The sequence below is a fragment of the Cytobacillus oceanisediminis 2691 genome, from assembly GCF_007678455.1.
Taxonomy (GTDB): domain Bacteria; phylum Bacillota; class Bacilli; order Bacillales; family Cytobacillaceae; genus Mesobacillus; species Mesobacillus oceanisediminis_A.
This window is the reverse complement of the sequence record NZ_VEEP01000007.1, coordinates 130,541-187,738: the sequence shown is the minus strand read 5'-3', so window position 1 is coordinate 187,738 and position 57,198 is coordinate 130,541. Positions and strand designations below refer to the sequence as shown.

At 43.7% G+C, this 57,198-nt stretch carries 63 protein-coding genes and 3 riboswitches; of the genes, 27 read left to right on the top strand and 36 right to left on the bottom strand.

The window, feature by feature from the left end; translation table 11 throughout:
* Positions 1-261 precede the first annotated feature (261 nt).
* Positions 262-1,722: a catalase KatA gene (gene katA, locus FS736_RS15220; RefSeq protein ID WP_144478765.1), complete on the top strand. Its 1,461-nt coding sequence runs from the start codon at positions 262-264 to the stop codon at positions 1,720-1,722.
* A gap of 326 nt (positions 1,723-2,048) precedes the next feature.
* Here katA and FS736_RS15215 read toward each other — a convergent pair whose 3' ends face one another.
* The 4 genes from FS736_RS15215 to FS736_RS15200 all read right to left on the bottom strand — a co-directional run bounded on the left by FS736_RS15215 (position 2,049) and on the right by FS736_RS15200 (position 4,711).
* On the bottom strand, positions 2,049-2,684 hold the full coding sequence (locus FS736_RS15215) for an FMN-dependent NADH-azoreductase (RefSeq protein WP_144478763.1): 636 nt from the start codon (positions 2,682-2,684) through the stop codon (positions 2,049-2,051).
* 123 nt (positions 2,685-2,807) lie between these two features.
* Positions 2,808-3,407, bottom strand: coding sequence for an NADPH-dependent FMN reductase (locus tag FS736_RS15210; protein ID WP_144478761.1), 600 nt, complete (start codon positions 3,405-3,407; stop codon positions 2,808-2,810).
* Positions 3,408-3,435: 28 nt separating this feature from the next.
* Entirely contained in the window at positions 3,436-4,290 is an 855-nt protein-coding gene (locus FS736_RS15205) for a VOC family protein (RefSeq protein ID WP_144478759.1), read from the bottom strand.
* A 13-nt stretch (positions 4,291-4,303) separates the two neighbouring features.
* The gene (locus tag FS736_RS15200; protein ID WP_144478757.1) at positions 4,304-4,711 is read right to left on the bottom strand and encodes a DoxX family protein; all 408 of its coding nucleotides are present in this window, start codon (positions 4,709-4,711) and stop codon (positions 4,304-4,306) included.
* Between the two features lie 183 nt (positions 4,712-4,894).
* Here FS736_RS15200 and FS736_RS15195 point away from each other — a divergent pair, with 183 nt between their 5' ends.
* A complete protein-coding gene (locus tag FS736_RS15195; RefSeq protein WP_144478755.1) occupies positions 4,895-5,203 on the top strand; it encodes a winged helix-turn-helix transcriptional regulator in 309 nt (102 codons plus the stop codon).
* Between the two features lie 89 nt (positions 5,204-5,292).
* Here the strand turns inward: FS736_RS15195 and FS736_RS15190 are convergent, their stop codons facing one another.
* On the bottom strand, positions 5,293-5,733 hold the full coding sequence (locus FS736_RS15190; RefSeq protein ID WP_144479025.1) for a Dps family protein: 441 nt from the start codon (positions 5,731-5,733) through the stop codon (positions 5,293-5,295).
* Positions 5,734-5,941: 208 nt separating this feature from the next.
* Between FS736_RS15190 and FS736_RS15185 the strand changes: the two genes are divergently transcribed.
* The gene (locus tag FS736_RS15185) at positions 5,942-6,154 is read left to right on the top strand and encodes a methionine aminopeptidase (RefSeq protein WP_144478754.1); all 213 of its coding nucleotides are present in this window, start codon (positions 5,942-5,944) and stop codon (positions 6,152-6,154) included.
* A 44-nt stretch (positions 6,155-6,198) separates the two neighbouring features.
* Here the strand turns inward: FS736_RS15185 and FS736_RS15180 are convergent, their stop codons facing one another.
* Both FS736_RS15180 and FS736_RS15175 read right to left on the bottom strand, forming a co-directional pair.
* Entirely contained in the window at positions 6,199-6,594 is a 396-nt protein-coding gene (locus FS736_RS15180; protein WP_144478752.1) for an HIT family protein, read from the bottom strand.
* Between the two features lie 90 nt (positions 6,595-6,684).
* A complete protein-coding gene (locus tag FS736_RS15175) occupies positions 6,685-7,137 on the bottom strand; it encodes a DinB family protein (RefSeq protein WP_144478750.1) in 453 nt (150 codons plus the stop codon).
* Between the two features lie 248 nt (positions 7,138-7,385).
* Between FS736_RS15175 and FS736_RS15170 the strand changes: the two genes are divergently transcribed.
* Positions 7,386-7,901, top strand: a complete 516-nt coding sequence (locus tag FS736_RS15170) for a DoxX family protein (protein WP_144478748.1) — start codon at positions 7,386-7,388, stop codon at positions 7,899-7,901.
* Between the two features lie 47 nt (positions 7,902-7,948).
* Here the strand turns inward: FS736_RS15170 and FS736_RS15165 are convergent, their stop codons facing one another.
* A complete protein-coding gene (locus FS736_RS15165; protein ID WP_144478745.1) occupies positions 7,949-8,284 on the bottom strand; it encodes a nucleoside triphosphate pyrophosphohydrolase in 336 nt (111 codons plus the stop codon).
* A gap of 184 nt (positions 8,285-8,468) precedes the next feature.
* On the opposite strand from FS736_RS15165, the gene FS736_RS15160 reads away from it, so the two are divergent.
* From FS736_RS15160 to FS736_RS15140, 5 genes are all read left to right on the top strand, one after another.
* Complete coding sequence (locus FS736_RS15160; RefSeq protein ID WP_144478743.1) at positions 8,469-9,353, top strand: LysR family transcriptional regulator; 885 nt, start codon at positions 8,469-8,471, stop codon at positions 9,351-9,353.
* 188 nt (positions 9,354-9,541) lie between these two features.
* Positions 9,542-10,264: a beta-ketoacyl-ACP reductase gene (locus FS736_RS15155; protein ID WP_222125079.1), complete on the top strand. Its 723-nt coding sequence runs from the start codon at positions 9,542-9,544 to the stop codon at positions 10,262-10,264.
* Positions 10,265-10,309: 45 nt separating this feature from the next.
* A complete protein-coding gene (locus FS736_RS15150) occupies positions 10,310-11,905 on the top strand; it encodes an acyl CoA:acetate/3-ketoacid CoA transferase (RefSeq protein ID WP_144478739.1) in 1,596 nt (531 codons plus the stop codon).
* 37 nt (positions 11,906-11,942) lie between these two features.
* Positions 11,943-13,385 (top strand): GntP family permease, encoded by a 1,443-nt coding sequence (locus FS736_RS15145; RefSeq protein WP_144478737.1) that lies wholly within the window; start codon positions 11,943-11,945, stop codon positions 13,383-13,385.
* 63 nt (positions 13,386-13,448) lie between these two features.
* A complete protein-coding gene (locus FS736_RS15140; RefSeq protein ID WP_144478735.1) occupies positions 13,449-14,633 on the top strand; it encodes an acetyl-CoA C-acetyltransferase in 1,185 nt (394 codons plus the stop codon).
* Between the two features lie 53 nt (positions 14,634-14,686).
* Here the strand turns inward: FS736_RS15140 and FS736_RS15135 are convergent, their stop codons facing one another.
* Complete coding sequence (locus FS736_RS15135; RefSeq protein ID WP_144478733.1) at positions 14,687-14,911, bottom strand: hypothetical protein; 225 nt, start codon at positions 14,909-14,911, stop codon at positions 14,687-14,689.
* A gap of 274 nt (positions 14,912-15,185) precedes the next feature.
* Positions 15,186-15,270, bottom strand: a riboswitch (cyclic di-GMP riboswitch).
* A gap of 239 nt (positions 15,271-15,509) precedes the next feature.
* Between FS736_RS15135 and FS736_RS15130 the strand changes: the two genes are divergently transcribed.
* Positions 15,510-15,854, top strand: coding sequence for a hypothetical protein (locus tag FS736_RS15130; protein ID WP_144478731.1), 345 nt, complete (start codon positions 15,510-15,512; stop codon positions 15,852-15,854).
* 51 nt (positions 15,855-15,905) lie between these two features.
* Here the strand turns inward: FS736_RS15130 and nadE are convergent, their stop codons facing one another.
* Positions 15,906-16,727: an ammonia-dependent NAD(+) synthetase gene (gene nadE, locus FS736_RS15125; protein ID WP_144478729.1), complete on the bottom strand. Its 822-nt coding sequence runs from the start codon at positions 16,725-16,727 to the stop codon at positions 15,906-15,908.
* Positions 16,728-16,946: 219 nt separating this feature from the next.
* On the opposite strand from nadE, the gene FS736_RS15120 reads away from it, so the two are divergent.
* Positions 16,947-18,002 (top strand): lactonase family protein, encoded by a 1,056-nt coding sequence (locus tag FS736_RS15120; protein WP_144478727.1) that lies wholly within the window; start codon positions 16,947-16,949, stop codon positions 18,000-18,002.
* Between the two features lie 68 nt (positions 18,003-18,070).
* Here FS736_RS15120 and FS736_RS15115 read toward each other — a convergent pair whose 3' ends face one another.
* From FS736_RS15115 to FS736_RS15095, 5 genes are all read right to left on the bottom strand, one after another.
* Positions 18,071-19,054 carry a Gfo/Idh/MocA family protein gene (locus tag FS736_RS15115; RefSeq protein ID WP_144478725.1) on the bottom strand — a complete coding sequence of 328 codons (984 nt, stop codon included), beginning with the start codon at positions 19,052-19,054 and terminating at the stop codon, positions 18,071-18,073.
* Positions 19,055-19,114: 60 nt separating this feature from the next.
* Complete coding sequence (locus tag FS736_RS15110; protein WP_144479023.1) at positions 19,115-20,521, bottom strand: HAMP domain-containing sensor histidine kinase; 1,407 nt, start codon at positions 20,519-20,521, stop codon at positions 19,115-19,117.
* On the bottom strand, positions 20,511-21,209 hold the full coding sequence (locus FS736_RS15105; RefSeq protein WP_144478723.1) for a response regulator transcription factor: 699 nt from the start codon (positions 21,207-21,209) through the stop codon (positions 20,511-20,513). Before FS736_RS15105 ends, FS736_RS15110 begins: the two co-directional genes overlap by 11 nt.
* Before the next feature lie 671 nt (positions 21,210-21,880).
* Positions 21,881-23,266, bottom strand: coding sequence for an MBL fold metallo-hydrolase (locus FS736_RS15100; protein WP_144478721.1), 1,386 nt, complete (start codon positions 23,264-23,266; stop codon positions 21,881-21,883).
* Positions 23,267-23,458: 192 nt separating this feature from the next.
* A complete protein-coding gene (locus FS736_RS15095) occupies positions 23,459-24,646 on the bottom strand; it encodes an MFS transporter (RefSeq protein ID WP_144478719.1) in 1,188 nt (395 codons plus the stop codon).
* Between the two features lie 196 nt (positions 24,647-24,842).
* On the opposite strand from FS736_RS15095, the gene FS736_RS15090 reads away from it, so the two are divergent.
* Together FS736_RS15090 and FS736_RS15085 are read left to right on the top strand one after the other, a co-directional pair.
* A complete protein-coding gene (locus tag FS736_RS15090; RefSeq protein WP_144478717.1) occupies positions 24,843-25,358 on the top strand; it encodes a DoxX family protein in 516 nt (171 codons plus the stop codon).
* Between the two features lie 193 nt (positions 25,359-25,551).
* The gene (locus FS736_RS15085; protein ID WP_144478715.1) at positions 25,552-26,052 is read left to right on the top strand and encodes a DoxX family protein; all 501 of its coding nucleotides are present in this window, start codon (positions 25,552-25,554) and stop codon (positions 26,050-26,052) included.
* Between the two features lie 50 nt (positions 26,053-26,102).
* Here the strand turns inward: FS736_RS15085 and FS736_RS15080 are convergent, their stop codons facing one another.
* The 12 genes from FS736_RS15080 to FS736_RS15025 form a co-directional block, all read right to left on the bottom strand.
* Positions 26,103-26,462, bottom strand: coding sequence for a cupin domain-containing protein (locus FS736_RS15080; RefSeq protein ID WP_144479021.1), 360 nt, complete (start codon positions 26,460-26,462; stop codon positions 26,103-26,105).
* Positions 26,463-26,467: 5 nt separating this feature from the next.
* The gene (locus FS736_RS15075; protein ID WP_144478713.1) at positions 26,468-26,860 is read right to left on the bottom strand and encodes a hypothetical protein; all 393 of its coding nucleotides are present in this window, start codon (positions 26,858-26,860) and stop codon (positions 26,468-26,470) included.
* Positions 26,861-26,949: 89 nt separating this feature from the next.
* Positions 26,950-28,209: a DUF445 domain-containing protein gene (locus FS736_RS15070; RefSeq protein ID WP_144478711.1), complete on the bottom strand. Its 1,260-nt coding sequence runs from the start codon at positions 28,207-28,209 to the stop codon at positions 26,950-26,952.
* A 179-nt stretch (positions 28,210-28,388) separates the two neighbouring features.
* Positions 28,389-29,216: a MetQ/NlpA family ABC transporter substrate-binding protein gene (locus FS736_RS15065; protein WP_144478709.1), complete on the bottom strand. Its 828-nt coding sequence runs from the start codon at positions 29,214-29,216 to the stop codon at positions 28,389-28,391.
* Between the two features lie 20 nt (positions 29,217-29,236).
* Positions 29,237-29,902: a methionine ABC transporter permease gene (locus FS736_RS15060; protein WP_144478707.1), complete on the bottom strand. Its 666-nt coding sequence runs from the start codon at positions 29,900-29,902 to the stop codon at positions 29,237-29,239.
* On the bottom strand, positions 29,892-30,905 hold the full coding sequence (locus FS736_RS15055) for a methionine ABC transporter ATP-binding protein (protein ID WP_144478705.1): 1,014 nt from the start codon (positions 30,903-30,905) through the stop codon (positions 29,892-29,894). The genes FS736_RS15060 and FS736_RS15055 overlap by 11 nt, the downstream gene beginning before the upstream one ends.
* 74 nt (positions 30,906-30,979) lie before the next feature.
* Positions 30,980-31,084, bottom strand: a riboswitch (SAM riboswitch).
* A 143-nt stretch (positions 31,085-31,227) separates the two neighbouring features.
* Entirely contained in the window at positions 31,228-31,758 is a 531-nt protein-coding gene (locus FS736_RS15050; RefSeq protein WP_144478703.1) for a chromate transporter, read from the bottom strand.
* Entirely contained in the window at positions 31,755-32,330 is a 576-nt protein-coding gene (locus FS736_RS15045) for a chromate transporter (RefSeq protein WP_144478701.1), read from the bottom strand. Before FS736_RS15045 ends, FS736_RS15050 begins: the two co-directional genes overlap by 4 nt.
* A 357-nt stretch (positions 32,331-32,687) precedes the next feature.
* Positions 32,688-34,343, bottom strand: a complete 1,656-nt coding sequence (locus tag FS736_RS15040) for a methyl-accepting chemotaxis protein (RefSeq protein WP_144478699.1) — start codon at positions 34,341-34,343, stop codon at positions 32,688-32,690.
* 23 nt (positions 34,344-34,366) lie between these two features.
* A complete protein-coding gene (locus tag FS736_RS15035; protein WP_144478697.1) occupies positions 34,367-35,347 on the bottom strand; it encodes a BMP family lipoprotein in 981 nt (326 codons plus the stop codon).
* 162 nt (positions 35,348-35,509) lie between these two features.
* The gene (locus tag FS736_RS15030; protein WP_144478695.1) at positions 35,510-36,166 is read right to left on the bottom strand and encodes a potassium channel family protein; all 657 of its coding nucleotides are present in this window, start codon (positions 36,164-36,166) and stop codon (positions 35,510-35,512) included.
* A gap of 12 nt (positions 36,167-36,178) precedes the next feature.
* The gene (locus tag FS736_RS15025; RefSeq protein ID WP_144478693.1) at positions 36,179-37,519 is read right to left on the bottom strand and encodes a TrkH family potassium uptake protein; all 1,341 of its coding nucleotides are present in this window, start codon (positions 37,517-37,519) and stop codon (positions 36,179-36,181) included.
* A 180-nt stretch (positions 37,520-37,699) separates the two neighbouring features.
* Positions 37,700-37,841, bottom strand: a riboswitch (cyclic di-AMP (ydaO/yuaA leader).
* A gap of 284 nt (positions 37,842-38,125) precedes the next feature.
* Here FS736_RS15025 and FS736_RS15020 point away from each other — a divergent pair.
* Positions 38,126-39,019, top strand: a complete 894-nt coding sequence (locus FS736_RS15020; protein WP_144478691.1) for a diacylglycerol/lipid kinase family protein — start codon at positions 38,126-38,128, stop codon at positions 39,017-39,019.
* Between the two features lie 35 nt (positions 39,020-39,054).
* On the opposite strand, the gene FS736_RS15015 is transcribed toward FS736_RS15020, so the two are convergent.
* The 7 genes from FS736_RS15015 to FS736_RS25180 all read right to left on the bottom strand — a co-directional run bounded on the left by FS736_RS15015 (position 39,055) and on the right by FS736_RS25180 (position 45,984).
* Positions 39,055-40,890, bottom strand: coding sequence for a M6 family metalloprotease domain-containing protein (locus FS736_RS15015; protein ID WP_251665129.1), 1,836 nt, complete (start codon positions 40,888-40,890; stop codon positions 39,055-39,057).
* Between the two features lie 1,035 nt (positions 40,891-41,925).
* Positions 41,926-42,702 carry a sulfite exporter TauE/SafE family protein gene (locus tag FS736_RS15010; protein WP_144478687.1) on the bottom strand — a complete coding sequence of 259 codons (777 nt, stop codon included), beginning with the start codon at positions 42,700-42,702 and terminating at the stop codon, positions 41,926-41,928.
* Between the two features lie 120 nt (positions 42,703-42,822).
* The gene (locus tag FS736_RS15005; protein WP_144478685.1) at positions 42,823-43,050 is read right to left on the bottom strand and encodes a sulfurtransferase TusA family protein; all 228 of its coding nucleotides are present in this window, start codon (positions 43,048-43,050) and stop codon (positions 42,823-42,825) included.
* 75 nt (positions 43,051-43,125) lie between these two features.
* A complete protein-coding gene (locus FS736_RS15000) occupies positions 43,126-44,247 on the bottom strand; it encodes an MBL fold metallo-hydrolase (protein ID WP_144478683.1) in 1,122 nt (373 codons plus the stop codon).
* A 41-nt stretch (positions 44,248-44,288) separates the two neighbouring features.
* A complete protein-coding gene (locus FS736_RS14995; protein WP_144478681.1) occupies positions 44,289-44,867 on the bottom strand; it encodes a sulfurtransferase TusA family protein in 579 nt (192 codons plus the stop codon).
* Between the two features lie 27 nt (positions 44,868-44,894).
* Entirely contained in the window at positions 44,895-45,374 is a 480-nt protein-coding gene (locus tag FS736_RS14990) for a DsrE/DsrF/DrsH-like family protein (protein ID WP_144478679.1), read from the bottom strand.
* A gap of 475 nt (positions 45,375-45,849) precedes the next feature.
* Positions 45,850-45,984 (bottom strand): hypothetical protein, encoded by a 135-nt coding sequence (locus FS736_RS25180; RefSeq protein ID WP_260983616.1) that lies wholly within the window; start codon positions 45,982-45,984, stop codon positions 45,850-45,852.
* 143 nt (positions 45,985-46,127) lie between these two features.
* Between FS736_RS25180 and FS736_RS25175 the strand changes: the two genes are divergently transcribed.
* The 6 genes from FS736_RS25175 (at position 46,128) to FS736_RS14965 (ending at position 51,124) form a co-directional block, all read left to right on the top strand.
* Positions 46,128-46,250, top strand: coding sequence for a hypothetical protein (locus FS736_RS25175; RefSeq protein WP_260983615.1), 123 nt, complete (start codon positions 46,128-46,130; stop codon positions 46,248-46,250).
* A 222-nt stretch (positions 46,251-46,472) separates the two neighbouring features.
* Complete coding sequence (locus tag FS736_RS14985) at positions 46,473-47,846, top strand: cbb3-type cytochrome c oxidase subunit I (protein ID WP_144478677.1); 1,374 nt, start codon at positions 46,473-46,475, stop codon at positions 47,844-47,846.
* Positions 47,847-47,861: 15 nt separating this feature from the next.
* A complete protein-coding gene (locus FS736_RS14980; RefSeq protein WP_144478675.1) occupies positions 47,862-48,401 on the top strand; it encodes a cbb3-type cytochrome c oxidase subunit II in 540 nt (179 codons plus the stop codon).
* 89 nt (positions 48,402-48,490) lie between these two features.
* Positions 48,491-48,886: a c-type cytochrome gene (locus tag FS736_RS14975; protein WP_144478673.1), complete on the top strand. Its 396-nt coding sequence runs from the start codon at positions 48,491-48,493 to the stop codon at positions 48,884-48,886.
* Positions 48,887-48,902: 16 nt separating this feature from the next.
* Positions 48,903-49,514 (top strand): 4Fe-4S binding protein, encoded by a 612-nt coding sequence (locus FS736_RS14970; RefSeq protein ID WP_144478671.1) that lies wholly within the window; start codon positions 48,903-48,905, stop codon positions 49,512-49,514.
* 29 nt (positions 49,515-49,543) lie between these two features.
* The gene (locus FS736_RS14965) at positions 49,544-51,124 is read left to right on the top strand and encodes a beta-propeller fold lactonase family protein (RefSeq protein WP_186326805.1); all 1,581 of its coding nucleotides are present in this window, start codon (positions 49,544-49,546) and stop codon (positions 51,122-51,124) included.
* 212 nt (positions 51,125-51,336) lie between these two features.
* On the opposite strand, the gene FS736_RS14960 is transcribed toward FS736_RS14965, so the two are convergent.
* On the bottom strand, positions 51,337-52,239 hold the full coding sequence (locus FS736_RS14960; RefSeq protein WP_144478667.1) for a LysR family transcriptional regulator: 903 nt from the start codon (positions 52,237-52,239) through the stop codon (positions 51,337-51,339).
* A 40-nt stretch (positions 52,240-52,279) separates the two neighbouring features.
* Here FS736_RS14960 and FS736_RS14955 point away from each other — a divergent pair, with 40 nt between their 5' ends.
* The 7 genes from FS736_RS14955 to FS736_RS14925 all read left to right on the top strand — a co-directional run bounded on the left by FS736_RS14955 (position 52,280) and on the right by FS736_RS14925 (position 56,931).
* Positions 52,280-52,465, top strand: coding sequence for a hypothetical protein (locus FS736_RS14955; RefSeq protein ID WP_144478665.1), 186 nt, complete (start codon positions 52,280-52,282; stop codon positions 52,463-52,465).
* Positions 52,466-52,749: 284 nt separating this feature from the next.
* The gene (locus FS736_RS14950) at positions 52,750-53,463 is read left to right on the top strand and encodes a cytochrome c biogenesis CcdA family protein (protein WP_144478663.1); all 714 of its coding nucleotides are present in this window, start codon (positions 52,750-52,752) and stop codon (positions 53,461-53,463) included.
* A 45-nt stretch (positions 53,464-53,508) separates the two neighbouring features.
* Positions 53,509-54,204 carry a response regulator transcription factor gene (locus FS736_RS14945; RefSeq protein ID WP_260983614.1) on the top strand — a complete coding sequence of 232 codons (696 nt, stop codon included), beginning with the start codon at positions 53,509-53,511 and terminating at the stop codon, positions 54,202-54,204.
* On the top strand, positions 54,191-55,258 hold the full coding sequence (locus FS736_RS14940) for a HAMP domain-containing sensor histidine kinase (RefSeq protein ID WP_144478661.1): 1,068 nt from the start codon (positions 54,191-54,193) through the stop codon (positions 55,256-55,258). Before FS736_RS14945 ends, FS736_RS14940 begins: the two co-directional genes overlap by 14 nt.
* A gap of 67 nt (positions 55,259-55,325) precedes the next feature.
* Positions 55,326-55,739 carry an OsmC family protein gene (locus tag FS736_RS14935; RefSeq protein ID WP_144478659.1) on the top strand — a complete coding sequence of 138 codons (414 nt, stop codon included), beginning with the start codon at positions 55,326-55,328 and terminating at the stop codon, positions 55,737-55,739.
* Entirely contained in the window at positions 55,736-56,347 is a 612-nt protein-coding gene (locus FS736_RS14930) for a hypothetical protein (protein ID WP_144478657.1), read from the top strand. The genes FS736_RS14935 and FS736_RS14930 overlap by 4 nt, the downstream gene beginning before the upstream one ends.
* On the top strand, positions 56,344-56,931 hold the full coding sequence (locus tag FS736_RS14925; RefSeq protein ID WP_144478655.1) for a peroxiredoxin family protein: 588 nt from the start codon (positions 56,344-56,346) through the stop codon (positions 56,929-56,931). Before FS736_RS14930 ends, FS736_RS14925 begins: the two co-directional genes overlap by 4 nt.
* A 34-nt stretch (positions 56,932-56,965) precedes the next feature.
* Here the strand turns inward: FS736_RS14925 and FS736_RS24815 are convergent.
* The coding region (locus FS736_RS24815) for a hypothetical protein (RefSeq protein WP_222125076.1) at positions 56,966-57,198 on the bottom strand (233 nt) is incomplete at its 5' end.

The window sequence follows — 57,198 nt, the reverse complement described above, 5'->3', positions numbered from 1 at the left end:
AAGGATCCGGTTCATTTTTTACATAGTGTTACAGGTTTGTAACTTTGTCAGAGGCATATTCAGTTGGATTGGAGAGATTCAAAAATGTCGACAGCTTTTCAGTCTTTTTTTATCTACCATATTTTGTGACAGGGCCATATTTATAGTAATTATTTTAATGTATTACCTCCTTATTTAAAATAATTATAAATTAATATTGATTTTTAATTGAAAGATGTTATCATTTAGTCATCAACAAATTTTAAAAAGGCGGGATGAAGAATGAGTAATGATCAAAAGAAGAATCTGACTACAAGCTGGGGAGCACCGGTTGGGGACAACCAGAACTCCATGACAGCTGGCCAAAGAGGTCCAACTTTACTGCAGGACGTTCACCTTTTGGAAAAATTGGCGCACTTTAACCGCGAGCGTGTGCCTGAGCGTGTTGTGCATGCAAAAGGTGCCGGAGCACATGGATATTTTGAAGTGACAAATGATGTAACCAAATATACGAAGGCAGCATTTCTTTCAGAGGCAGGAAAGAAAACACCTTTATTCGTCCGTTTCTCAACGGTTGCTGGTGAACTGGGATCAGCTGATACAGTGCGTGACCCACGCGGATTTGCCGTAAAGTTTTATACAGAGGAAGGAAACTATGATATTGTCGGCAATAATACGCCGGTATTCTTCATCCGTGATGCGATCAAGTTCCCTGACTTCATCCATACACAAAAAAGGAACCCTCAGACTCACCTGAAGGATCCAAATGCAGTGTGGGATTTCTGGTCACTGTCACCTGAGGCGTTGCATCAGGTAACGATCCTGATGTCTGACCGCGGCATTCCGGCTACTTTCCGCCATATGCATGGTTTTGGCAGCCATACATTCAAATGGACTAATGCTGAAGGAGATGGCGTCTGGATCAAGTACCACTTCAAGACAGAGCAAGGCGTGAAGAACCTGACTGCCGATGTAGCGGCACAAATCGCCGGCGAAAACCCGGATTTCCATACAGAAGATTTATTTAATGCCATCGAAGCGGGAGACTTCCCTGCCTGGAAGCTTTATGTCCAGATCATGCCATTGGAGGATGCGAATACGTACCGTTTTGATCCATTCGATGTTACAAAGGTTTGGTCACAAAAAGACTACCCATTAATTGAAGTGGGCCGCATGGTCTTGGACCGTAACCCGGAAAATTACTTTGCGGAAGTTGAGCAGGCAACCTTCTCTCCTGGAACGCTGGTACCTGGTATCGATGTATCGCCAGACAAAATGCTACAGGGCCGCCTGTTCGCTTATGCTGATGCGCACCGATACCGTGTAGGCGCAAATCACAATCATTTGCCGATCAACAGGGCTAGAACAGAAGTCAATTCCTACCAGCGTGACGGCCAGATGCGCTTTGATGGAAATGGCGGCAAATCTGTAAACTACGAGCCTAATAGTTTCGGAGGACCAACAGAAGTGAATGAGCAAAAACAGGCAGCATTTCCTGTCAGCGGTGTGGCCGAAAACGCGGGCTATGATCACCATGACCATTACACACAAGCCGGTGACCTGTACCGCCTGATGAGCGAAGAAGAACGAGCTCGCCTGGTTGCTAATATCGTCACAGCAATGAAGCCAGTTGAACGCGATGATATCAAACTCCGCCAGATCGGCCACTTCTATAAGGCAGACCCTGAGTACGGAACCCGTATCGCGCAAGGACTCGGACTGCAGGTCCCACAGGAAGTTTAAAAGATATGATAAAACGGATGTCCTATATTGGGCATCCGTTTTTATCATAAATAAGCAGATGGCTTTTGAATGATTCTTTTGGACAAACCCATGATTATTTCCTGAAAAAGTGTCCGCTACAAGAGCCCTATCGGACAAATTCATGATAATCTCCCCGAAAAGTGTCCGTTAAAAGACCTCTATCTGACAAACTCACGACGCTTTTCCCAAAAAGTGCCCCTTACAAAACCTCTATCAAACAATCACACATCAATTAACTTCAGGAATCCCTCTAATAAATAGAAAAGCAGGCCATCTCTGACCTGCTTGTTCCTGTAAATCTTCTATTAGAATGTATGTACTAGATCCTTCGCACGGTCGATTCCGTTTTCTTTGATTTCCTGTGCTTTTTCAGGGTTTGCGTTATGACCTTCAAGAACAAGGGATTCAAATGAAGGTACTCCGAAGAAGTTCATGATTGTTTCGATGTAGCGATTTCCCATTTCCATGCTTGCTGCTGGTCCTTCTGAGTAGTATCCGCCGCGAGCCTGGATGTGCAGGGCTTTTTTATCGGTCATTAAACCAACAGGGCCTTCTTGTGTATATTTGAATGTCTTGCCTGCGACTGCTACGGAATCCAGGTATGCTTTCATGACTGGCGGGAATGAGAAGTTCCAAAGCGGTGTCACGAAAACGAATTTGTCTGCTGCTGTGAACTGGTCAACAAGCTCTGCAAGACGGCCGATTTTTGCCTGTTCTTCTGCAGTTAGGGCTGAAAATTCAGTGCCTTTCTGCAGTTTTCCCCAGCCGCCTAATACATCGGCATCGATGTGTGGGATGTTTTCTTTGAATAGATCCAGATGAATGACTTCATCGTTCTGGTTTTGCTCCTGGTATGTGTCAATGAAGGCTTTTCCTGCTGACAAACTGAATGACTGTTCTTCAGTAAGTGGGTGTGCTGTGATATATAAAACTTTTGCCATGATGTGATTCCACCTATTCCTTTTTTATTCTCCAAGCTATTTTCATGAAAAATCTCGAAGTAAAAATAGCTTACTTCGAGATATTACCCCGTTTAAAAAAGCAGGTCAATTAATTTGCTCATTCTATCTTAAAGTCTTTAATGCTCCGCTCCATGCCACTACTTCATCCAGCATTGCATTTACATTATCACCATGAAGGGCTTGCGGCTTAAATTCTGTTCCGTTTTCAAAGTCAGTAAATAGAGATAATGTTGGATGTGTTCGGACATCGGCTATTTTTAATTCTCCGCAGATTCCTCTTAAATGTTCAGCTGCTCTTGCGCCGCCTGTTGAACCATAGCTGACGATTCCGGCTGCTTTGTTATTCCATGCCTCGCGTGCAAAATCAAGCGCGTTTTTCAATGCTCCGGTAATACTGTGATTGTATTCCTGAACAATGAACACGAAACCATCGAGGTTTGAAAGCTTTTCATTCCAGGCAGCAATCCCCGGCTCAGTTCCATCCGTTGTTCCCAAAAATGGCAGATCGAAGTCAGCTATATCGACGATTTCATAATTTGCGTCCCCGCGCTTGTCAGCCAGTTCCTTAACCCATTCGCCAACTTGCGGGCTCACACGGCCCTGTCTTGTGCTTCCTAAAATAATCCCGATATTCATTTTTTCTGCAGTCATGATTTTTTCCTCCTTCGTTTTGTTCCCAAATAGTTTGTTTAATAGACCCATTCTCTCCACCGCCTGTTATCTTTTTCTATCATGCTGTTTCTAACTTGATCCTGTTCCCCGAAGGGTCAACTGTAACAATAACACCATTTTCTTCTGTAACTTCAGCACCAACGCTGATCAGCCGGGAAATCGTTTCTTTTACCGACTCTTCATCTGGCAGTACCAAACTGAATGATCTGAGTCCCACACTGTTTTCCGCTGGTTTCGGAGCTCCAACTCCATTCCAGGTGTTCAGTCCAATATGGTGATGATATTTCCCTGTTGAAGTGAACAGAGCCTGAGGCCCATATCGAGAAACTACATTAAAGCCAAGTCCCTTTGTGTAAAACTCTTCCGTTTTGTCTAATTCAGAAACATGCAGATGGATATGTCCCATTACAGTGCCTGCAGGCAGACCATTCCATGTCCCTCTTTTGTCCTCCTCAAGCAGACCTTCTGCATCCAACGGCTCCGTGGTCATGACAACTTGAGACTCATTCCATGTCCAGTCTGAAGCTGGCCGGTCTATATAGATCTCAATTCCATTTCCATCTGGATCGGCAAGGTAAAGTGCCTCACTCACCAGGTGGTCTGATGCTCCCTGAAGCGGAAGCCTTAACTGTACAAAATGTTTCAGTATGTTGGCTAAATCGGCGCGATGAGGCAATAAAATGGCAAAATGATAAAGTCCAGTGGTTCTTCTCTGCTTTGGCATTACATCCTCTGGCTGTTCAATTGACAGCAGCACATTCTTGCCATCCGCAGTAAACTTTGCCAATCTCTCCGTTTTTTCAAATAGTTTAAAACCGATCACATCTTGATAAAAAGCAACCGAACGCTCAAGATCTTGCACCTTTAAATCCACCCGGCCCACAAAAGTAACCGGAGGCTGATGAAAATTCATTGGATTTCCTCCTTTAGGCGTTTTTAGTTTGAAAAATGACATTATCAATAGCGAAGAGTGATTTATTAGTGATTGCCAGATAAATTGAGATGGCCATTAACGAAAGGTCAAGTTCATATCCCGCCATCTGGCCGTTTCCAAGGAATCCTCCGGCGAGCTTTACTTTAATGACCGCTACGGCCAAAACAACCGCAAACAAAATCGAAACAATCCTTGTCCCAACTCCCAGTATCATCGCGATACCGCCTACTAATTCTATTAAAGCTACAAGGTATGCCGAAAAACCTGGCAGGCCAAGACTTTCAAAGAAACCCACTGTGTTTTCGATACCACCCTGGAACTTGGCCGCGCCATGGATCAGGAAAGTTGCTCCTAAAACAATTCTTAAAATTGTTGCTCCAACTTCATTCATCTTTATCATTTGTATTATTCTCCTTTTTCATTTACTTTAACGAAAACAGCACTGCAGTTACAATATCGTTAGTTGGTTACTTTATGTAAGTAATTATATTTTAGTTAACTATATACGTCAAGTAATCTTTTTGTTAAAAGTAATTTATTTTTAATTTAATATGATTATAATATTAAGTAAGGAGTGATTAGAATGGATAAGATTATTTGTCCTAGATTTGAAAAAGCCATGACCATCCTGAGCTTAAGATGGACCGGGCTGATCATTTACCAGCTCCTATCTGGTCCACAACGATTCTGCAGCATCGAGTCTGCAATCGGGATCAGCGGCAGGGTTCTTTCTGAACGCTTAAAGGATTTGGAGAATGAAGGGATTGTTAAAAGAAAAGTCTACCCAGAGACTCCTGTGCGGATTGAATACTCTCTGACCGATAAAGGCGAGGCACTTGAACCTCTTATGGGGAAAATTGAAGATTGGTCCCAGAGCTGGCTGAAAGACTGAAAAACTAACAAAGTACACCAACAGAGCCTAAAAGGATTAGGATAAAAAAGAGACGTATGCATCGGCATACGTCTCTTTCATTTCCTCTCTTATCTGCCTAAAAATGAATTCAGCATCCAAACATGTTTTTCCAGCCCTGAATGAATGGACAAAAGAAGATCGCTTGTTGTTTCATCGTGTACTTCTCCAGCCAGTTCCATTCCCCGCTTTAATTCTTCGATCATGGTTGAATAGTCATGAACAATGCTTGCAACCATTTCTGAAGCGGACTCATTTCCTGCGGCTTCTTTTACCGAAGCAAGCTCGAGCGCACCAGTCATCGTTGCCACCGGCTTGTCCCCCATCGCCAGCAATCTTTCGGCTAATTCATCAATATGCAATGCAGCTTCATTGTACAGTTCTTCGAATTTCGCATGCAGAGTGAAGAATTCTGGTCCCGTTACATACCAGTGGTAGTTATGGAGTTTGATGTAAAGGACTGTCCAGTTTGCAATTTGCTGGTTGACCATTTGTGTCAATTCATTTTTCATCATGAATTCCTCCTGGATTTTTTATTCAGGTTCATTATAGTCCAAGATTATCCAGTAAGGTTTGTTAATGATGGATTGTTCACATTAATGTCAACTTTCAATTATGGTATGTGCTCGTACCAGGGGCAAAAACCAAATTTCTCCATAAACTATACATAAAAACATGTGAATTTCTCCAAACTATGCATAGAACTGGAGGTGTATGATTTTGGGTTTATTCAATGCGCTTAATCAATGGAGAAATGCAAGATACGAAAACCACCTTGCCAATATGAAGGATCAAAATAAATGCCCTGACTGCCATGGCAGGGGTTACTACGCTTTTTCCGCGAATGAATTTGTTTATTACGCGGCACCATACGAATGTCCCGGCTGCAATGGAAGCGGATTATACTCAGATTGGCATGAGAGCACAACCTAAAAATGGCCCTGCATTTGCAGAGCCATTTTTTCGTACCAATATAACTAGTTTCTCCTATTTTCCTCCTGCTTGATCCAGTATCTGATCCCCCGCCCGGCGAGAGGCTCATCTTTAAAACGCGGAATGACATGCAAATGAGCATGGAAGATCGATTGGCCGCCTGCTCTGCCAGTATTCCAGCCTACGCTGTATCCATCTGGCGAGTACTTTGTGTCAAGCAGATTCTTTGCTGCGGCCAGCAATTCCCTTGAATCCATCCACTCTTGATCTGACAGTTCAAATACATTCTGCTTATGTTGTTTCGGGATGATCAGTCCGCTCCCCTGCAGGATTTGCTGCTCTGATTCCTTTTGGATAAAATAACAGGTTTCATTTTCAAAAACGACATTCTGCTCCTCATCCGCATGTATATTGCAATATGGACAAGTCTCCTGGTACATTGGCAGCCTCCATTTCTCGCATGGTCTAATTTAGGCCGATGCCTGCAATTATATAAAGCAGTGGCCAAACGGTCACTGCCATATCTGTCATTACTTCGCTAATTTTTTCATCGCATGGATTTGGCCTAGATGATAGGATTCGTGAAACAAGGCCATATTGGCAAGTTCCCCAAACGTCTCCAGTCCGAGAAAAGGCTTTTTCAGCTTCTCGTCCAGCATCGAAGCCGGGACCTCTTTGATTCTTCCAAGCTGCGTTTTTAATTGTTCAGTCAATAGCTCGACAGAAGGAACATCGCCCGACCAATCAGATGGGCGCGTACCATTCCCAAATAGCTCTATGTAACTCTCTGGAAGATGATTTGATTTTTTAGGATAACCCAGCATGAATTGTTCTGCGACCGTCAAAACATGCCCGATTTGCCAGTGGATGTTATTATTGAAGCCCTCGGGCTGAAAACTCGCCTGCTCAGGATCCAATCCCTCAATATCTTTTATAAAATTCCCTCTTGTTAATTCAAAGTGTTTAAACAATAGTTCGCTCATTACTCCATTCCCCTTTCCTGCTTGTTATCTCCTTATGTTTATTCTATATATTTCCAACATATGTGACAAGGAAAAGAAATACCATTATACCTATCAGGGTATACTATCCATAAAAGGAACTCTCTGTCAAAAATTGTTCAAAACATTATGGCTGATATGTGTCTTCACACTTTATTCACAGATTTCCATATTTTTCTTTGATATTTTATTAGTGTAATCATTATATATTTTGAAGGGAAGCGATTTAGATGTTCGCTAAATGGTTAAGGGAAAACAATATTGCTGCTGGCCTGTTGACAGTGATTCGTGTATGGCTTGGTTACAACTGGATGACTGCTGGGTGGGGAAAGTTGACGGGTGACGGTTTTGACGCAACTGGATTTTTAAAAAATGCTGCTGCCAATCCTGTAAAAGGTCCAGACGGACATATGGTGTATGGATGGTATGTAAACTTCCTTGAAAGCTTTGCGATTCCTAATGTGGATCTGTTCAACTTCATCGTTCCGCTTGGTGAATTCCTTATCGGCCTTGGTTTGATTCTTGGATGCTTGACTACTGCTGCCATGTTCTTCGGCCTTGTCATGAACTTCAGTTTCTTCCTTGCCGGCACTGTATCCCACAACCCAACTGACATCTTCTTCGGTTTCATCATTCTGTTTGCCGGTTTCAATGCTGGCAAATACGGTTTAGACCGCTGGGTGGTTCCTTTCATCCGCAAAACTGTTTTAAAACAGGCACCAGAAGCTGCGCATAAAACTGCTTAACACGATATAGATAAAGCCCTCCGCCAACTATGGCAGAGGGCTTATTTTTATTTTGAACGTTCATCTACTGATTTGAGAAGGATTTTTTTGCGGAAGCCGCCGCTTCGGTTCTTCTTCAGCTGGCGCATGAACTCCACTTCCGATTCGGTGATTCCTCGATGTTCCGCAATCGCATAGACCACCTCAAGCAAGTCCACTATTTCACTCAGCAGCCTATCGGTTCCGGCATTCCGGAATTTTTCAACTTCCTCATTGAATTTTTCCATTAGCTTTTCACTATAGGCACTGCCTTCCAAGATTTCATATTCAATTTTCTTGCCTTTATCCTTCATCAAATCCGGAAAAAAGTCCCTTACGAGTTTGTTGTATTCTTTTTTTTCCATGGCGATTCCCCTTTTGCTGTCTTACTGATAAACATAACCTTAAATCTATATGTTCAAACGCATTTTCATATAATACATGGCAATCATCCTGCTTGCCTCATTAAGTAGTGCTTCTAAACCATTATTTTTCTATGCTCAGCCTATGTTACAATAGCGGTACTTATGGGATTAATACGGAGGAATAATGATGGATACACGTCAGTTAGCGTATTTTGTCCAGGTTGCAAAAGATAATAGTTTTACAGTCGCAGCGAGGAATCTCCATCTCTCTCAGCCTGCTTTAAGCAAAATGATTAAAAAACTGGAAGAAGATCTCGGTGTCCAGCTCTTTGACCGGTCCGAGCATAAAATGACTTTGACTGATGCAGGAGAAAAACTATTCGAAGAGGGGCAAAAAATTCTGTTGGAGATGGACTCGATCACAGAAGCGATTCAGGATACAAAAAATTTAAGGACTGGAAATGTAAGCGTGGGAATCCCGCCTGTAATAGGGACAAGCTACTTCCCTCCTCTTATTGCTAATTTCCGGCAAGATTACCCAGGAATTAACCTTTCAATTATTGAAAATGGAGCTGTCACAGTCTATGAAATGGTCGAAAAGGGGTTCGTCGACCTTGGGCTGGTTATATTGCCTGAGCTTTCTGATCGAATTGAGTACATTCCAGTAACTGAAGATGAAGTGGTCTTAATCGTCCATAACGACCATCCGCTTGCTGAAAGGGAGAAAGTTACATTCGAAGACTTAAAGGACGAGTCGTTTGCACTCCTCAATGAAACCTTCCTGCTCCATCACCATGTCCTCAAGGCTTGCCGTGAAGCTGGCTTTGAACCAAATGTTTATTTTAAGAGCTCCCAATGGGACTTCCTAACTGAATTGGTCTGTCTTAACCAGGGGATTTCGATTTTACCGCGTCCAATCCTGGCCAGATTCAACAGCAATAGCATTAAGCAAATCCCGATTGATCATCCGGAAATGAAATGGCGGATTGCAATCATCTTGAAAAAAAATAGATATATCTCTTTTGCTGCGAAGAAATTCATCGAATACATCCGAGAACATATTAAATAACTTATTTTCGAATTTAGCATTCCAGACAAAATGGCAGGATTACAAGGCAATTACCTTGTACTCCTGCTTTTTTTATTCCATAACTTAAAGTTATAACAATCATGATTTATATGTATTTTATTTTAATATTGTTACCGCTTACATTATTAGTGTAATCATTTAATATCGTGTAGGGGGCTTACAATATGATTAGAATGGAAGGTAAAGTGGCTATTGTAACAGGAGGAGCACGTGGAATCGGCCGCAAAATAGTGGAAACGCTTGCGCAAGAGGGTGCTGCGATCGTCTATTCTCTCGATATGGGAGTCGGAGAATATCAATTGCCAAATGTACGCCATGTGCAGTTAAATGTGACGAATCGCGACCAGGTTGCTAAATTTGTTGAAGACGTGAAAACTGAGTTCGAAAAAATCGATGTCCTTGTCAACAACGCCGGAATTACCCGGGATGCTTTGATTCAGAAAATGACTGAAGATATGTGGGATGCAGTAATAGATGTAAATCTTAAAGGAGTATTCAACCTGACTCAAGCTGTGGCGCCAATCATGATGGAAAATGGAAAGGGCTCAATTGTCAGTATCTCTTCTGTTGTTGGCGTATATGGAAATGTTGGACAGACAAACTATGCAGCAACAAAAGCAGGTGTCATTGGCATGACCTATACCTGGGCGAAAGAGTTCACTCGCAAAGGGGCTGCAGTACGGTCAAATGCTATTGCCCCGGGGTATGTTGAAACAGAAATGATGGCAACTGTACCTGATAAAGTCCTCCAGCCAATCAGAGAGAAAACCCCGCTTGGACGCCTTGGTCAGCCGCAGGAAATTGCAAACGCAGTAATATTCCTTGCAAGCGACGAGTCAAGTTATGTCAATGGGCATGTCCTGGAAGTGACCGGTGGATTAAGACTTTAATCCGACCCCTGGACTGAAATAGAAAACGACAATGAGGTGTTGACTATGTCTTCTGTAAAAATCATTTCATCACAGAAAGCAGCAAATTTGATCACCGACAATGCGGTTGTGGGCCTGGGCGGTTTTATTGGCGTTGGCGTTGCAGAAGAAATATATATCGAGGTAGAAAAGAGATTCCTTGAAAGCCAGTCTCCAAGAAACCTAACCCTTATGTATGCAGCAGGAAACGGTGATGGTGTTGACCGGGGCATGAACCATTACGCTCATGAAGGACTTGTGAAGCGAATCATCGGCGGTCATATGGGACTTGCGCCCAAATTCCAGCCATTGGTGGTCAATGACAAAATTGAAGCCTATAACCTGCCGCAGGGTGTCATTTCACAGATGTTTCGTGATGGAGCAGCTGGTAAACCGCGCACGGTCACACATGTAGGATTAGGAACATTTGTCGACCCGGATATTGACGGCGGCAAGCTTAATCAAGCTACAAAAGAGGAAATCGTTGAAAAAGTAAACTTTGACGGCAAATCTTATCTTGCCTATAAAACACAGAAGCTTGATTTTGCTCTGCTGAAAGGTTCGGTTTCCGATGAAAACGGTAACATCAGCTTCGAAAAGGAACCGCTTACACTAGAAATCCTATCCATCGCCATGAATGCACGCAACAGCGGAGGCAAGGTGATTGTCCAGGTAGAAAAGATTGTCAAAAACGGTTCAATAGATCCTAAGCTTGTGGCTATACCGGGAATACTCGTCGATTATGTGGTTGTTGTTGAAAACCCGGCCAACCATATGCAGACATTCGGAACACAGCACAATGAAGATTTTTACCGGAGCGATGTTGTTCATAAGCAATCCGATAAAAAATATCCCCTTAACGAACGCAAGGTGATAGCGCGCCGTGCAGCCATGCTATTGAACGAGGATATCAAAGTACTGAATTATGGAATCGGAGTGCCTGAAATTATCGCACATATCCTCCAGGAGGAAGGAATGAATGACCAATTCACTCCAACTCTTGAGCCTGGTGCAATTGGCGGCACAGCAGCAGGCGGGCTGGATTTTGGCTGCTCAATCGGGCCACAGGCGATCATTGATCAACCATATATGTTTGACTATTACGATGGCGGCGGAATTGATGCTGCATTCCTTGGCCTGGCTCAATGTGATACTAAAGGAAATATTAATGTTTCAAAGTTCGGCCCTAAAATTGCCGGATGCGGCGGATTCATCAACATTACCCAAAACGCCAGGCAAATCGCTTTTTGCGGAACCTTCACTGCCGGTGGCTTAAAGGTAGGGACCGGCAAAGGGAAGCTTGAAATCCTCCAGGAGGGCAAAGCAAAGAAATTCATCGAGGATGTAGAGCAAATCACTTTCAGTGGTGATGTGGCACGTGAAAATAATAAAAGAATCATCTATATTACCGAACGAGCCGTTTTTGAACTTTTGCCTGATGGATTGACGCTTACAGAGATTGCCCCTGGCATCAATTTAGAAAGAGATATCCTTTCCCAGATGAATTTCAGGCCATTGATTGCCAAAGACTTAAAATTAATGGACAGCAGGATTTTCATGGATGAACCTATGGGTTTAAAGGATAAAAAAACTCCTGGCTTACGAAATATTGCAGCAATCTGATCCATCAAAACTTGTGTATTAGAAAGGAGTTCCCCATATGGAGCTATTCATTATACTATTAGCCCTTGGATTATTGATGTTCACAGCTTACAAAGGGTATTCAGTCATCCTTTTTGCACCAATCGCTGCCCTTTTGGCTGTGCTGCTGACGGACCCAAGCCACGTACTGCCCTTTTTCAGCAACATCTTCATGGAAAAGATGGTCGGATTCATCAAAAACTATTTTCCAGTTTTCCTGCTTGGTGCAATTTTCGGTAAGGTAGTCGAAATGTCTGGGATTGCCGAATCCATCGCTAAGTCCATCATTAAATTGGTTGGCGGCACCCGTGCCATTCTAGCAATCGTGTTGATGGGCGCTATATTAACATACAGCGGGGTTAGCTTGTTCGTTGTGGTATTTGCCATCTATCCTTTTGCTAAAAACTTATTCAGAGAAGCGAACATTCCTAAAAGGCTTATTCCGGGAACGATTGCCCTTGGAGCGTTCACATTCACGATGGACGCACTTCCAGGCACGCCCCAGATCCAAAACGTTATTCCAACAAGCTTCTTCGGGACTGATATTTACGCGGCACCTGCCCTCGGGATCATTGGTGCAATCCTTGTTTTCACATTAGGCATGCTTTATCTTGAAACTCTTAGAAAGAGAGCTGCAAAACGCGGCGAAGGTTTCTACGGATTTGATAATGCAGAATCCGCTGCTGCAGCAGAAGCTGAGGCACTAGATGAAGGTGTCAGCAACATTGACATGACTGCTAAAACGAGCACAATAAGAGCTGTACTTGCATTCGTACCATTAGTGCTTGTTGGTGTAGCTAACAAATTCTTCACAGTGAATCTGCCAAAATGGTATCCGAATGGGTTTGATTTTTCAAAGATTGGTCTTGAATCCTATGGTACGGTCCAGATGGCTGGAGTAGTTGGAATCTGGTCCGTTGAACTGGCGTTGATTCTTGGCATCCTGGCTACTCTTTTATATGACTGGAAGAAGGTTACCGGAGGATTTAAAGTTGGAGTCAACACTGCAATAGGCGGTGCCTTGCTTGCATCGATGAATACTGGGGCTGAATACGGTTTTGGCGGAGTCATTTCCTCTCTTCCAGGATTCTCTGTTGTGAGTAAAGGAATTTCAACAACATTCACAGATCCGCTCATCAATGGAGCAGTAACGACTACAACTCTTGCAGGTGTGACTGGATCTGCTTCAGGCGGTATGGGGATTGCTTTGAGTGCAATGGCTGATACTTACATGAAGGCAATCACAGAATTCAATATCCCGCCAGAAGTCATGCACCGTGTCATCTCGATGGCATCAGGCGGAATGGATACACTTCCTCACAACGGTGCAGTTATTACTTTGCTTGCTGTTACCGGATTAACTCATAAACAATCTTATAAAGATATTTTTGCTATTACTGTAATAAAAACATTGGCTGTATTCTTCATTATTGCAGTCTACAAGTTAACTGGACTAGTATAATAATAACAACAAAGGGGGAGCAATTCCCCCTTTCTTAACTTTAATTCGGAAGGGGCAGTAAAAATGGAAAATTCAATTGTGATTGCAAGTGCGGTCAGGACCGCTACAGGAGCTTTTGGCGGAGCTTTTTCAAAGGTATCTGCAGTTGATCTTGGAGCGGCCGCTATTAAGGCTGCATTGGAAAAAGCAAATATTAGTGCTGATTCCGTCGATGAAGTCATCATGGGAAATGTCCTTCAAGCCGGGCTTGGTCAAAATCCGGCACGCCAGGCTGCCATGAGAGCAGGACTTCCAGAGACATGCCCATCCATGACAATCAATAAACTATGCGGCTCAGGTTTGAAGGCCGTTCACCTGGCATATCAGGCAATTGCAGCAGGTGAAGCCGATATCGTTGTCGCTGGCGGAATGGAGAATATGAGCCAGGCGCCTTTCGTTCTCAAAGGTGCGCGTGAAGGCTTCAAAATGGGCGACCAAAAACTCGTTGATACATTGCTTGGCGATGGACTCGTATGTGCATTTAATGACTACCATATGGGTATTACTGCCGAAAACCTTGCCGAAAAATATGAAATCTCGCGCAATGAACAGGACACTTTCGCAGTCAAGAGCCAGAATCGGGCAGAAGCAGCGATCACATCCGGACGCTTCAAGGATGAAATCGTCCCTGTAGAAGTGAAACAGCGTAAAGGCGATCCTATTATTGTCGATCAGGATGAGCATCCTAAATTCGGCAGCACTCTTGAAAAGATTGGCAAGTTACGGCCTGCATTCAAGAAAGACGGAACCGTAACCGCAGCCAATGCTTCTGGAATCAATGATGGCGCAGCTGCAGTTGTGGTGATGAGTGGCAAAAAAGCAAAAGAACTAGGAGTTACTCCACTTGTAACCATCAAGGCTAATGCTTCTGCGGGCGTTGATCCATCCATCATGGGTATTGGGCCTGTTAGCGCTGTTAAGAAAGCCCTTAAGAAAGCGGAAATGGAGTTAACGGATCTCGATTTAGTAGAGGCGAATGAGGCATTTGCGGCACAGGCTCTTTCCGTCACGAAGGAACTTGGCATGAGCGAGGAGAATGTAAATGTCAACGGCGGTGCCATTGCGCTTGGCCACCCAATTGGAGCAAGCGGAGCAAGAATTCTAGTCACACTCATCCACGAACTTAAGAAACGAGAACAAAAATACGGACTGGCCACCCTCTGCATAGGCGGCGGAATGGGTGTCGCAACGATCATCGAAAATGTTTAATCAATACAAAAAGCCTGTGGTCCGCACCACAGGCTTTCATATTTTAGTAGTTATCAAACTACATAATCTTCAGTTAATTTACTGCATGCATTTGATAGATTCTCAAGGCATTCCCTTCTTAGCCTCTCGTCACAGATGAAATCATTCCGAAGCTCTTCTTCCAGCTTCATTTGTATCTGCTGAATTTCTTCCTGGAACCTTTCCCTTTTTTCAACATCTGTTAAATGAAACTCAATCTCCCGTTCAAAGTACTCTACCGTCCCAAACAAAACAGTCAACGTTTCCTCCACCTTCCATTCTATTTTTCAAAAATCCTTTGTCCCAAAAACAAAACCTGCCAAAAGGATTATTTTCACTCGTCCTGTCAAGATGCTTAAGTTTTATTTATCCTTTCTCACACTCGGCAAACGTAAAATTCAGTTCTTTTTGCATGATTGTGCAGAATGGACCAGGAAGAATAAAAAAAACCCTCCAAAAAAGACGGCGGATTTCCTTTGGCAAACAGTCAACCAATACCATTCACCGATATGTTCTATACTCATCCGATCTTTTATTGGCAACCCGACTATCCTAGCAGCATGGCCTTAGACTCGTGGCTTTGCGTCCTCACCTTTCGATAAGTTTGCCTTTTTCAGTTCTACTTAAAATATAAAACTTTAGAACCATACTTTCAACAAAATTCGCCAATTAATTACAAAGATGAGTCTAATTTCCTATAACTTTGTGATCGCATGAAAGATAGACAACCCTTTCAGGCGCCAACTTTGATTAGCGCATTGTTTTCACAATGTAATATCCCAGCAATCTCTATGTAAAGTTCAGTTGCTAGAATAAAAGGAAGAAGCTTTATTACAGGCGAATGGCAGGAGGATCCTTATGGAACAGCATGTTAAAAAGTCGCTAGATGAATGGAAAGCAGAAATTGAAGAGATTCTTAAAGAAATAGATGCGGAGTATGACGAAGTAAAAAATGAGCTTAAAGTGTATACATATAAATTTAACATCACGAAGCAGGTTGTCCAGTCGACAGTGAATCCGGACCTGAACAGGAAGATTCGCGAATTGTATCATCAGCCATTTGAGGAGAAATTCAATGATTTGAAAGAGTATATCAAGGAGTTGGAAGAAAAAAAGCGGGTCTTCCAGATGTTCACCGATAAAATCGACAAAGTGACAGACAAAGAGGATGCGCCACAGTTAGCTATTGCGCAAACTGAATAAAAAGGAAAGCCTGGCTTTTGATCGAAAATCTTAGCCAGGCCTTTTTTGTGCTTATTCCTTCCACCATGAATCAAACATGGACGCTGGAACATGCCGTTTATGCTCTGAAGCAAGATATCTGCCCTCAATTTTGGCTGCTGCTGGTTCATCAATCTGCTTTCCTTCAAGATAATCATCGATTACTTCATAGCTGACGCCAAGTTCGGTTTCATCCGATTGAAGCGGCTTGTTGTCTAAAAGGTCAGCGGTAGGCTCTTTCAGATACAGTCTTGATTCTGCATTCAATGCTTTGAGCAGTTCCCTGCCCTGGCGCTTGTTCAAGCCGGTAAGCGGCAGCAGGTCAGCTCCTCCATCCCCGTATTTTGTGAAAAATCCGGTTACTGCTTCAGCAGCATGGTCTGTCCCAATCACCAGCAAGCCGTCCTGCCCGCCGATAGCATATTGGGTGATCATCCGGATCCTTGCCTTTGCATTTCCTTTGTTAAAGTCTGTCATCTTCTCGCCAATCGCTTCCTCGAACTGGGTATTGAAGGTGTCGACAGCAGGCTGGATATTGAAGGTGATCGTTTGATCCGGCTTGATGAATTCCAGTGCTTTCTGAGCATCATCCTCATCTTTTTGCACCGCATAAGGAAGTCTGACAGCGACGAATTTGGCATCCTTGCCTTCTGACCGCAATTCCTCCGCAGCCATTTGCGCAAGTTTCCCCGCCAGAGTGGAATCCTGGCCGCCGCTGATGCCTAGAACGAACCCTTTCGCCCTTGATGTAAGCAAATATTCCTTCAAAAAATCGATTCTTTTCCTGATTTCTTGCTGGGGATCAATTTGCGGCTGCACATTCAAATCTTCAATTATCTGCTTTTGAAAGCTCATGATAACCCTCCTAATTCACGAAAAACTATTCAAAAAAGAGCATATCCCTTCTAAAGTCCAAAGTCCAGATTTTCGTCAGAAAACCTAACATCCCAATACCAAAAATGCTCATGTTTATTTTACCCATTACCATGGTGGACGTAACATTTTGTCTGCCATGATTTTTTTGCTAGACTATAAACCATAGTATTAACGCGAATTAAATTGGAGGCATTCATAATGGCAACCCATGAAAAGTTCAAAGGCTATTTCGGTACCTATACAAAAGGCAACAGCGAGGGGATCTATTCTTTCACATTGGATGCGGCAAATGGAAAAATCCTTGATGTGGAACCAGCTGCAGCTCTGGAAAACCCTACTTACCTGACAATCAGCGATGACAACCGCTTCCTTTATGCAGTCGCAAAAGAAGGTGATTCCGGAGGAGTTGCAGGCTTCAACATTCTTGACTCCGGAAAATTATCTTTCATCGATTCACAGCTTGCTCCAGGAGCATCTCCCTGCCATGTGAGCGTGAACCCGGAAAACACTCTGCTTTTATCCGCTAATTACCATAAAGGGACTGCAGATTCTTATCTGCTGAACGCTGAAACCGGCAGTATTGAAAATGTGTTATCAAGCGTGGTCCATGAGGGTTCAGGACCGGATGAGCGGCAGGAAAAAGCGCACACGCATTATGCCGGCTTCACTCCTGACGGGAAATATGCGGCAGTGATCGACCTTGGCATCGACCAACTGATCACCTACACCCTGGACAACGGTCAGCTGATTGAAAAGAGTGTATTGAATATTGCACCAGGAAGCGGTCCAAGACATCTTGTTTTCCATCCAAACAACACAATTGCCTATCTGATGACAGAATTCAGCTCTGAGGTGCTTGTCTTAAAATACAATGTTGAAGATGGAAGCTTTGAACAACTTCAGACAATCACAACCTTGCCAGCAGACTTCACCGAAAACAATCAGGGAAGTGCCATCCATATTTCTTCTGACGGAAACTACATCTACGCTGCCAATCGCGGCCATGACAGTATTGCCGTTTTCAAGGTGGATCCAGAAAGCTTCAAGCTCACCTTTGTTGAACACACTTCAACTGAAGGCAATTGGCCAAGGGATTTTATGCTTGACCCAAGCGAGAAATTCCTGATTGCCGCCAACCAGAATTCCAGCAATGTCACGCTTTATTCTCGTAACACAGAAACAGGCAGATTGACATTATTACAGTCTGATGTGCAAGTCCCGGACCCTGTCTGCGTAAAATTTTTACATTACTAAGGATCGTTCCATAAACAGCCGATACCATGAAAAACAGGCAGGTGCACTTAGCAGCACCTGCCTGTTTTCTATTTGTCGCTCGGGAAGCTGACACCCATTTGCAATCTGGCTTCATCAAGGATTTTCATGGTGATCCTTGAGTTTTCAAGCGAATTGTTTACCGACTCCAGTTTTCCTTGCTGGATCAATGTAATGAATTCCTCTGCTTCATAAAACATATTATCCTCAAGCTGTTTTACTGACAGATCTTCACTGCTTCCATCACGGTAAAGGATTTCTACTTTTGTAGGAGTGCTGATTTTATCAATCCTGATGCAGCCGTTCTCACCGTGTATTTCAGAAGGGAGTGTTGAATCAGTGATTTTCGAAAACATGATGACAGCATCCATTTCATCATACTTCAAAATCAGGCTTCCTTCCCCATCAACTCCTGACTCAAGTATGTAGCCATTTGCCTGGATAGACTTTGGCTCTCCAAACAAGACAACGAGCGGATAAATGCAGTAAATACCGATATCCATCAGCGAACCTGCCGAGAATTCCGGGTTAAATGCGTTCAGGACGGTACCTTCTTTATATTTGTCATAGCGGGAAGAATACTGGCAATAGCTTGCGAAGTACCTTCTGATTGTGCCAATTTTGCCCAGGTTTTGCTGGACTGCCTTGAAGTTCGGCATCAAGGTCGATTTCAGCGCCTCCATCAAAACAACTTGATTTTCTTTTGCCGCTCGGATCATATCGTTCAGTTCGCGGCTGTTAGACGCGATCGCTTTTTCACAAAGAACATGCTTGCCATTTTCCATTAGCATGATCGCCTGGCTGGCATGCAAAGAATTTGGGCTGGCAAGGTAGACAGCATCAATGGCATCGCTTTTCGCCATCTCTTCCAGGTCTGTAAAAACGGTATCCACTCCGAACTTCCCTGCAAAGTCCGCAGCACGGTCCTCTGAACGGGAATATACTGCAGCCAGCTTAAAATCCTTCTGATGGCGTGCTCCTTTAATAAACGCTTCCGTAATCCAATTTGTTCCTACCACTCCGAAACGCACCATGTCGGTTCACCCTTTCCAATAGCAAAAGCCGGGGGCAATGCCCACAGCTTCTTTATTATCTTAGCGAAAAGGGAGCTCAATCACAAACCTGGTCCCTTTTCCATGCTCGCTTTCCACAGAAATCTTCCCGGCATGCATCTGCACCAGCTGTTTGACGATGGACAAACCGAGACCGAATTCCCCAAACGGATTGCTCGTCCTCGAGATATCGGCTTTGTAAAAACGATGCCAGATTTTTTCAATTTCGGCCGGTTCAATACCGATGCCAGTGTCCTCTATCTCAATCACCGTTGTGCTGCCTTTCATCCTGCCACGGAGCCAGACTGTTCCGTTATCCGTGAACTGGATGCTGTTTTTCGTAATATTGATCAAAATCTGGACGAGACGGTCATAATCAGCATGGACCATCGCCGCTTCCTCTGCCTCGATCTCGATTCTATTATTGCGTTCCTCTGCCTGCAATCCGAGCTGATCCTGGATGATTTCGAGCACTTCGATCAGTTCAATATCTTCTTTTACAAGCTGAACCTGGTTTGAACGGATCTTATCATAATCAAGATTCTCATTGACGAGTCTGATCAGCCGCTTCGTTTCCTGGCTGACCAGGTTGATTCCCCGCTCTTTTTCCGCCTCGGGAATCATATTATTCCTCAGGCCTTCGATGATCCCGCTGATGGTCGTGAGCGGCGTCCTCAATTCATGTGACACATCGGACATAAACTGGCGCCGCCGGTTCTCCAGGTTCTCGATTTCGGATTTTGATTCATTCAGCCTGTCGACCATGCCGTTAAAATCATTTGCCAACTCGCCAATCTCATCAAAATCCGAACTTGGTACTTTTACAGTATAGTCCCCAGCTGAGACGGCCGATGTTGCTTCCTGGAGCTTTTTGATCCTGTTGACGTGAATTCGCGATAACACCCAGCTCAGCAAAAACGAAACGCCAAGGCCAATCAGCATCGTATAAAACAAATACTTATTGATTTCGGTAATCATTTCCCGTGTCCCGCTGATTGGAGAGGTAAGGAGAATGCCGCCAACGAAATTCCCGCGGTCCAAATATGGCAAAACAACCAAGGTCACAGCACGGTCATACCTTTCAAGGTCATAATTTTTCACAATCGGTTTTCCGTTTGTAAGCTGGCTCCACTCTTTTTCCGATAATTCAATCGCCGGCCCTCTCCACCGGATGGGATTCAGCAGCTGGATATTTTCATCAAACACACTGAATTGGATATCACGTCCAAACAGGACGCGGGCATACTGGTTGATCACCTGGTCCGGCTGTTCCCTACCCCGGTCGAGATCCCGCAGGATATTCTCACCATAGGAAACCAGCTCCTCCGTCTTGTTTTTATAGACCAGTGTTTCAACATATTGTGTGAAAACAAGACTAAGGATGAGGAAAGCGACAATGATAATGCTGATATGGCTGAGGAATTGCTGGTAGATATACTTAACCTTCATGCCCATCAACACATTCGTCGAATTTATAGCCGACTCCCCATACAGTGTGGAAGAATGGCTGTTCAGCTGTGCCAAGCTTCTTCCTTAAACGCTTGATATGGACATCGACCGTACGCTCATCTCCGTAAAACTGATAACCCCAGACACGCTCGAGAAGCTGTTCCCTCGTAAACACCTGACGCGGATGCTGGGCGAAAAGCAGGAGCAGGTCAAACTCTTTTGGTGTCAAATTCGTCACTGGCTTGCCGTCCAGGCTCACCTCACGTGTTTCTTTGTTGATTTTCAGCCGGCTTGTCCCGACATCGCTGTTCTCGTCAGGCTTCTGTTTTTGGTAACGGCGTGCCACAGCCTTGATCCTCGCCATCAAAGCCAGCGGACTGAACGGCTTCGTCACATAATCATCCGCCCCCATTTCAAGCCCAAGAACCTGGTCCGACTCACTGTCCTTTGCCGTCAGCATGATAATGGGAATATCACTGCCCTCCTGCCTGATCTTCCTGCATAAGGTGACACCATCCATCCCCGGCAGCATCCAGTCGACAATCATTAAATCCCAATCCTCATTTTTATAAGCCTCATAACCCTCTAGGCCATCATTCACAAACCTGCCTTCAATGCCCTCTTTCGAAAAAAACATCTCAATCATCGCGCACACACTCTCATTATCCTCAATCACTAATATTTTCACGGCAATCCCCTCTATTACGAAATCTGTTATCTCTAAATTATAGCGCAACAGGAACATAATCAACTGATTAGGGTAATGTTACAGATTATTTAATGGATTGGACATAGTTTGTTCATGATTAAAAGGGACAATTACCTCTTTTTCCTAGTCTCTTTAAAAATTAGGGTTCCTATAAGCTGTATTGATGCCACGACCCTACTATATTCTTACAAATCACAGCTCCAATACGCCCTATTGGTGACAAGATTCTCCTATATTCTTACAAATCAAAGTCCCAATACACCCTATTGGTGTCACGGTTCTCCTATATTCTTACAAATCAAGGTCCCAACACGCTCTATTGGTGACACAATTCTCCTATATTCTTACAAATCAAGGCCCCAATACGCTCTATTGGTGACACGATTCTCCTATATTCTTACAAATCAAGGTCCCAATACGCTCTATTGGTGACACGATTCTCCTATATTCTTACAAATCAAGGCCTCAATACGCTCTATTGGTGACCCAGTTCTCCTATATTCTTACAAATCAAGGCTCCAATAACCTCTATTGGTGACAACTATTATATTCTTACAAACAAGGGAGCTTTGCTTTTTCACATTCACATGCATCAGCACTAACTCTTGTAAAAAAAAGAAGCCAGCTCACAGAATGAGCTGGCTCTGGTCTTAATCTTTTTTAACAGGCAATCCTTCTTGTTCCCATGCGGAGAAGCCGCCTTCGAGGTTTAATACATCCTTGAAGTCATTTTTCAGCAGCAGGCTTGTTCCGATGGCAGAGCGTGCTCCTGATTGGCAATGGGCGATGATTTTCTTGTCTTTTGGCACTTCGTCAAGCTTGTCGGTCAGGTTGCCGAGCATCATATGATGGGCACCGGGGATATGGCCGCTGTCCCATTCGCTCTGGTTGCGGACGTCGATGACAAAGTAGTTTTCGTCTTCCATTAGCTCTTTTGCCTCGCTGGCAGTTACAGACTTATATTCCTCGTGGCTTCCTCCGAGCTCTTCCGGATCAACATACCCGGTTACCTGGTCAAGACCGATTGATTGCAGGGATTTTTTCACATCAGGCAGTTTTTCCGGTTCTGCGATCAATACGATGTCCTGGCCATAGCTTAATAGCCAGCCTGCCCAGTTTGCGAAGGATTTATTGTATGGAATGTTGATCGTTCCTTCTGCATGCCCCGCGGCATAGTCACTTGCCTGCCGGGTATCTACGACTGCAGCATTCCCTGTGTCGGACAATGACACTTCAGGGGTTTCCTCGCGTCTGAGCAATTCAGGGCCTTCCTTGTTCAGCTTTTTCATCTGAGCGAAGTATTTCGGAGGCTCTGGTTGTCCGGCTAGCAGCTCCTGAACAAATTGGTCCTCTTCTTTGATCTGGAAAGCCCAGTTGAATTTTTTTTCATAGCCTAATGTCGACATTGGCACCGCGCCTAGGGATTTTCCACAGGCGCTTCCTGCTCCGTGTGCTGGCCATATTTGCAGGAAGTCAGACAGGTTTTCCACTTTGCGGAGCGATTCGTACATCTGGCGGGCGCCTGCTTCCGATGTATCCTTGATGCCAGCTGCTTTTTCGAGAAGGTCAGGACGGCCGACATCGCCTACAAACAGGAAGTCGCCCGTAAAGATGCCCATTGGTTCATTGGCACCGCCGCCCTTATCCGTCAGCAGGAATGAGATGCTTTCCGGCGTATGTCCTGGCGTGTGGATCACTTCAAAATAAATATTCCCAATATTGAAAGTCGAGCCCTCAGTCAGCAATTCATGCTCATACTGGTCGACATATTGATATTTCCAGTCCTTATCCCCTTCATCTGATACATACAGCTTGGCGCCATGGTGGTGAGCAAGCTCCCTTGCTCCTGACAGATAATCCGCATGAATATGGGTTTCGGTTGCGGCTGAAATATTGAATCCTTCTTTTTTTGCGATATCCAGATAAGGCTGGATATTCCTTGCCGGGTCGATGACAAGCGCCTCGCCCGTCCTCTGGCAGCCGATCAAGTACGACATATGTGCTAGCTGGTCATCAAAAAATGATTTGAAATACATATGAATTCCTCCTTCATTTTTAATAGGTTTATGAAGAGTTCATTCTTTTATACCCCACACCATATTTTTTAAAAGTAAAAAACCCCGGTGCCGGGTGCTGCTCTAATTCCAAAATATACCTACACAAGTATTTTACTCTATTAAAATTTCTACTTCAAATAAAAAGAACCTGCTCCAAAGCCGGAAGCAGGTCTAGGTTCTTGGGGTCTTTTTCATCATTAAAATATAGAGAAGAATTGAAGCAAAAACGGAAATGGCGGAAGCAATGTAGATACTTCCATATCCAAGCCAGTGGCCAATCTGGCCGAAAGCCATCGCCCCGACTCCAACACCTAAATCGAAAAAGGAGAAGAAAGTGGCATTCGCCATCCCTTTCCTGTTCATCGGAGCATCCTGGACAGCCCAAGCCTGTAATGCGGGCTGGACGGAGCCAAAACCGAATCCATACAGGCCGGCTGCAATAAACATCACAAGGCTGTTAGGCAGCCACGCCAAAAGGATCATAGCAATCATGATTAAAAATGTTCCTGGCAGGAAGACAGCACCATGTCCTTTTTTATCATAAAGTTGGCCTGCGAATGACCTGGAGAGCATCAGCGTCAACGCAAAAATAAAAAAGTACCACTCGATCCCTGCGATTCCCTTCTGCGCTGAGTAGAGCGGCAGGAATGAAGCGATTCCTCCAAAGGTGATCGTAATGAACAATAATAGCAAGGACGGCTGCAGGGCAGATCTTTCATTTACATCCCACCTTCGCTTCACTGTTTTCTCTTCGGACTGTTCCACCTTTTTATAGGTGATACGTGATGCAAGGAGAAATGCAGCAATGCCCAGAGCGGCACTGATTAGAAATAATTGTTTGAAGGTAATGGCAGCAGCCAAAGCAAGTCCAAGCGTAGGTCCCATCGCGAGAGCAACGTTTCCGGAGAGCCCGAAGTATCCCATTCCTTCTCCCCTGCGCCTCGGCGGGATTAAATCCGTTGCGATCGTGCCAGATGCTGTTGTCGAAAATCCCCAGCCAACCCCCTGGATAATTCGCATTAGAAACAAGAAGGCAATTCCAGATGCGAATCCAAATGAACCTACTGAGAACACAAAGATTGCCAGACCTGTGAGGTAAATGAAGCCTCTCCCTTTCGTTTCCAGCATCCGGCCGGCGAATGGGCGCACGAGCAATGCCGAAAAGGTGAAAATTCCTACGACAAAACCGATCAATTGGTCATTTCCGCCCAAATGCTCCACGAATAGCGGGATGGTAGGCAAGGTCATTTGAAACCCGAGGAATATGAAGAAATTCGCCAGGAATATAAACAGGAAATCCTTGCTCCAAATTTTCTCAGTGCCCTGATTTTGCTGAGCTTCTCTTGCTGATTGATCCATATGCTTTCTTCCTTTCTGACTGAATTGATAAGGCACTGTTGCCACTTTTCCTTTAAAAAAGGATCATGTTCAATATTCCGTCAATTTGTTGTTGCGTTTTTGTGAACAACTTCACAGATAACTCATTTTTATTTCGGATTTTGATATATTGTAAGTGTAATCAATAATTACTAATTTTTGAAGGGAAGCGATTTAGATGTTAGCGAAATGGTTAAGAGAAAACAATGTTGCTGCTGGCCTGTTGACTGTCATCAGGGTATGGCTCGGATATAACTGGATGACTGCTGGATGGGGTAAATTGACTGGTGAAGGATTCGATGCTACCGGATATCTGAAAAATGCAGTTGCCAATCCAGTGAAAGGCCCGGATGGACACATGGTTTATGGATGGTATGTGAATTTCCTTGAAAACTTCGCGATTCCAAACGTCGACCTATTCAACTTCATCGTGCCGCTTGGTGAATTCCTTATCGGTCTTGGATTGATCCTAGGTTGTTTGACAACTGCTGCGATGTTCTTCGGACTTGTGATGAACTTCAGTTTCTTCCTTGCCGGCACTGTATCTCATAACCCAACTGACATCTTCTTCGGCTTCATCATTCTGTTCGCTGGCTACAATGCTGGCAAATACGGTTTAGACCGCTGGGTAGTTCCTTTCATCCGCAAGACTGTTTTAAAGAGAGAACCGGAAGCTGCACATAAAACCGTTTAACATTAAAGACCTTAAAGAGCCTGTTTTCTGCAGGCTCTTTTTCATTTCCTTGCAGATTATCGCTCGTTCAAATTCTTGACAATATGTTATTGCTATTTTGTGAACAGCGTTCTCTGGCCCGCATCAAAAGGCCGAAAACCAATATATTGTAGTGTAATCAAATAATCATTCATTTTGAAGGGATGCGATTCATATGTTCGCAAAGTGGTTAAGGGAAAACAATGTGGCAGCTGGCCTGCTGACATTCATTCGGATCTGGCTAGGCTATAACTGGATGACTGCCGGATGGGGAAAATTGACCGGAGAGGGATTTGATGCAACAGGGTATTTGACCAATGCCATTGCCAACCCTGTCAAAGGCCCTGATGGAATTGTTTATGGATGGTATGTATCTTTTCTGGAAAATTTCGCACTTCCAAATATTGAGCTTTTCAACTTTATCGTTCCTGTCGGTGAATTCCTCGTTGGATTGGGACTCATTCTTGGCTGTCTGACAACAGCAGCAATGTTCTTCGGATTGATCATGAACTTCAGTTTCTTCCTTGCCGGAACCGTATCACATAACCCAACAGATATCTTCTTTGGCTTCATCCTCCTTTTCGCCGGATATAACGCAGGAAGATATGGGCTGGACCGCTGGGTGATCCCATTCATCCGAAAAACAATCTTTAAGAACAAAGCGGCAGCTAAATGAATTACGCTAGCCTCCTGAGTCAACTCAGGAGGCTTTTGTCATATAGCCATTTATATCGATTGAAGATCAGACACCGTTCGGTCATTCTGTTCATTACCGGTATTCAAGGTGGACTTTGGCTCGAAAAAGATGACATGTGCTTCCTCCTCGGCAATCGGAAGGTGCTCTACGCCTTTTGGCACAATGATAAATTCTCCCTCATTCAAATGCACATCTTTATCCCGAAACTTGAGCAAGAGCTTTCCTTTCATAACGAGGAACATCTCATCCTCATGTTCATGCTTATGCCAGATGAATTCCCCCTTCAGCTTGGCGAATTTCACATGCATATCATTGATTTCCCCCGCTATTTTCGGGCTCCAATAGTCATTAAAAAGCGAAAACTTTTCACTGATATTAACCTTTTCCAGCTCAATCACTCCTTTTTAGATGTTGCATTCGGAAGGGTTTCAAATAGAAAATCCGTCTCTATCTCCCAAAATTTTGTTACCGTATTCCCGGTTGTTACTATGTATCCTATCTGGACTTTTTCCGCTTCATTTTCAAAGCTCAGGATGCCATGGGGTAAAGAATCGTAGGTAAAGCCATTATTATAGTTGAATGAACGTTTGTCTTCATTGATTTTGGATACGATCTTTTCGATTTCAACCTTGTCCTCAATCACGTGAATGATGCCATCCATGTTACTGATTGTCAGCTTATCGTACGGTCCATTCACAATTTTGCAGTGATAAGCTCCATACACCGTTAAAGCAGTCATGAACACAATTAGCAACCCAAGTTTCAAAAGCAATCCGCTTTTAACCATACATCCCCCTCCCTGCCATTATACTACCATTTATTTCTTATTCCCGAATTTAGTAAAAAGACCAATCCGATAACGAATTGGTCTCAAGTTCACATGACAATGAGTTTGAAGATGGTTAAGCCCAGCCCGATCAGGAAACCGCATACCGCGCCGTTCACCCTGATCCATTGCAGGTCTTTTCCAACATTGTTTTCCATCATGTCAATCAGTGTTTCTGTATCAAGCTTATCCAGGTTTTCTCTAACAAGCTTCCCGATTTTTGAATGGTTTCTTTCAATCAGCCCAGCTATTTTAGCATGAAGCCATGTTTCGGTCGCTGAAACTTTTTCATCGTCTGCTTTGATTTCATCAATGAATTTTTTCACTACGGGAATCACCGTGTCATCCACAAAACTGTCCTTTTCGACAAAAGCCATCAAGCGATCCTTAGACTTAGCCAGGACTCCTTTGATTTGTCCGGTCAAATCCATTTCTTCGACCATTTTATTTTTCCAGGATTGGATTTCCGACATGAGGGCTTCGCGCTCACTGATACTTCCCAGTTCTTTTTGGATCTTTTCAAGAATCATATGGCGGTATCGGTTATCCTCCTGCTGCAGGTTTTTCATTCTTTTTAAAATAAATGATTGCAAGATGTTGCCGACCTTTTCTTCGGTGATCATATTGCTGAAAGATTGAATTGCGAATTTCAGGAGACCATCCGCTTCGGTTGTATCAATTGCCTGTTTTCCAAGCTTGCCAAGGACTATTTTCGCTTCAGCCTGTGATGCCCATTTTTCTGTCTCTTGCAGGACATAGTCAAATGCAGCTGAATCATATTCCTTCGCCAGGATATGGCTTGAGGCCTTTTGCAAAAACTCGGAAGAATCCGCTGAGAGCAGGAAGCCTTTGATTTCTTCTTCGATTGTTGGCGCAAATCTTTCAACGTCCACTTTCCTAGCCACATCCAGGCTGAATGCCTGGATGCTGTTTTTAACAGATTCAGAGTGAAGTTCCTTCTCAACTGTTTCAAAAATTTTATCCAAAATATGAATCTGCTTGAACTTTTCCATGATGCTTTCTTTTGTGAGCCAGTCATTCTCAAGCATATTGATTAACGCACGCGTTACCTTATCACGGTTTTTAGGCAAAAGTGCCGTATGCGGAATCGGGATGCCGAGCGGATGCCTGAACAGCGCCGTCACAGCAAACCAGTCAGCGAGTCCGCCGACCAGCCCCGCCTCAAAGCCGCCCATCAGCAGTTTCCCGATCAGCGAGTCCTGGAAAGGAATCATCGCAAGGAACCCCGCTCCCATAATCGCCAGCGAAATAGCGGCTAAATGTCTAGATCTATTATTTCGTTTTTCCATATATCTCCCTCTGTTACTGTTTGATTGAAATTTGTGTAATGTTTCTAGTTCTGGAGCCCCCAATGTGAATTTCGGAAAAAGAGTCTCTTCAATATTTTACCCAATTTATAGGGGAGAAAGCTATAAAAAAGGAAAAGTCCCAGAAGCAGACGCTCGGGGACTTCCTGATGGTCACTCTCTTACTTCATCCACTCTGGCTTTCCAAAACCTTTGAAATCATTATCGATGATTTTTTCAAATTCATCGGACTCGACAACTTCTTTGATGTCCTTTGCGAATTGGGCATCCTGGTCCTTTGTGTTAATAACGACACGGTTGCGATATTGGTCCGGCATGTTTTCAAGCTGAAGCGCAGTTAATAAATCCATTTTTGCTGCAAGGGCAAAGTTGCCAGGTACAGCCGACAGGTCAACGCTTTCGACGGCTCTTGGAAGCTGTGCGGCTTCGATTGGCTTGAACTGCAGGTTTTTGACATTATCTTTTACATCTTTTTCAGAAACAGTCAGCGGATCAGCATTAGGATCAAGTGTGATCAGGCCGGCATCCTCAAGGATCAGGAAGGCACGCGCAGCATTTGTTGGATCGTTTGGAATCGCGATGTCTGAACCCTCTGCGACTTCATCCAGTGAATTGAACTTCTTGGAGTAGATCCCCATTGGCGCTGTTGGTACGACAATCACTTCAGACAGTTCAAGATCGTGTTCTTTTGCGAAATTCTCCATGTACACTTTATGCTGGAACAGGTTGGCGTCAAGGTCTCCTTTTGACAAAGCCAAATTAGGCTGGATGTAATCGCTGAATTCGACCACTTTCACTTGATAGCCTTTTTTCTCAAGCAGAGGCTTGATTCCTTTTGTGACCATATCACTGTACGGTCCGGATGTCGCTCCGAATGTAACCTGCTTTTTGTCAGCCTTCGCATCGCCGCCTGAGGCTGAGTCACTGCCGCATGCAGCCAACAAGCTGATTGATAGAAGTAACAGTAAAGAGAATAATAATTTCTTCATTTTAAAATAACCCCCAATTTTTATCTTTTGTCTACTAATTTAGCAATCCTGTCGCCGCCAAACTGAATCAGCTGGACAAGGCATATCAGGATAATAACCGTCGTAATCATGATGGTATTGTCGTACCGGTAATAACCGAAGCGGATTGCCAGGTCACCGACTCCGCCGCCGCCAACGATTCCGGCCATTGCCGAGTATGCTACAAGGCTGATGATCGTGATGGTGATACCCTGGACGATTCCAGGCTTTGCCTCTGGAATGAGGACATCCTTGATGATCATCCACGGAGTCGCTCCGGTGGCCACCGCTGCCTCGATGACCCCTTTATCAATTTCGCGCAAGCTTTGCTCTACGATTCTCGCAAAGAACGGAATCGCCGCGACAGATAATGAAACAGATGCCGCAGTCGGCCCGATTGTCGTGCCGGCGATTAAATTCGCCAGCGGCAGCAGTGCGATCAACAGGATGATGAACGGAACCGAGCGGATCATATTGACGATAAAACCAGCAATAGTTTTAAAAAGCTGGTTCTCCAGGAACAGGCCTTTATCGGTGACAAAAAGAAGAACACCTGTCGGCAGCCCAACAATGATCGAGACAAGGATGGAGATGCCGACCATATAAATTGTTTCAAAGAATGCTTTATTCAGTTCCGGCAGCAGTGCGACCAGGTTATCAAGCAGCATCTTCAATCACCTCCAGATTTCTTGTCCTTGCTGCGATGTATTCAATGGCCCGGTCGATTTCAAGTGTCTCGCCCGAAACTTCCATAATGAAAATTCCTAGTGGGATTTCCTGAATATACTCGATTTTGCCGTGAAGGATGTTTCCCCTCACCTTGAATTTCTGGAATACATCCGAGATGACCCCCTGCTCGGCAATCTCGCCCTGGAAATAAATCTTGATCAATTTGCCTTCCCGCTCCTTCATCAGTCTTTCCGGCAATTCGAATTGTAGGATGGAGTTGACGAAATCCTTTGTCAGCGGCTCCTGTGGATTGGCAAAAACATCGTAGACATTTCCCTCTTCAATGATTTTTCCATCTTGCATCACAGCCATTCGGTCACAAATCGTCTTGACCACTTCCATTTCATGCGTTATAAGCACGATTGTGATTCCTAACTCTCTATTAATCTTTTTTAGTAAAGATAAAATAGAGCGGGTCGTGCTTGGGTCAAGAGCAGAGGTTGCTTCATCGCAGAGCAGGACGGTTGGATTATTCGCCAGCGCCCTGGCTATGCCAACACGCTGTTTCTGGCCGCCGGACAACTGTGCAGGATAGACATCTTTCTTGTCGGAAAGACCCACCATATGTAAAAGCTCTAGCACTCTCTCATTTATCTTTGTTTTTGGAGTGCCGGCAGCTTTTAGCGCAAACGCGATGTTTTCGCTGACTGTCTTTGCACTTACAAGATGGAAATGCTGAAAAATCATCCCGATTTTCAACCGGGATTTCCTTAAATCGCCTTTGCCTAAAGAGGTTAGCTCCACACCCTCAATAAAAACCTCTCCCGATGTCGGCTTCTCAAGGAGGTTCAGGCATCTAAGCAAAGAACTTTTGCCTGCGCCGCTGTATCCGACAATCCCGTAAATTTCGCCCTTTTCTACTTTTAACGAAACATCGTCAACGCCTGTCACCGATCCCTTTTTCGTGTCATATACCTTGACCAGATTCTTCACTTCAATCATTTTTGCACCCCCATTTTCACTCAATAAAAAAAGCCTCTTTCATTCAAAGAAAGAGGCATCGTAAATATCTATACGACTTATCTTTCAGAATGAAACCATTCTGTAGGAAGTGGCACCTTTCCATAAAGGAGGTTGCCGGACGTCATCGGGCCTAATCCCTCAGTCTCTCTTGATAAGTAACTTATTAAATTCATTTAGATAATTGAAATATTAAAACTCTCTGAAATATTTGTCAACAGAGTTTTTTAGTCTTTTTCAGGTTGCAATCGCTTACATCATTGGGGCTGTAAGAGAATTTATTTTCAAAAAGAAAAACCCTTGTTTACGCTAAAACAAGGGCACCATAGACGAGGGCACCGGCTATGACATACGCCGGGTGTACCTTCAGTTTTTCCATCAGGACGAAGCTGATGCCGCCAATCAGGATGGTCTGTGTCAATCCTACTCCTTCATAGGAAGAAAAAAAGAAATCATAGGTCATGACTCCCAGGAGCACCGCAATGACTGGCCGGACGACGATTGTCAGCCTTTTGACACGAGGAGAATCCTTGAATTTCATCAACAGTCCTAGCAGACCGATCATCAGAACCAGCGATGGTGCCACGGCTGCAAACACACCGACAATGGCACCGAGGATTCCGCCTTCTGAATAGCCGATATACCCGGCCATCTTGGTCGCGATTGGTCCAGGGAGTGCATTGCCCATCGCCAGTACTTCACTGAATTCATTGACCGTCATCCAATCGTATCGGTCGACGACTTCATTTTCAATCAAAGGGATGGAGGCAGGCCCTCCGCCATAGCCTAAAATACCAGGAATGAAAAAGGCCAAAAATATTTGGAAATAGATCATTTCTGCTCCCCTCCCATTTGTTTCTTTTCAATTGGAGAAGGGTCTTTTTTTATTAAAGCGCCAAGCAGCAAAATGACAATCAAGATTGCCGGATGTATATTCAAGATCTGGAGGAGCACCAGGCTGGCAATCAGCGCAATAGCTGTCCAGGCCCAGCCAAGCTTCGATTTTCCCGATTTCTTAATGAAGTCCCATGTCATGACAGCGAGCATGACGGCAACAACCGGTACAACAGCATCTGCCATTCCTTTTACCCACGGCTGATCCTTGTATGAGTTCAGAGTCGTAAGCAGGATAATCATCAGGATAATCGTCGGAATCATCGTTGCGGCCAGGGCATTGACCATGCCCAGGGTCCCGCCCACTCGATAGCCGATATACCCTGCCATTTTCGTCGCGATCGGACCGGGGAGCGCATTTCCCAAAGCCAGAATATCACCGAACTCATCAGAGTCCATCCATTTATACTTATCTACCACTTCCTTATGTACGAGCGGAATCGATGACGGCCCGCCGCCATAGCCAAGGATTCCCACGCGGAAAAATGCCAGGAATAAATCTTTTTGTTTCAACACTTCACCTTCTCTTCTGTTTTTAGCCCTATGCAGTCTCTTTCTATAATTCTTATTTCTTTTATTTTATTATAGACTCATATATTGGAAACTGCATGTAAATTAAAGGGATCATATCACCGTCGGGAATCATTTATCATAATTTCCGCCATTTTATATGCAATGATTTACTGCGCAACTCATTATTTTGGCGATTTTTTCATTTTTTCGAACACTTTTTAGATTATTTCGACCAAATTTCCGGATATATCGACCACATTTTGGATTATTTCGACCACTTTTTCAAATAATTCGACCAAGTGTCCATTTTGCTCCATAAAAAAAGTACCACAGCTCCAGGCCATGATACTCTTATAATCATTTATTAAACTTAAAGATAGAAACAGATTCATTCAACTCATTGGTCAGTTTCCTCAAGTCTGTTACCTTTTTCGAAAGGTTGCCGAATGCCGATAATTGTTCCGTTGTGGAGGCTGAAATTTCTTCACTTCCAGCTGCTGTTTCTTCGACGACGGCACTGATGGATTCAACATTGTGCAGGACCTTGGCTCCCAGTTCCTTGGAGGCTTCCATTCCGCTTACAAGCTGGGTGATTTTTTCAGAGATGCCGCTGACTCTGGCTTCGATATTTTCAAAAGCTGACATTGTCAGGTTCATCGAATCCATTTGCTCATCAGCGATGGCGCCGCCTTTGTTCACAGCTTCTCCGATTTCATCTAGTCCAGTCTTCAACAGATTGACCATATCGAAAATTTGCGTTGTTGCGAGGTTTGACTCTTCAGCCAGCTTCCTGACCTCGGACGCAACGACCGCAAATCCTTTGCCCGCCTCTCCAGCCCTTGCAGCTTCGATCGCTGCATTCAACGCAAGCAGATTGGTCTGGGCTGCGATTGCCGAAACAGATTTGGCCATGTCTTCAATTTTAGCGGCATAACCAACAAACTTGCCCGTTGCTGTCTGGATGGAATAGGATGCCGCTTTGTTTTCTGTAATTAACACTTTTTGCCCTTCTATTGCTTTTCTGCCTTCTCCGATTGCTTCCACTGCTTCCTGGCTATATGAGGATGACTCCTGGCTGTAGTCCAGATTCAGCATGATTTCCTTATCCATGTCGTCAATCAGTTCGACGGATTGCTGCAGATCTTCCGAAACAGTTTGGGCACCTGCTGAAAGCTCATCCGTTGATACAGCTACCTGATTAGAAATCTCTGTCAGCGATACATTTTCCTGTTCAATTTCCGCTGCAAACTCTTCCACTTCTTTGCTTGTCCTATTCACCTTTTGCAGCAAGGAAGTCAATTGAGATGCCATCATGTCGAAGGACTCATTCAAAGTCCCCAGCTCATCCTTATGCTTGTATGGGACTTTTTCAATCATCAGGTTTCCTTTGGCGATTTCCTGGGCATTGATGGCAATCTGCTTCAATGGCCTTGTAATCGAACTCGTCAGCCTGATCCCGATTCCCCCGGCAACAACAACAAGCAGGATGCTGCCGATGATTGCCGAGAGGATTATGAATTGAATCTGGTTCTTCAAATCCTCCTGAAGATAATCGTAATAATCATTTACCTGGATATTCAAGAGGTACAGATCATTTAGGACGCCCTCACTGCGCAGCGATTGCCGCTTCACTTCGGCACTGATTTTATCATCAAGTGCCTTCTCAGCTTCGGACTTCAATGCATTGAACTTTTCAAAAGCTTTGTCCAACACTTTCTTGCTGTTTTCCTGCTGAATCAATCCTTCTGCCTGAGCAAAAATTTTAGAGGTCTTCTCCATTTTCGCTAATGCATCCTGCCTGTTCCCTTCGGTCGGACTGAAGGAAAAATTGCTTAGCGATTGTTTGGTTGCCGATGTTTCAGCCTCCAGGTTCTGAACGGTCAGCAGTACCTGTACATAATCTTGATTAGATGCCTGGACCATCAGCATTCTGTAAATGATAAAAGAAATCATCACAATCGATAAGCCAATGGCGAGCAATAAGTTCAATAATAATTTCTTTTTAATTGTCATGTCTGTTCCCCCAGTTGCAGCTGTTAATCTAGCTGAATTGAAACTTCATTTGTTGATAATTTCTCTTCCAAGTCTTTCAAGGTTTTTTCCTGTTCTGGACTCAGCTTGATGACCCGGATTGGTGCAAGCCCGACACCCTTTTCATTAATGCCCAGTTCGATTTGCCTTGATTTAAGCTTCTTCTCGGATTGGAACTCCTTAACTGCTTCATATAGTGCGATATCCACATTCTTCAGCATGGAAGTAATAATGGCCTTTTCGGCAAAAAAGTATTGGTCGCTATCTACACCGATCGCAAACTTTTTCCTCGCTTGCGCTTCCTTCAAGACACCTACTCCCGTAAAACCAGCGGCAGCATAAAGAACATCAGCACCTTCATCGATCATTCCTGCAGCAATCTTTCCTCCAAGGTCAGCATTGCCAAAATCCTCAGAGTAAGCGACCTTTATCTCAGCATCCGGCTTGACTGCTTTCACACCCTGCTCAAATCCCGATTTGAATTTGCGGATCAGCGGCACATCCGCACCGCCCACAAATCCGACGACCTTTGATTTGGTGGTCATCCCGGCAACCGCACCGGCCAGGAAGCTGCCCTGTTCTTCTTTAAAAGTAATCGATGTGATATTCTCCATTTCTGATACCGAATCCACCAGTATAAACTGTTGTTCCGGATATTTCTTTGCGACTTTTTCCAAATCCTCAAGAACCATGAAACCAAGCCCGATGACAAGATCATTTCCGTCTTCCACCAGCTCAGTAAACCCCTTTTCATAGCTGCCTGCTTCCTGCAGCTCACGATAATCAAAAAGAATATCCAATTCATCCCTTGCTTTTGTCAGTCCGGCAAACGCTGCATCACTAAAAGATTGATCGCCAAGTCCGACGTCAGACAACATGATGCCAATTTTAACCCTTTCCTTCGCCTTCAACTCTGTGTTGGCGCAGCCAGCAAGTCCCCCTGCGAGTAAAACTGCGATAAAAAATATATACATAATTCGTTTCATCTTGATGTCCTGCTCCCTTTTCAAGTAAATTTATATTTATTTCATCGGCCGCCGTCTATTTTTATTAATGCCAGAACAGAAAGTCTATTTTTTGTAAATTTTCAAAATAGTGAACGAATAAAAAAGCAGGCTGTCTTCTTCCCAGCCTGCCTCATACTGTCATTATTTAATTTTCGCGAATTTATGCAAGTCGCCATTTTCTCCCAGGACAATCAGAATATCCTCTGCTCGAAGTGTCTTCTCCGGATCTGGAGAAATATCTACCTTATTTGCTGTTTTGACGCCGATTACGGTAATATTGTATTTTGCACGGAGATTGATTTCAATCAGGTTTTTGCCTGCCATGCTCATTGGCAGCTTGATTTCCTCAATACTGTAATCATCTGAAAGCTCGATGAAATTCAATACATTCGGAGACGCCATCAGTTGATGGGCAACACGTTCCCCCATGTCCCGTTCAGGGAAGATGACTTTGTCAGCGCCAACCTTGAATAATACTTGTGCATGGTGTTTGTTGAGCGCTTTGGCCACGACATTGGAAACGCCCATTTCTTTTAAAATCAGAACGGTGAGGATACTTGCCTGGATATCATCGCCAATGGCCACGATGACCGTATCGAAGTTCCTGATCCCCACAGCCTTCAAGGTTTGTTCATCAGTTGAGTCTCCGATTACCGCATGTGTAACAAACTCTTTATATTCCTCAATATGCTGCTCGCTCTTATCAATCGCCAGCACTTCATTTCCTTCATAATACAGTGTTGTCGCTACACTGGACCCAAAACGCCCCATCCCGATTACTGCGTATTGCTTTGCCATAATATACTCCTCCTACCCAATCATCACTTTTCCAGCTGGATATCGATAATGGTCCTCTTTTCTTTTTTTGGCCACTGCATAAGCAAGTGTCAATGGACCAACCCGGCCCGCAAACATCGTAATAAGTATTAGAACTTTCCCGAATGAGGACAGCTCAGGGGTCAAGCCCATTGAAAGTCCTACAGTCGAGAACGCTGACACCACTTCAAAAAAGATCATAAGAAAATCTTTGCCCGGTTCAGTGATTGTTAACACCATTGTCATGGATATCACTAAGAAAATAGCAATAAGTGTAACCGTCAAAGACTTGGAAACGATGGAGAAATCCATCCTCCTTCCAAAGAAGGTCACATCTTCCCTGCCGCGGATTTGCGATTTGACAGCACCGATCAAGACGGCAAATGTGGTAGTCTTGATCCCCCCTCCCGTTGATCCGGGAGAAGCGCCGATAAACATCAGGAAGATGATCAAAAACAAGGTTGATTGTTTTAAATCAGGAATGCTTAAGGTATTTGAACCCGCAGTCCTTGGAGTGACAGCCTGATAAAATGCCCCGAAAATTTTACCAGCCGCTGATAAAGGCTTCAGGGTAGCAGGGTTATTATACTCCAGGATAAAAATCAGGAGAGCCCCGCCAACAACCAGAATACTTGAAACAGATAGTGCCATTTTCGAATGCAGGGACAAGCGGCGAGTGCTTCGATATTCGAATAGTTCATTCATTACAATGAACCCGATGCCTCCCAGGCTGATCAGTGACGTCACCGTAAGATTGACGATCGGGTCTTCAGCATAGGCAGTAAGGCCCCTGAAGCCTCCCATCAAGTCAAATCCGGCATTATTAAAGTTTGACACTGCGTGGAAGAAGCCGAAATAAATAGCTTTTCCCGCAGCCATATCCTGCGAAAACCTGAATGATAACAGGATTCCGCCGACAATCTCGGCAGTTGCTGTGAAAATCAGGATTCTTTTTACAAGCCTTACGACTCCTTCAACGGTCTCGTTGTTGAAAGACTCCTGGATGATCAATCTTTCTTTTAATGAGATTCTTTTCCCCAAGATGAATGCGAGCAATGTAGCAAAGCTCATAAATCCTAAACCGCCGACCTGGATCATCGACAGGATGACCACTTCTCCAAAGGCAGTAAAGGTGTCACCGGTATCCACGACAACCAGCCCTGTCACACATGTAGCCGATGTTGCAGTGAAAAATGCATCAAGCAGCGGAAGCCCCTTACCATCAGTTGTAGCAGAGGGCAGTGACAGCAGCAATGCCCCCAGCAGGATAATCGTCCCAAAACCTAAGACGAGTATCTTTGGAGGGTCCAGCTCAATAAACAATCTCCTACGCATGGTGTTTTCCTTCTTTCCTTAGTATGAGGAATTACGCGTCTAATATTTCCTGGCAGGGAGTTATGTTTAACTGGTTCAAGATATAGCCGGCATATCTAAAATCACGCAAAACAAAAAAGCCCCCGGAGGCTAAAAGATTTCAGCCTTGTGGACTTTTGAATAGTCGTCACACAAGCTTCATCTTCCTCTTCTGTAACGCTTGCGAAGTTAGCTGTCGGATTAGGACTCAGAATAGCCCTGCCTTTTGAAAAGGCTTCACCCCAAGTGGACGCATCCACAATATTGGTTCCCCCGCTCCTGCCGGATTCAGCGATTTAGAAATATGAAACTCATTCAGTTTTTTGTTCCAGAAATCTGAAACTGTTGTAATCATACTCCTCCGGATTTCGGTTGTAAACATGAAAAGGAACGCAAAAATGACTTATTTTATTCATTTCTTCCCAATAATGACATGAAATCAAGGACTTTCTCACTGAATCGCTGTTTTTCTTTGTTTTACACTTCCGTTAACTCATTAACACCTTTCTCCACACCTGTACGCGGTTTATAGCCGGGGAATTAAAGGTAAATAATAAGATTGTCAAAACAGTTTGGAGGTTGTTGCGGATGAAAGCGATGGTTATAGTGAATCCTTCTTCAGGTAAAGAAAAAGCGAATGATTATGCAGAAAAAATTGAAGAAACATTGCGAAACAATTATGAGGACATAGAGATCAGAAGAACGGAAAAAGAGGGAGATGCCGCTGCATTTGCCACCGAAGCATGCGTTGCTTTATATGATGCGGTCATCGCTATGGGCGGTGACGGAACCATCAATGAGGCCATCAATGGACTGGCCGAACAGGCACACCGGCCCGCTCTCGGCATAATACCGCTTGGGACAGTCAATGATTTTGCCAGGGCACTCAATATTCCGCTGGAACCTTATGAGGCCATCTCTATTTTAGAAGAGCAATATCTTCGTCCTGTTGATGTCGGAAAGGTCAATGAGTCTTATTTTGCCAATGTTCTTGCAGTTGGGGCGATCGCAGAAGCATCTTACAACGTAAGCGCCGAGCAAAAAACCAAACTTGGCCCACTGGCTTATTTTATGGAAGGTACAAAATCCTTCCTGAATGGCGAAGCTATTAAAATCAATGTTGAACACGAGGGAGGGAAATGGGAAGGCGAGACTTTCCTTTTGCTTACTGCCCTCACAAATTCTGTGGGCGGATTTGAGGCACTTGCCCCTGAGGCAGACGTGAATGATGGTAAATTCCACACTTTTATCATAAAAAAGTTATCCATCCCAAAAATCGCAACCCTCATCCCTTCACTTTTGAGAGGTGAATTGGAAGAAAGCAAGGAGGTCGAATATATACGAACCTCCTATCTGAATGTATCCTCCAACAAACCTCATGTGGTCAACATCGACGGAGAAGAAGGCGAGCCGCTTCCATTCAGTGCAAAAGTTCTTCCAGGACATCTGAATATTTTTGTACCGGTCATAAAGAAAACCTGAGCAGGGATTAACTCCTTGCTCAGGTTTTTTCAGCCTTATTTCACGCTTGAATTAACATTATAGAAAAATTTAGCTGTGATTGATCCATCTTTGTTTTCCTTGATGTTCGTCACGTGGATTCCAGAATCAGCAGGTGTATCACTTAAGCCTTTCCAGAAGTAGTAAGAACCAGAGTGTACATTTCCAGAAACAGGAGTGATCTTGCTGCCAGTCTTGAAGAAGTCACCAGCATCGCCGCGATTCATGTTCTTCTCAAGGTCATACAAACCATCTGCCTGAAGGACAGATAATCCATAGTGTGTTACCACATCACCATTGCTTGCCGTTTGTGACTGGTTGTACTGGAAGCGCTTGTTCATCCAGTTTTCAACATTATTCGGACGGAAACCAGCTGTCTGGTATAAGTTAATGACATTTTCATCCACATGCCATGCAACCAGACCATGGGCGTTTTCACCCTGACGGATCATACCTTTGTTAAAACCATCCTGTTGCATGTTTTCAAACAGGAAGTATTCAGTACCATTTGAACCCGGAACTTCCATTTTCACGATTCCATTGTCTGCCGTAGCTTTGTTTGCTGCAGGCAATGTTATTTCTCTTACTTCACCTGGCTTGACTTCGATTGGATTAGCCCATCCTAGGAAAACCTTTGAGAATGGATCGAAGTGTGTTGGTGAGTTGCCGCCGTACTCAGCTTTATTCGGATAGCGCATCCATGAGCCGCCTGCCATCATGGAATAGTTTCCTACACCTTCTGATGAGTAAAGTGTGTCGTAGAAATCAGGCAATCCTAAAGCATGTCCAAATTCGTGAGCATAAACACCAGTTTGTACTGGGAATGGTCCTGTTTTCGATTCTTCTTTATACGTGTTAGTCGCAGCATCGAAACCAGCTACGTTACCGCCGATACCTGGCTGGATGTTGTAGTTGTTAACGACTACTCCATCGTAGGTCATGTCTTCTTTGACTGTTCTGTCAATCCATGCGCCCTGGCTGATTCCTTCATATTGAGGTGCAGTCTTGCCAGTTTCATAATACTTTCCATAGTACAATGCACTTAGCAAGCTCCACTTATGAGACCAGAATTGCGCCGGGTCACGGCTGTATTCAGCGCCAGTACCTTCATGAACGACGAATACATTTGGAACTTCGCCATCTTCATTAGCGTATTTAGAGAAATCCACTTGATCATCTGCTGCTTTTAACAGGTCACGAATGAATTCGCCAGTATGAGCGTCACCGTTTACGTTTCCAAGCTTGTACACTCCGCCTTCAGCGTATGTGCCTTCCTGGTCAAGATAGTAAGAAGCTCCCCTTGGCAGCTCAACCCATACAAATTCAGTGTTCTCTTTGCGGATAAGGTTAGTTTTTCCGTAACTTGATTCCTTGTAAGCATTTTGCATCGTACGGTCTTTTGGAACATCTGGGCCATCATACTTTTGGAATTGCGGCAGCTCATAAGGATTATATTCACTTCCAAAAATTAAATCTTCATAGTAATGAGCTGGGACTTGACCCTTCATATCGCCAACCGGCTCATCTCCATCTTTGTACTTAGCCAAAATAACCAGTACCGGGATATCACCAGTTGCTTCCTTATATGCAACATGATTGTCACCAGGCTGCTGGAACTTTGCTCCAGTCTGGGCAATTTTCTCTGCAGGATCAACCTTGGAAATATCAATCCCTAATTCCTTAGCTCTATCAACAAGCTCAGGAGCTGCACCTACATGGTGAGCAAGACTTAGTTCATATTTACTTTGCGGCTTAACCGCGGAATCATTTGCACTGACTCCCGCAAAAACTGCGCTTCCTGCCAAAGCAAGGGATAACGCCGAAGTTGAAAGGACCTTTAACAATTCACTCACTCCCTATCAGAATGTTTCTATTTCCTAAATAATATAAAATATTCAGTATATTCTAAATAGGGATAACGGCTTATTTGATAGGTTTTCCGATGTGCCGAAAGGCTTAATTTCCAGATCCACCATATAAGTCATTATTATTCTTCCATAATAATCCATTAACAATATAAGAAAAAATCTGGCTAAGAGAGCTTCTTATCGTTTTTCTATTATGACTCTTTTCTTTTCTCTCCGAAAGCTATCAAATTACAACAGGGTTCTTGACAGTTTTGTGCCTTCCCTCTTAAAAATTGTCAAAATAACGATGGTTTCTTGACAGCTTCGAGCCTCCACTCTTGAAACCTGTCAGAATAAACACGGGTTCTTGACAACTTCGAGCCTCCCCACGTGAAACCTGTCAAAATTAACACGCTTTCTTGACAACTTCGAGCTTCCCCTCTCAAAACCTGTCAAAATAACGAAGGGTTCTTGACAGCTTCGAGCCTCCACTCTTAAAACCTGTCAAAATAACGAAGGGTTCTTGACAGCTTCGAGCCTCCACTCTTGAAACCTGTCAGAATAAACACGGGTTCTTGACAACTTCGAGCCTCCCCACGTGAAACCTGTCAAAATTAACACGCTTTCTTGACAACTTCGAGTCCCCACTCTTGAAACCTGTCAAAATTAACACGCTTTCTTGACAACTTCTAGCTTCCCCTCTTAAAACCTGTCAAAATAACGATGGTTTCTTGACAGCTTCGAGCCTCCCCTCGTGAAACCTGTCAGAATAAACACGCTTTCTTGACAACTTCGAGCCCCCACTCTTGAAACCTGTCAAAATTAACACGCTTTCTTGACAACTTCTAGCTTCCCCTCTCAAAACCTGTCAAAATAACGAAGGTTTCTTGACAGCTTCGAGCCTCCACTCTTAAAACCTGTCAAAATAACGAAGGGTTCTTGACAGCTTCGAGCCTCCACTCTTAAAACCTGTCAAAATAACCATCCAAACACACAACAAAAAGACTTCGCCGGGGGCGAAGTCTTTTCCATACATGAATTCTAAAGAATATCCATCCAGATTTTGATTGCTGTACCTAGGATCAGTACTGCAAGGATGTATTGAAGAACTTTTGTGTTTACTTTTTTACCAGCGGTTGCTCCCAGCGGTGAAGCGATCAGACTTGCTACAACCATGATGAGTGCCGGCCAGAAATCTACTTGGCCAGTGGCTATCTTACCTACTGTTGAACCGATTGATGAAATGAATGTGATTGCCAGTGAAGTGGCGATGGTCATCCTTGTTGGTATTTTCAGGACGACGAGCATGATTGGCACTAGCAGGAATGCTCCAGCTGCGCCGACGATACCGGCGCCAATTCCGACGATCAGGGCGAAAAATGCGGCAAGCCATTTGTTGAATGTTACCTGATCAAGCGGGATGTCATCGACGTTTTTCTTAGGGATGAACATCATGACTGCTGCAATCAAAGCAAGAATACCGTATACAAGGTTGATGCCGCCTTCTGACATGAAGCGGGAACCGTAACTTCCGATTAAGGAACCAACCAGGATCGATGCGCCCATGTAAATGATCAATGTTTTGTTCAGATATCCGCCTTTACGGTAAGCCCAGACACCGCCGATGGTCGCGAAGAAAACCTGGACAGCACTGATCCCTGAAACCTCATGTGCGCTGAATGCGGCAAGACCAAACAATGGCGGAATGTATAATAGCATTGGGTATTTAATGATTGAACCGCCAATTCCAACCATCCCGGAAATATAAGAACCGATAAAGCCAATTAAAAATATGACGATAAAAAATGATAAATCCATCAGGCTTCCTCCTTAATTTGAATCATTGTTTCGTATTTAATGCTTCTGTAATAGGTTAGTCGCGAAAAATAACCTTTTTATAACCAAAAGAAAAGGGAGACAAGCTCCCCCTTCGTTCAATTAGGCCTTCTTCATCCAGAACTTGAACACACCGTTTTCTTCTTCATGCTTCAGTAGTTCGTTTCCAGTTGATTGTGCCCAAGCTGCTAGATCTTTTACAGCGCCTTTATCAGTTGTATGGATTTCGAGTACGTCTCCGGATTGAAGGTCAGTGATGGCCTTCTTTGTTTTTACGATTGGCATTGGACATGCAAGTCCTTTTGCGTCTAATACTTTTGCTACGTTCATGTTAAAATCCTCCTTGGTTGTTTAGAAAGTTGTATTTTTCAATACTGGCCGGGGAGCAAAGCCCCCTTGCCAGATTTATCTTACCGCACAGCGGTTTGGTCCGATTTCCATTTCTCTTTGTTTCTCATCGTCTGGGTTGATTTTGCCCATATTTGTTTCACGGATTTCCTGGTATGCATTTGGCTGCGGTGGCAGGTTCTCCGTTACAAGTCTGCGGAATTCCGCTTCGTCTTCGATGTTCAAGCCATGGTTTTTCGCGAAAAGAGTACCTAATTTTTCAGATACACTGCCATCTTCGTTCAGCTCTTCGATGATCATGAAGTGTGCTGGAAGAACAACCAGGTCATCAGAAAGCTGCTTGTAGCGATTGTATAGTGAGTTTCTTAAATCTGCTACCCAGTCTTCTGCTTTACCAGCTAAGTCCGGACGACCAATTGAGTCAATGAATAGTATATCCCCTGACAGAAGATATTTTTCATCTACCACGAATGAAGTGGAACCAATTGTGTGGCCAGGTGTGTAAAGAGCGTTGATGTCGATGTTTGTTTCACCGATTTTAACGTTATTGCCATCTTCTAGAGGCTGGTAGTTGAATGTTACTTCATCAGCATCTTTTGGAGGCAGCCAGTATGTTGCACCTGTTGCTTCGGCAATTTTTCTGCCGCCAGAAATGTGGTCTGCGTGCAGATGTGTATCGAATACATGCTTGATTTCAACGCCAAGCTCTTTAGCGAAATCAAGATATACATCTGTCATTCTTGTTGCGTCGATCAAAGCAGCTTCCCCGTTTGAAACGACCGCGTAAGAAAGGCAGCCTTTTCCGATACGGACGAACTGGTACATGGATCCGCCATCTTTAAGCTCTCCAACCTTAACTGGCTCAAGGTGTTCACTCCATGCTTTCATTCCGCCTTGAAGATATGAAACTTCGCGGCCAGCCTCGTCAAGCATTTCAGCGACCATTACAGAAGATCCCTCTTTTGCACAGACAACAAGCACTTCTTTGTCAGTTGGCACCTGATCAAGTATTTCTTCTACTCCATCCAGAAGGTCGAAGTAAGGGATGTTCAAATGTTCGAAGTTTTCGCCTTCGATTTTCCAATCATTGAAGTCGCTCTCGTTACGGACATCAAGGATAAATAAAGGTTCTTTATTGAATACTTTTTTTGTTACTTCTTTAGACGTCATTGCTTTCATAGTGTACTTTACCTCCCTGGGTATGAATTTTTCTAAAAAAATTAATTAACTTTCGTTTCAGTTGGCCCGTTCCATTCGGACATGCCTGGTACAACATTCCAAACTTTCTTGAAGCCATTGCTAGCTAGTGCCTGGGATGCCATATCACTTCTGTTGCCTGTGCGGCAAACTACAAGGATTGTTTTGGATTTATCAAGTTCTCCCATCCGGTTTTCAAGATCCCCGAAAGGAACTGAGACCGCATTTGGAATATGTCCAAATGCATATTCAGCTGGTTCCCTAACATCCAGTACAAGAACATCTTCGTTTGCTTCCAGCTTCTTAAGAACATCTTCGTTGGAAACAATGTTCTCGAATTTTGTTTCTTCCTGTTCTTCACCTGAACCGCCTTTGCGGATGTAGTGCTTTAGAACATCGCCTTCTTCAATTGTTCCAAGGTATTGGTTGCCAGAGCTTTTAGACCATGCCTGGATATCTGCCCTTGAACCTTTATCCGTTGCGAGCACTTCTAAAACCTCGCCCGGATTCAAATTGTTGATTGCTTTTTTCGTTCTGACAATCGGCATTGGGCATGCAAGCCCTTTTGCATCGACTGTAGCATTTGTCTTAACAGTTTCCATTTGTCGACCTCCAATTAATAATATCTATTAGATGAACAGGTTGACGTTGCCGTTTTCAGCATCAGCCAGATACGCTGCTACACCAGCAAATTCGACACCTTCCATGATTTCCTCTTGTTTTAGACCAAATAAGTCTACTGTCATCTGGCAGGCAACAAGTTTTACATCCTGTTCTTTAGCCATATCAATCAAGTCTGGAAGCGGCATTGCATTATGCTTCTTCATGACATCCTTAATCATCTTAGGGCCAAAGCCTGCATAGTTCATTTTTGACAATCCCAATTTGTTCGCACCTCTTGGCATCATCTTGGCAAACATCTTTTCAATGAAACCTTTGTCAGCCTGGATCGGCTCATCTTTACGCAGTGCGTTCAATCCCCAGAAAGTGTGGAAAATTGTCACTTCATGATCATAAGCAGCTGCACCATTGGCAATGATATAAGCAGCCATGACTTTGTCATAATCTCCACTGAATAAAATGATTGTCGTTTTTTTCTGTTCTCCCATTATCTAACTCCCTCTCTTTAATTACGGTAATGGGTATTTTAAACGGCAAAAAATAAAATATGTTTTCTAACGTGATAACGTTGTTAAATACCTCACAGGGTATATAATATAAAAGATTCATCCCATTGTCAACCGTAATTATGAATTTTTTATGACTTTTTTTCTTTTAGGAATGCTTCAAGCAAATTATGGCCGTTCTCAACACGGATACATTCATCTTATGCACGACTCAGCAAAAGTTGATTAATGTTTCTATGATTATATTGAAAAAACAAAGTAAAAGCTCATTGTGCCGATTATTTCTATTTAATAGAAGAAAGTAGTTTCCTGATATAAAGATAAGTTAGTTTACTGGTATAAAATGAAAAGGATTGTGAGTTCATCAGAAGGAATTTATGCGGAAAATAAATAAAACCAAAGCCCGGTGTGAAGAATCTTTCAATTAGCAGATTGTAAAGATTGTGATCCTGGCTTTTTAGTCTTCGTCAAGCATTCTATATTTAACACTTTCATCGTAAAGTCCGTTTTTCTTGCTCCATGCCCAGATGATTCCTGCTGAAGCGGTGAATGCGAACATGACGATTAGTAAAATCCATGCTCCCGGTGCCATTCCTACACCCCCTTTTTTAAAATCATCATCACTATCGAATTACTCTAACAGAAATTCCATAAACCGTCCAGAGTATATTTAAGGGGTTGTAAAAAAAAATCTATCGGATTACAATGTGGTCAAATAATGAAGGAGGTACAAAAATGGACCATCAATCCCTTGGCTTTTTCTTCGATTTCTTCTATTACATCGGAGTGCCCATCCTGATTATCTTCATCCTTGATACACTTCGTAAAAAGAATAATAAAAAAGAAGAACAAAACTAAAACTTCCCAAACAGAGCGAATAAATTCGTTCTGTTTTTTTTTGCCATAATTGTTAAAAAACGCTGTGATTTTACCAGTTAGTTAGCAAGTATAAAACAATTGGATAACACTATAAAAAAGTTGAATAACTTTATTTCTTGTTGAGATGTATCATGTAACATAGCAGATTGTGAAGAAAATGTGAAATATTTGTGGTTATTTTATGAACAAGGGAGTGTCAAAATGTTTACAGACGAAAAATGGAGTTCTTCCAAGAATTGGTTCATCGCTGCTGTTTTTTGGATCATCATCGGCATGAGTATGGGACTTCTTACTGCAACAAAACAAATCTGGCCAGAATTGTTGAACAATCGCTGGACAACATACGGGCATGTTCGCTCTGCGCATGTAATGCTCGTCATCTATGCTTGGTTATCTATGGCATATGTAGGATCAATGTTCTACATGATTCCAAAGCTTGCAAAAACAAAGGTTTACAGCGAAAAGCTGGGAAACTTCGCACTAGTATTTTATAACATTGTCATTTTAGAAGGTTTCTTCGCATTGCTATTCGGACAGACATCGGTCATCGAGTACGGCGAATTCCCGCTATGGGTTGACGTTCAACTCCTTGTCGCAATCGGGCTAGTTGCTTATAACCTTTTCAAGACGGTTGGACAAAGAACAGAAAAAATGCTTTACGTCAGCCTTTGGTACTTCCTCGGCTCATTGCTGTGGCTGCCATTGACATGGATTGTCGGAAACTTCCCGGCACAATGGATTCCAAGTGGCGTCCAGCAAGGTTTGATGGGCTGGTTCCTGGGACATAACGCAATCGGTCTCTGGATGACGACAGTCGGTGTCGGACAGATTTACTACCTGCTTCCTAAACTGACAGGACGTCCTTTATACAGTCACCAGCTTTCCATGATTGGATTCTGGGCAATTGCTACATTCTATGTTTGGAATGGTCCTCACCATTTGATGAATGGTCCAATTCCAAGCTGGATTTCAAAAGCAGGTGTCATTCCTTCAATCGTTCTATTGATACCGGTTTGGGCCGTATTGGCTAACTTCTGGGGTACGATGAAAGGTTCATGGTCACAGACAAGGACGAGCGTACCGCTCCGCTTCACAATGGCTGGTACGATTTTCTACCTTTTCGCATGTCTTCAGGGGCCACTGCAAGCCCTTCCATCCGTAAGTTCAGTCATTAAGTTCACGCACTGGACAGTCGGGCATGCACATATGGGACCATTCGGCGCGTTTTCGTTCACATCGTTCGCAGCTATCTATTACATTCTGCCTAAAATCGTTGGCCGCGAAATGTTCAGCAAGAGAGCAATGGAAGCACACTTCTGGTTCTCTACTGTCGGTTTCCTTGTCTTCGCATTCTCATTATGGATTGCAGGTGTCGTCCAGGGATTCGCCTGGATCGAAGGTGTACCATTCCTGCAAACTGTCTTGATGATGGAACCGTACGTACAAGGCCGCGCAATTGGCGGAACGATGATGTATGTAGCCCAGTTCTTCCTTGCATGGAATATGTATAAGACTATTAAACTTGCAAAACTTGAGAAAAAACAGCAAGCACAGCAGCAAGCTGCTACTGCTTAATGAGGAGGGAACACGTTGGAACGTAAACCATCAGCTGTATTAATCGTTGCATTGATTTTATGGATGTTCGGCGTAGCCGGAACGGTCATCCTTCCCCTCTTCGACCAGGAAATCAACTCTGCGACTGCAAGCGGTGAACTCCGCAACTATCCAGAGGATTCTGCTGAAGCAAGAGGACGAGATGTTTATATCCAGAACGGCTGCCAGACATGCCATACACAATTTGTCAGGGCGTTGCCTGCCGATACGAACCAAAACCTTGGACCAGTATCCCAGGGCGGCGACTACAAATATGATTTACCACATCTTTTAGGTTCTAACCGTACTGGCCCGGATTTAATGTGGGTTGGCTTGAAATACAACGAAGACTGGCAGCGCCAGCACTTGATTGATCCTCAATCAACGAGCCCTGGTTCTATCATGCCATCCTTCGATTACCTGACCAATCAGGAACTGGATGACCTTGTTGCTTACTTGATGAGCCTCAAGCCAACTGAAGAAAGATTGGAAGAGTACCAGAAAGAGCGGGAAGAAGCAAAAATCAAGGGACAATAATTAAAAATTCATTAATTGCTCATCGCCTTGAACCCCAGCGATTTAAGGCGATGAGTTCCTATAACAGCATTAAAAGGCAGGTGTAAATCATGAAAAAAGAATATCAGCAACATGAAAGCAAACATGAGGATATTGTCTCCGGTATTAAAATTGAACATAACAAGGTGCCGAAACTCCTTGTAGCTGTATTTTATGTTGTGGCCATCTGGGCGATTGGGTATGCGATCTTCATGCCTGGAAAGCTTGCAGTCGAGCCTGCGGCGGCTCCACAGGATAACAAGGGAGAGCTTATTTTCACTGGAACTTGCCTGAATTGCCATGCTACGGGTGCTGCCCCTGACTTAAAGGGTGTTACAGACAGGATGTCGGAAGAGGACATTAAAAATGTCATCAAAAAAGGCCGCAACACGATGCCGGCAATCGGACATCTTTACACAGAAAAAGAAATCGACAAGGTATATGAATACTTAGAGGATTACAGATAAGGAAAGGAGGATTTACGTGGGTAAAACAATAACTAGATGGGCATTTTTTATCATTATTTTCACATTGCCGTTGTGGAATGGTTTCCGGATGGATATCGACAACGAAAAGCTTTTCTTGTTCGGCTTCCAATTATCCTATGAAGCTGGCTATTTATTTTTCGTTTTCTTATTCTTGTTCCTGATGGCTTTCCTCGCACTGTCAATGATCGTGTACAGGGCTTTTTGCCAGTATGCATGCCCGCATAATACCTTCAGCATGCTTTTGAACAAAATCGAATCGAAGTTAGGTGACAAAGGCAAAGCAGTTACATTTCTGCTCGCTTTGGTTGTCAGCATCTTCATGGCTTACTCGACTGTGAGTTACTTCTACAACCCAATGACAATCTGGGAGTCACTCGTCAACTTCAAAATGGATAAATACTTCTTCCTTGTCACTTCTACTGCTGTTCTATATACAGCATTATCTTACAAGGCAAGAAACTCTTTTTGTAAAGTCTGCCCATACGGACTTGCCCAGGGCATTTCACGTGTGGATGACAAAACAAAATGGCTTACACATCCTGGCGTATGGATTACATGGGGTACAACAGCAGCCCTTGTACTAGTCCTGCTTGTTGGATGGTTCTAATCAAAATTCAAAGCGAGGTGAAAATTCATATGAATAAGATTTTAAAACTATCTGCATTCGCTTTACTGGCCGTCTCACTTACCGCATGTTCTGAGGCCGCAGTTAAAGATACATCACTTGATGATAAAAACAGCAAGGAACTTCCTCCACTCCATGAAGACTATTCTTCTAACTGGTGGAAAGACCAGCCGAACGGAAACGCAGACTCCAATAAGGACTGGGATGGAGAAGGCTGGATCCTCTCAGCGAACGAAGTTAGTAATGGGGTGGCCATTGCTGACATCAAAACGGGGAATCCGGTAAAATATATCCAAAGCTCAGGTACACCGCACCACATCCATTTGAACAAGGACCAGACTTGGGCATTTGCGACACAGCGTTATGGAACTAGCGTCTTAGCGATCAATATGGAAACTTTAGAGTCTCATAATATTGATTTCCCTGGCTTCGAAAAGCCTCCTGCGCCACAGCACATGACCTTATCTCATGACGGCAAATACGCCTTCACTTCATTGAATGGTGTAGAAGCAGTCGGAATGATTGATGCAAAAACAGCTAAACTCGTTAAGGTGTTTAAAAATGTCGGTAAAAAGCCAAGGGATTTGAACGTCACTCCTGATGGAAAAAAACTCTTTGTCAGCTTGCAGGCAGAACCATTTATCACTGTTATCGATATTGATACCGGGGAAATGAGACACCTTGAACGGACAGAAACAGACTATGGCAAAGGGACAGGTTCCGGCCTTGATATGTCAAATGACGGAAAATATGTTGCAGTTGCAAACACTGCTGATAATGAAGTTGCGGTTTATGACGCTAAAACAGAAAAGCTTTTAAAGAAATTTGGAGATATCCCTAAACCAGTTAACTTAAGCTTTATGGGCAATACGCATGATTTGGTTACAGGCAATCGTAATGATGGGTCAATTTCAATCATTGATACTGATAAGCTAAAGTTCATCAAGACAGTAAAAACTGGAGCCGGTACGAACATTGCATACCTTGGTCCAGACGGGTACTGGTATACTTCGCAAAACGGTGCTGGCTTCTTGACAGTCCTTGATCCAAAGGATAATTACAAAATTGTCAGGAAGATCTGGGGAGTACAGAATATTCACTGGCTGTCATGGAGTCCGGACGGAAGCATGATGTTTGGATCTAACTGGGGCGACAAAACGCTCACAAAAATTGACTTAACGAAAAAGAAGGATTTCAGACAGACAATTCCTGTTGGGTTGAATCCAAACGGCATCGCACTTAAAACAAATGTTCCAAAAGATCAGATTCTGGCTTATCAAAAAGGCAATGAGGAGGAAGCAAACAGAATCAAAAAAGCTTCTACCCTTGTATTCCCTGAGCCAAAAGATGTTAATGAGGAAGCATTCCTCGGAACATGCCTGCAGTGCCATGATATCGGCCGAATCATGAAGAATTCAAGCAAAGGCGCCGAACAGTGGACATCTGTTGTGGACCGGATGGCTGGTAATGGAGCAAAGATGACAGATGAACAAAGACAGCAGATCATCGATTATCTTGCATCTGATGCACACAAGGCCCTTAAGATCCAAACCGAGCTTGAACTGGAGATAGCAGAACAAAATAAAAAATAAAGGCTCTTTTCTCCAACTTTGTTGCTATTGACTACTAAGTTGGATTGAATGACCTAGTTTTCTTTATAAAATTCAAGCTTATTATGAGAAAAGAGCTTGCACACTTAAAAACGAACTGCAAAATTGCTTATAGCACGTTAAAATCGGCTTTAAGATTTTAACAACAATCTTTACGAAAACAGCCAAAATAAAAGAAAAATCCTAATGCCCTTTTAACAAGAAGCATTAGGATTTTCATCTAGATTTCTAATAAAGTTCCATACTCTTTCATGGAGACTTGACTTGAACTGTTTATCCTTCCTTAACAGGTAGAATGGACGGGAACGGTCCCTGTCTATAAAATGACTGACAATGAGCTGCCTGGATTGAACCTCCGGACAGATGGCCAGCTTGGAAAAGATTGCGACGCCAAGACCATTCTTCACCCCTTCCTTGATGAGCGTATTACTGTTATAAACAAGGACGGACTTGGGTTCGATGTTCAGGCATCTCCATAAATCAAGCGTAGCCTGTCTCATAGCGCAGCCTGGTTCGCGGATCAGCCAGGTCATTTCTTCTAGTCTTTCAGGATCCTGGTTTTCCGGATTAACTCTGAGCTGCGGGGACACGCCCAGAACGAGCAGGTCATCATAGAATTCATGGGAAATAAAATCATAGCGTCCAGCTTGTCCCTCAACAAGAGCAAGGTCAATTTCGGATGCATAAAGCAAATCGGTTATTTCAACCGAAGTACCGATTGTGACCTGGATTTGATGGCTCGCTATATCAGGGTTCAATTTTATAATATCCTGGATCATTTTGGATATAAGGCATTCACCAATTGTATTGCTGCAGCCAATTTTGATTGTTTCGCTTGAATTCCCTTCAGCAAGCAGGCTTTCCAGTTTATCATTTAACGCCAGCAGCTGCTGGCCATGCTCATACAGGGTTTTGCCTGCCTCTGACAGCCTTATTTTACGGTTGGCCCTTATGAACAACTGCTTATTGTAGTAGGTCTCCAGCTGGCTGATTTGATGGCTGACTGCAGGCTGCGAAAGGTTCAGCATCTTCCCCGCCTGGGAGAAGCTTTCATATTTTGCAGCCGCTATGAATGTCTTAAGATGTTCAAGATTCAATATGATCGCACCCCTTTACTAATAGATTGGAGGGAATAAAATGAAGAAATTAGATATCGCCGTTACAGTTATCGTATTATCTGTATTTATTTTTGGTTTAATGTACTTCACAAAAGACGATTCAATTAGCTATCGTGATGTAAAATTTGAAATCGCGTCGATGGTCATTTTATCATCCGTATCACTGTTCACTTATTTCGGGATTAGAAGAAATTTAAATCATTAATTGGCATTATACCACACAGGGTTTAAATGTGGAGATAAAAAAACATAAGGATAAAACCTGGGAGCTCTCCTGGGTTTTATTTTTTTTACCCAGACAGTATACTAACAAGCGAGCGGGATTATAAATTGGTTTACATTTGAGAGAGAAAAAAATTGAAAGTCACACTCAGTCATTATACAATATATTACGTTATATACCAATAGGGGTATAATAGGGAGTTCTTCTTCATTAATCCTTAACAAAGACAACCCAATATAGTTTATAGAAAAGGAGTGAATATAAATATGTTAGATATCGGTTTATTTTTTGCTTTTACCGCCGGGATTTTATCATTTTTCTCACCATGCGTGTTCCCTCTCCTCCCTGCTTACATAACTCATTTAACAGGAGGCAAAATTGAGGGGTCAAAGGTCGCAGTCGACCGGGCAACACTTTTCACCCGTTCATTCGGATTTATCATCGGTTTTAGTATAATTTTTATTGTCATGGGGGCTTCGGCATCATTCCTGGGACAGGTTTTCGCAAATTACAGGACAATCGTCATGCAGATTGCCGGTTTACTGATCATCATTTTCGGATTGCAGATGGCAGGTTTGCTGAATATTAAATTCCTGATGATGGAGAAAAAGGTCCATTCTGAAACAAAATCAAAGGGCGCTTTCGGTTCTGTCTTTCTAGGAATGGCGTTTGCAAGCGGATGGTCACCTTGTGTAGGATTGGCACTATCATCCATCTTGCTGCTGGCCAGTTCATCCGATACTTTATATCAGGGAATGTACCTGCTGACTTCTTACTCTCTTGGAATGGCCGTGCCTTTCCTGGTCATTTCTTTCGTCATTTCCTATTCATTAAAAGCAATCAAGAAGATCAATAAATATCTGTCTAAGCTCGCACTCGTAAATGGTATGATTATGGTAGGCATGGGCTTTCTGGTCCTGTCAGGCCAGATGCAGAAAATCAGTGCATGGCTGTCAGCTTACAGTTTATTTGGATTCTGATTTTAAAAGGATCCACCTTAATGCCTGAAGGAGTGACTTATTTTTGTGAAGAAAGAACTGATCGGCAAAAGTGTATTGGTAGTCGAAGACGATCCCAAAATAAGGACGCTTGTCAAAATCTATTTAACGAATGAGGGCTATGAGGTTCTCGAAGCGGACAATGGAATTGACGCCCAGGAGATGATTGAAAAATATGACCCTTGCATCCTTATACTAGACCTGATGCTTCCCGGCAAAAGCGGAGAAGAAATATGCCGCTGGCTGCGGAACGATTTGGAAAGCATGATGCCTGTCATCATGTTGACAGCAAAAGCTTCGGAAAAGAGCCGGATTGAAGGCTTTAAGCTTGGCGCTGACGACTATGTGGTAAAACCATTCAGTCCGGCCGAGCTGATGGTCCGGATTGAAGCGGTGTTACGAAGGACGGCAAGCAGATGCGGGAAACTGACTTTTACAGGTCTTACCCTCAAACCGGCAAAAGGCCAGGCGCTGGTTGATGGGGAAACACTCGACTTGACAAATTTTGAGTTCAGGCTTCTCCATATGTTCATGCAGCATCCTGGACAAATTCTTTCGCGGACGCAAATACTCGATACCATTTATGAAAATAACGAAAAGGCCGTGACGGAGCGGACAATCGATGTACATATCAAGAATCTCCGTGAGAAAATCAAAGAAAAAACGCCGAAGGATTATATTCAGACAGTAAGAGGAATGGGGTATAAATTTGCGGCGAATTAAAAGCATCACGAACTTGTTGTTATCGAAGCTGGTAGCGGTCAACAGTATTGTCATTCTGCTGGTCATCATGCTGGCAGGAATATCTGTAAAAGACTATGCCTGCTTCCTCGTCAATCATGAACAAGTGACCGGGCAGCAGCTCGTTGAAACCCTGAATTCATTCCTGATCAAAGTAAGCATCATCGCTTTCATCGCCGCCGGGCTTTTGCATTATTTTTCGGTAAAAAGAATTGTGAATCCAGTTAAGGCGATGGCTGCTGCCGCAATTCAGGTGAAAACAGGAACAATCCCTTCGAAGATTGATGTACAGGCAGGCGGTGAACTTGGCGAACTCGTAACAAATTTCAATGCCATGACCGAAACCCTATCGGTTGTCCAAACAAGGCGTGAAGAAATGTTAAGGGATATCGCCCATGAATTAAGGACTCCGCTGACGAATATCAATGGGTATCTAGAAGCTCTTCACAGCGGTGTATTGGAAGGTGAACAGGAACTTTTCGGGTCTCTTCTCGAAGAATCCAGACGGATCACAAGAATTGTCGATTTGATTGCTGAGCTTGATGCATGGAGCCAGGAGTCCCATTTACCCGAAAAACAATTCGAGGAAATCGATATGAAACAAGCATTGGCTGAATCACTTGCAGCGTTCCACCTGAAGCTATCAGGCAGGTTCGAGACATTGAGCCAGCAAATCGAACACGCTCCTGTTCTTGGACATAAAGACGGCTTGAAACAAGTTCTGTCCAATCTGCTGCAAAATATTATCGATTATGATACTGGCGGGCATCTTGCCATAGTGGGACAGCGTATTGATGCAGAATACAGAGTGACTTTTTCCCATGAAGGTACCTATATTGACCCGGAAAATAAAGAGCTGATTTTCGAACGGTTTTACAGGCTTGAAGAATCCCGCAGCACGAAAGCGGAGGGGGCCGGCCTCGGCCTGGCGATCGCCAAAAGTATCATGAATGCCCATCAGGGACATATTGGCCTTGAGACAGATGGGCATAATCACTCATTTTGGATCAGGCTCCCCCTCCATTCCGTTTCTTAATCAATCCTTAACAATACGATTACATACTGGACTGAAAAGTAGTTTTCGAATTAAAGGAGCGATTTTGATGGAATTCACTTATTATAATGAGAAACTTATCGGACAGATGGAATATGGTTTCCTTCCAATATCCCCGAACGCAGAAATGGGATACAGACCTATGGAACTGTTCGTATCCTCCTTGACTGGCTGCAGTACTTCGGTGCTGGCAAATATTCTGGACAAGAAGAGAATAGACTATAAAAGAATCGACGTTAATGTGTCAGCAGTCAGGAATCCAGAAGAGGCAAACCGGATTGAACGGTTGACATTCGATGTTGCCGTGCAGACCGACACATTGGATAAGGCGAAGCAAGCTGAGAAGATTGCCGCCCTTGTCCTGAAAAATTGCGGCATGATTCAATCGGTCATTGGAAGCATCGACATCAGATACCAGATTGAATTCACGTCAGACCAGCCCAAAAAAGGTGATGTTGCTTGAATTATATAACGATTGGCAGATTCACGGTGCCAGCAGATTTGCTCGCGGCGTTTGCTGCCATATTTATCGGTGCCCTGATCTACCGGGCAAGGGAAAAAAAGAGCATAGGTGATTGGTATTGGAACAGCTTTTTCATATACATAGCCATCTACAAACTGAGCTATGTCGTTTTCAATTTCAAGATGTTCCTTGACACCCCCTTCTCCCTTCTCTATTTTAACGGTGGCACAGAAGGCCAGATCCTTGGTTTTGCAGGAATTGCGGCCTATTTATATTGGATTGCAAGGAAAAAGGAAAGCATGGTCAAAGTGACCGAGTATCTTCCGGCTTATTTCCTTTTCTTTTTGCTCTATTGGACCGGACTATTCGCATTTTCAGAGGAGTTCATCGCTGCTGGAGTGCAGGCACTAATGGCGTTGATCTTTGGAGTGTTTTATTTTAAAAGAATGGAGCTTTCGAAGGAATATGCTATATTATTCTTGATGCTTGAAGCACTCGTTCTCAGTCTTTTTTCGAATTTGCTTTCAGCGGAAAACCTGCTGATCTTTGCACTTGGAATTTACTTGCTAGTATTTCAGGGTTTAAATAAGGAGGAATTACAGCATTGAATAAAAATCTTTTATCATTCGCGATTTTAGCATTGGCTGTCGTCATTTTGGTCGTGAATATCTGGAAACCAGGTTCGACCGAGAGCGAAAAGAAAACAACAGCACCGACTGAGGAAGCCGTAGAAACAACTGAAGATATCCCGGGCGCTAAGCTGTCTTCATTAAGGGAAGGCGCTGAAGCACCTGATTTTGAATTGAAAACCCTGAGAGGAGAGACAGTCAAGCTGTCCGATTACCGCGGCAAAAGAGTGATCCTGAACTTCTGGGCGACATGGTGCCCTCCATGTAAGGCCGAAATGCCTCATATGCAAAATTTTCATGAAGAATATAACGATCAGGGCGTAGAAATCCTAGCTGTCAATTTGACCAACATGGACAAAGGCGTCGAAGAAGTGCAAAAATTCGTTGATGAATATGGCTTAACCTTTACCATCCCTTTGGATGAGGCAGGAAACGCAGGAACAACCTATCAGGCCTTCACCATCCCAACCAGCTACATCCTCGATGAAAAAGGCGTCATAACAAAGAAAATTGTCGGACCGATGGATGAAAAAATGATGAAGGAACTTACAGGGGTAAAATAATAGAAAGTCACGGCTCAGGCCGTGACTTTTTTGTTTATGATGGACAGAATTCAGGAAGCGAACAGCAAAAGTGTCCGTCATCAAGCCTATGATGGACAGAAATAAGAAAACATTCAGCAAAAGTGGCCGTCATCTTGTTATATTGTAGGCGATGCTCTGGCTTGAAAGGTCTTTTTGGACATCTTGGCGCTGCCCCGCCTTCGAAATGTCCATTAAATCCTCTTTCTTGGACATTTTGGCGCTGCTCCGCCTTCGAAATGTCCATTA

Coding starts and splice junctions, on each gene's coding strand:
- katA (WP_144478765.1), top strand. CDS start 262: ATGAGTAATGATCAAAAGAAGAATCTGACTACAAGCTGGGGAGCACCG.
- FS736_RS15215 (WP_144478763.1), bottom strand. CDS start 2,684: ATGGCAAAAGTTTTATATATCACAGCACACCCACTTACTGAAGAACAG.
- FS736_RS15210 (WP_144478761.1), bottom strand. CDS start 3,407: ATGGGTCTATTAAACAAACTATTTGGGAACAAAACGAAGGAGGAAAAA.
- FS736_RS15205 (WP_144478759.1), bottom strand. CDS start 4,290: ATGAATTTTCATCAGCCTCCGGTTACTTTTGTGGGCCGGGTGGATTTA.
- FS736_RS15200 (WP_144478757.1), bottom strand. CDS start 4,711: ATGATAAAGATGAATGAAGTTGGAGCAACAATTTTAAGAATTGTTTTA.
- FS736_RS15195 (WP_144478755.1), top strand. CDS start 4,895: ATGGATAAGATTATTTGTCCTAGATTTGAAAAAGCCATGACCATCCTG.
- FS736_RS15190 (WP_144479025.1), bottom strand. CDS start 5,733: ATGAAAAATGAATTGACACAAATGGTCAACCAGCAAATTGCAAACTGG.
- FS736_RS15180 (WP_144478752.1), bottom strand. CDS start 6,594: ATGTACCAGGAGACTTGTCCATATTGCAATATACATGCGGATGAGGAG.
- FS736_RS15175 (WP_144478750.1), bottom strand. CDS start 7,137: ATGAGCGAACTATTGTTTAAACACTTTGAATTAACAAGAGGGAATTTT.
- FS736_RS15170 (WP_144478748.1), top strand. CDS start 7,386: ATGTTCGCTAAATGGTTAAGGGAAAACAATATTGCTGCTGGCCTGTTG.
- FS736_RS15165 (WP_144478745.1), bottom strand. CDS start 8,284: ATGGAAAAAAAAGAATACAACAAACTCGTAAGGGACTTTTTTCCGGAT.
- FS736_RS15160 (WP_144478743.1), top strand. CDS start 8,469: ATGATGGATACACGTCAGTTAGCGTATTTTGTCCAGGTTGCAAAAGAT.
- FS736_RS15150 (WP_144478739.1), top strand. CDS start 10,310: ATGTCTTCTGTAAAAATCATTTCATCACAGAAAGCAGCAAATTTGATC.
- FS736_RS15145 (WP_144478737.1), top strand. CDS start 11,943: ATGGAGCTATTCATTATACTATTAGCCCTTGGATTATTGATGTTCACA.
- FS736_RS15140 (WP_144478735.1), top strand. CDS start 13,449: ATGGAAAATTCAATTGTGATTGCAAGTGCGGTCAGGACCGCTACAGGA.
- FS736_RS15130 (WP_144478731.1), top strand. CDS start 15,510: ATGGAACAGCATGTTAAAAAGTCGCTAGATGAATGGAAAGCAGAAATT.
- nadE (WP_144478729.1), bottom strand. CDS start 16,727: ATGAGCTTTCAAAAGCAGATAATTGAAGATTTGAATGTGCAGCCGCAA.
- FS736_RS15120 (WP_144478727.1), top strand. CDS start 16,947: ATGGCAACCCATGAAAAGTTCAAAGGCTATTTCGGTACCTATACAAAA.
- FS736_RS15115 (WP_144478725.1), bottom strand. CDS start 19,054: ATGGTGCGTTTCGGAGTGGTAGGAACAAATTGGATTACGGAAGCGTTT.
- FS736_RS15110 (WP_144479023.1), bottom strand. CDS start 20,521: ATGAAGGTTAAGTATATCTACCAGCAATTCCTCAGCCATATCAGCATT.
- FS736_RS15100 (WP_144478721.1), bottom strand. CDS start 23,266: ATGTATTTCAAATCATTTTTTGATGACCAGCTAGCACATATGTCGTAC.
- FS736_RS15095 (WP_144478719.1), bottom strand. CDS start 24,646: ATGGATCAATCAGCAAGAGAAGCTCAGCAAAATCAGGGCACTGAGAAA.
- FS736_RS15090 (WP_144478717.1), top strand. CDS start 24,843: ATGTTAGCGAAATGGTTAAGAGAAAACAATGTTGCTGCTGGCCTGTTG.
- FS736_RS15085 (WP_144478715.1), top strand. CDS start 25,552: ATGTTCGCAAAGTGGTTAAGGGAAAACAATGTGGCAGCTGGCCTGCTG.
- FS736_RS15075 (WP_144478713.1), bottom strand. CDS start 26,860: ATGGTTAAAAGCGGATTGCTTTTGAAACTTGGGTTGCTAATTGTGTTC.
- FS736_RS15070 (WP_144478711.1), bottom strand. CDS start 28,209: ATGGAAAAACGAAATAATAGATCTAGACATTTAGCCGCTATTTCGCTG.
- FS736_RS15065 (WP_144478709.1), bottom strand. CDS start 29,216: ATGAAGAAATTATTATTCTCTTTACTGTTACTTCTATCAATCAGCTTG.
- FS736_RS15060 (WP_144478707.1), bottom strand. CDS start 29,902: ATGCTGCTTGATAACCTGGTCGCACTGCTGCCGGAACTGAATAAAGCA.
- FS736_RS15055 (WP_144478705.1), bottom strand. CDS start 30,905: ATGATTGAAGTGAAGAATCTGGTCAAGGTATATGACACGAAAAAGGGA.
- FS736_RS15050 (WP_144478703.1), bottom strand. CDS start 31,758: ATGATCTATTTCCAAATATTTTTGGCCTTTTTCATTCCTGGTATTTTA.
- FS736_RS15040 (WP_144478699.1), bottom strand. CDS start 34,343: ATGACAATTAAAAAGAAATTATTATTGAACTTATTGCTCGCCATTGGC.
- FS736_RS15035 (WP_144478697.1), bottom strand. CDS start 35,347: ATGAAACGAATTATGTATATATTTTTTATCGCAGTTTTACTCGCAGGG.
- FS736_RS15030 (WP_144478695.1), bottom strand. CDS start 36,166: ATGGCAAAGCAATACGCAGTAATCGGGATGGGGCGTTTTGGGTCCAGT.
- FS736_RS15025 (WP_144478693.1), bottom strand. CDS start 37,519: ATGCGTAGGAGATTGTTTATTGAGCTGGACCCTCCAAAGATACTCGTC.
- FS736_RS15020 (WP_144478691.1), top strand. CDS start 38,126: ATGAAAGCGATGGTTATAGTGAATCCTTCTTCAGGTAAAGAAAAAGCG.
- FS736_RS15010 (WP_144478687.1), bottom strand. CDS start 42,702: ATGGATTTATCATTTTTTATCGTCATATTTTTAATTGGCTTTATCGGT.
- FS736_RS15005 (WP_144478685.1), bottom strand. CDS start 43,050: ATGAACGTAGCAAAAGTATTAGACGCAAAAGGACTTGCATGTCCAATG.
- FS736_RS15000 (WP_144478683.1), bottom strand. CDS start 44,247: ATGAAAGCAATGACGTCTAAAGAAGTAACAAAAAAAGTATTCAATAAA.
- FS736_RS14995 (WP_144478681.1), bottom strand. CDS start 44,867: ATGGAAACTGTTAAGACAAATGCTACAGTCGATGCAAAAGGGCTTGCA.
- FS736_RS14990 (WP_144478679.1), bottom strand. CDS start 45,374: ATGGGAGAACAGAAAAAAACGACAATCATTTTATTCAGTGGAGATTAT.
- FS736_RS25180 (WP_260983616.1), bottom strand. CDS start 45,984: ATGGCACCGGGAGCATGGATTTTACTAATCGTCATGTTCGCATTCACC.
- FS736_RS25175 (WP_260983615.1), top strand. CDS start 46,128: ATGGACCATCAATCCCTTGGCTTTTTCTTCGATTTCTTCTATTACATC.
- FS736_RS14985 (WP_144478677.1), top strand. CDS start 46,473: ATGTTTACAGACGAAAAATGGAGTTCTTCCAAGAATTGGTTCATCGCT.
- FS736_RS14975 (WP_144478673.1), top strand. CDS start 48,491: ATGAAAAAAGAATATCAGCAACATGAAAGCAAACATGAGGATATTGTC.
- FS736_RS14965 (WP_186326805.1), top strand. CDS start 49,544: ATGAATAAGATTTTAAAACTATCTGCATTCGCTTTACTGGCCGTCTCA.
- FS736_RS14955 (WP_144478665.1), top strand. CDS start 52,280: ATGAAGAAATTAGATATCGCCGTTACAGTTATCGTATTATCTGTATTT.
- FS736_RS14950 (WP_144478663.1), top strand. CDS start 52,750: ATGTTAGATATCGGTTTATTTTTTGCTTTTACCGCCGGGATTTTATCA.
- FS736_RS14935 (WP_144478659.1), top strand. CDS start 55,326: ATGGAATTCACTTATTATAATGAGAAACTTATCGGACAGATGGAATAT.